This window comes from Streptomyces sp. NPDC007875 (genome assembly GCF_042868035.1).
In the GTDB taxonomy this organism is placed as follows: Bacteria; Actinomycetota; Actinomycetes; order Streptomycetales; family Streptomycetaceae; genus Streptomyces; species Streptomyces antimycoticus.
Window position 1 is genome coordinate 147,945 of record NZ_JBIADZ010000002.1, and the last position, 56,491, is coordinate 204,435.

49 protein-coding genes and 1 tRNA gene (1 of these 50 running past the window's edge) are annotated in these 56,491 nt (G+C 71.9%); 21 read left to right on the forward strand and 29 right to left on the reverse strand.

Features of this window, described 5'->3' with window-relative positions:
* Positions 1–260: 260 nt before the first annotated feature.
* Positions 261–2,783: an FtsX-like permease family protein gene (locus tag ACFYOY_RS04395; RefSeq protein WP_388584735.1), complete on the reverse strand. Its 2,523-nt coding sequence runs from the start codon at positions 2,781–2,783 to the stop codon at positions 261–263.
* Positions 2,780–3,556 carry an ABC transporter ATP-binding protein gene (locus ACFYOY_RS04400; RefSeq protein ID WP_351882190.1) on the reverse strand — a complete coding sequence of 259 codons (777 nt, stop codon included), beginning with the start codon at positions 3,554–3,556 and terminating at the stop codon, positions 2,780–2,782. Before ACFYOY_RS04400 ends, ACFYOY_RS04395 begins: the two co-directional genes overlap by 4 nt.
* 283 nt (positions 3,557–3,839) lie before the next feature.
* On the opposite strand from ACFYOY_RS04400, the gene gdhA reads away from it, so the two are divergent.
* The gene (gene gdhA / locus ACFYOY_RS04405; RefSeq protein ID WP_388584737.1) at positions 3,840–5,186 is read left to right on the forward strand and encodes an NADP-specific glutamate dehydrogenase; all 1,347 of its coding nucleotides are present in this window, start codon (positions 3,840–3,842) and stop codon (positions 5,184–5,186) included.
* 65 nt (positions 5,187–5,251) lie between these two features.
* Here gdhA and ACFYOY_RS04410 read toward each other — a convergent pair whose 3' ends face one another.
* The 10 genes from ACFYOY_RS04410 to ACFYOY_RS04455 form a co-directional block, all read right to left on the reverse strand.
* Positions 5,252–6,379, reverse strand: a complete 1,128-nt coding sequence (locus tag ACFYOY_RS04410; protein ID WP_388584739.1) for a PP2C family protein-serine/threonine phosphatase — start codon at positions 6,377–6,379, stop codon at positions 5,252–5,254.
* A 102-nt stretch (positions 6,380–6,481) separates the two neighbouring features.
* Positions 6,482–7,261, reverse strand: coding sequence for an IclR family transcriptional regulator (locus ACFYOY_RS04415; protein ID WP_388584742.1), 780 nt, complete (start codon positions 7,259–7,261; stop codon positions 6,482–6,484).
* A gap of 145 nt (positions 7,262–7,406) precedes the next feature.
* The gene (locus tag ACFYOY_RS04420) at positions 7,407–7,865 is read right to left on the reverse strand and encodes an SRPBCC family protein (protein WP_059148209.1); all 459 of its coding nucleotides are present in this window, start codon (positions 7,863–7,865) and stop codon (positions 7,407–7,409) included.
* 169 nt (positions 7,866–8,034) lie between these two features.
* Positions 8,035–9,318: an NAD(P)/FAD-dependent oxidoreductase gene (locus ACFYOY_RS04425; protein ID WP_388584745.1), complete on the reverse strand. Its 1,284-nt coding sequence runs from the start codon at positions 9,316–9,318 to the stop codon at positions 8,035–8,037.
* Between the two features lie 150 nt (positions 9,319–9,468).
* Positions 9,469–10,665 (reverse strand): helix-turn-helix domain-containing protein, encoded by a 1,197-nt coding sequence (locus ACFYOY_RS04430; protein WP_351882201.1) that lies wholly within the window; start codon positions 10,663–10,665, stop codon positions 9,469–9,471.
* 197 nt (positions 10,666–10,862) lie between these two features.
* Positions 10,863–12,284: an amidase gene (locus ACFYOY_RS04435; RefSeq protein ID WP_351882203.1), complete on the reverse strand. Its 1,422-nt coding sequence runs from the start codon at positions 12,282–12,284 to the stop codon at positions 10,863–10,865.
* Positions 12,281–13,798, reverse strand: a complete 1,518-nt coding sequence (locus ACFYOY_RS04440) for a sodium:solute symporter (protein ID WP_388584749.1) — start codon at positions 13,796–13,798, stop codon at positions 12,281–12,283. Before ACFYOY_RS04440 ends, ACFYOY_RS04435 begins: the two co-directional genes overlap by 4 nt.
* Positions 13,795–14,073 carry a hypothetical protein gene (locus tag ACFYOY_RS04445; RefSeq protein ID WP_351882207.1) on the reverse strand — a complete coding sequence of 93 codons (279 nt, stop codon included), beginning with the start codon at positions 14,071–14,073 and terminating at the stop codon, positions 13,795–13,797. The genes ACFYOY_RS04440 and ACFYOY_RS04445 overlap by 4 nt, the downstream gene beginning before the upstream one ends.
* A 216-nt stretch (positions 14,074–14,289) precedes the next feature.
* On the reverse strand, positions 14,290–16,638 hold the full coding sequence (locus ACFYOY_RS04450) for a terpene synthase family protein (protein WP_351882209.1): 2,349 nt from the start codon (positions 16,636–16,638) through the stop codon (positions 14,290–14,292).
* Positions 16,639–16,914: 276 nt separating this feature from the next.
* Positions 16,915–18,075, reverse strand: coding sequence for an acyltransferase family protein (locus ACFYOY_RS04455; RefSeq protein WP_388584752.1), 1,161 nt, complete (start codon positions 18,073–18,075; stop codon positions 16,915–16,917).
* Positions 18,076–18,389: 314 nt separating this feature from the next.
* On the opposite strand from ACFYOY_RS04455, the gene ACFYOY_RS04460 reads away from it, so the two are divergent.
* A complete protein-coding gene (locus ACFYOY_RS04460) occupies positions 18,390–18,845 on the forward strand; it encodes a TerB family tellurite resistance protein (protein ID WP_351882276.1) in 456 nt (151 codons plus the stop codon).
* A gap of 51 nt (positions 18,846–18,896) precedes the next feature.
* Here ACFYOY_RS04460 and ACFYOY_RS04465 read toward each other — a convergent pair whose 3' ends face one another.
* The gene (locus ACFYOY_RS04465; protein WP_351882213.1) at positions 18,897–19,844 is read right to left on the reverse strand and encodes a M56 family metallopeptidase; all 948 of its coding nucleotides are present in this window, start codon (positions 19,842–19,844) and stop codon (positions 18,897–18,899) included.
* A gap of 3 nt (positions 19,845–19,847) precedes the next feature.
* Entirely contained in the window at positions 19,848–20,261 is a 414-nt protein-coding gene (locus tag ACFYOY_RS04470) for a BlaI/MecI/CopY family transcriptional regulator (RefSeq protein WP_014061822.1), read from the reverse strand.
* A 326-nt stretch (positions 20,262–20,587) separates the two neighbouring features.
* Between ACFYOY_RS04470 and ACFYOY_RS04475 the strand changes: the two genes are divergently transcribed.
* Positions 20,588–21,850 (forward strand): cytochrome P450, encoded by a 1,263-nt coding sequence (locus tag ACFYOY_RS04475; RefSeq protein WP_351882215.1) that lies wholly within the window; start codon positions 20,588–20,590, stop codon positions 21,848–21,850.
* Positions 21,851–21,928: 78 nt separating this feature from the next.
* Here ACFYOY_RS04475 and ACFYOY_RS04480 read toward each other — a convergent pair whose 3' ends face one another.
* Positions 21,929–23,518, reverse strand: a complete 1,590-nt coding sequence (locus ACFYOY_RS04480; RefSeq protein WP_351882217.1) for an SDR family oxidoreductase — start codon at positions 23,516–23,518, stop codon at positions 21,929–21,931.
* A gap of 350 nt (positions 23,519–23,868) precedes the next feature.
* On the opposite strand from ACFYOY_RS04480, the gene ACFYOY_RS04485 reads away from it, so the two are divergent.
* Together ACFYOY_RS04485 and ACFYOY_RS04490 are read left to right on the forward strand one after the other, a co-directional pair.
* The gene (locus ACFYOY_RS04485) at positions 23,869–24,168 is read left to right on the forward strand and encodes a type II toxin-antitoxin system VapB family antitoxin (RefSeq protein WP_014061825.1); all 300 of its coding nucleotides are present in this window, start codon (positions 23,869–23,871) and stop codon (positions 24,166–24,168) included.
* Between the two features lie 156 nt (positions 24,169–24,324).
* Positions 24,325–25,002 carry a LytR C-terminal domain-containing protein gene (locus tag ACFYOY_RS04490; RefSeq protein ID WP_351882278.1) on the forward strand — a complete coding sequence of 226 codons (678 nt, stop codon included), beginning with the start codon at positions 24,325–24,327 and terminating at the stop codon, positions 25,000–25,002.
* Between the two features lie 108 nt (positions 25,003–25,110).
* On the opposite strand, the gene upp is transcribed toward ACFYOY_RS04490, so the two are convergent.
* Positions 25,111–25,746, reverse strand: a complete 636-nt coding sequence (gene upp / locus ACFYOY_RS04495) for a uracil phosphoribosyltransferase (protein WP_059148219.1) — start codon at positions 25,744–25,746, stop codon at positions 25,111–25,113.
* 187 nt (positions 25,747–25,933) lie between these two features.
* Between upp and ACFYOY_RS04500 the strand changes: the two genes are divergently transcribed.
* The 4 genes from ACFYOY_RS04500 to ACFYOY_RS04515 all read left to right on the forward strand — a co-directional run bounded on the left by ACFYOY_RS04500 (position 25,934) and on the right by ACFYOY_RS04515 (position 27,576).
* Positions 25,934–26,101, forward strand: a complete 168-nt coding sequence (locus ACFYOY_RS04500) for a hypothetical protein (RefSeq protein ID WP_014061828.1) — start codon at positions 25,934–25,936, stop codon at positions 26,099–26,101.
* 181 nt (positions 26,102–26,282) lie between these two features.
* Entirely contained in the window at positions 26,283–26,819 is a 537-nt protein-coding gene (locus tag ACFYOY_RS04505) for a hypothetical protein (RefSeq protein ID WP_351882220.1), read from the forward strand.
* Positions 26,820–26,920: 101 nt separating this feature from the next.
* Entirely contained in the window at positions 26,921–27,421 is a 501-nt protein-coding gene (tadA, locus tag ACFYOY_RS04510; protein ID WP_351882222.1) for a tRNA adenosine(34) deaminase TadA, read from the forward strand.
* Between the two features lie 68 nt (positions 27,422–27,489).
* Positions 27,490–27,576 (forward strand) — tRNA-Ser (locus tag ACFYOY_RS04515).
* A 111-nt stretch (positions 27,577–27,687) separates the two neighbouring features.
* Here the strand turns inward: ACFYOY_RS04515 and ACFYOY_RS04520 are convergent.
* From ACFYOY_RS04520 to ACFYOY_RS04530, 3 genes are all read right to left on the reverse strand, one after another.
* On the reverse strand, positions 27,688–29,436 hold the full coding sequence (locus ACFYOY_RS04520) for an alpha/beta hydrolase (protein WP_351882224.1): 1,749 nt from the start codon (positions 29,434–29,436) through the stop codon (positions 27,688–27,690).
* 99 nt (positions 29,437–29,535) lie between these two features.
* The gene (locus tag ACFYOY_RS04525; protein WP_388584761.1) at positions 29,536–30,756 is read right to left on the reverse strand and encodes a sensor histidine kinase; all 1,221 of its coding nucleotides are present in this window, start codon (positions 30,754–30,756) and stop codon (positions 29,536–29,538) included.
* Positions 30,753–31,406 carry a response regulator transcription factor gene (locus ACFYOY_RS04530; RefSeq protein WP_388584764.1) on the reverse strand — a complete coding sequence of 218 codons (654 nt, stop codon included), beginning with the start codon at positions 31,404–31,406 and terminating at the stop codon, positions 30,753–30,755. Before ACFYOY_RS04530 ends, ACFYOY_RS04525 begins: the two co-directional genes overlap by 4 nt.
* A 154-nt stretch (positions 31,407–31,560) precedes the next feature.
* Here ACFYOY_RS04530 and ACFYOY_RS04535 point away from each other — a divergent pair, with 154 nt between their 5' ends.
* From ACFYOY_RS04535 to ACFYOY_RS04550, 4 genes are read left to right on the forward strand one after another with little or no spacing between them, the layout of a single operon-like run.
* Entirely contained in the window at positions 31,561–32,136 is a 576-nt protein-coding gene (locus tag ACFYOY_RS04535) for a hypothetical protein (protein WP_388584767.1), read from the forward strand.
* On the forward strand, positions 32,133–33,317 hold the full coding sequence (locus ACFYOY_RS04540) for a peptidoglycan-binding protein (protein ID WP_388584770.1): 1,185 nt from the start codon (positions 32,133–32,135) through the stop codon (positions 33,315–33,317). The genes ACFYOY_RS04535 and ACFYOY_RS04540 overlap by 4 nt, the downstream gene beginning before the upstream one ends.
* On the forward strand, positions 33,314–34,063 hold the full coding sequence (locus ACFYOY_RS04545) for an ABC transporter ATP-binding protein (RefSeq protein ID WP_351883856.1): 750 nt from the start codon (positions 33,314–33,316) through the stop codon (positions 34,061–34,063). The genes ACFYOY_RS04540 and ACFYOY_RS04545 overlap by 4 nt, the downstream gene beginning before the upstream one ends.
* Positions 34,060–35,271 (forward strand): ABC transporter permease, encoded by a 1,212-nt coding sequence (locus ACFYOY_RS04550; protein ID WP_351883854.1) that lies wholly within the window; start codon positions 34,060–34,062, stop codon positions 35,269–35,271. The genes ACFYOY_RS04545 and ACFYOY_RS04550 overlap by 4 nt, the downstream gene beginning before the upstream one ends.
* Before the next feature lie 84 nt (positions 35,272–35,355).
* Here ACFYOY_RS04550 and ACFYOY_RS04555 read toward each other — a convergent pair whose 3' ends face one another.
* Positions 35,356–35,928, reverse strand: a complete 573-nt coding sequence (locus tag ACFYOY_RS04555; protein WP_351883852.1) for an ion channel — start codon at positions 35,926–35,928, stop codon at positions 35,356–35,358.
* Between the two features lie 101 nt (positions 35,929–36,029).
* Entirely contained in the window at positions 36,030–37,358 is a 1,329-nt protein-coding gene (locus ACFYOY_RS04560; protein ID WP_388584775.1) for a DUF6777 domain-containing protein, read from the reverse strand.
* A 294-nt stretch (positions 37,359–37,652) separates the two neighbouring features.
* On the opposite strand from ACFYOY_RS04560, the gene ACFYOY_RS04565 reads away from it, so the two are divergent.
* Positions 37,653–38,537, forward strand: a complete 885-nt coding sequence (locus tag ACFYOY_RS04565; protein WP_351883846.1) for a universal stress protein — start codon at positions 37,653–37,655, stop codon at positions 38,535–38,537.
* A 4-nt stretch (positions 38,538–38,541) separates the two neighbouring features.
* Here ACFYOY_RS04565 and ACFYOY_RS04570 read toward each other — a convergent pair whose 3' ends face one another.
* Positions 38,542–39,567, reverse strand: coding sequence for a 6-phosphofructokinase (locus tag ACFYOY_RS04570; protein WP_351883844.1), 1,026 nt, complete (start codon positions 39,565–39,567; stop codon positions 38,542–38,544).
* 227 nt (positions 39,568–39,794) lie between these two features.
* Here ACFYOY_RS04570 and ACFYOY_RS04575 point away from each other — a divergent pair, with 227 nt between their 5' ends.
* From ACFYOY_RS04575 to ACFYOY_RS04590, 4 genes are all read left to right on the forward strand, one after another.
* Positions 39,795–39,959: a hypothetical protein gene (locus tag ACFYOY_RS04575; protein WP_165449176.1), complete on the forward strand. Its 165-nt coding sequence runs from the start codon at positions 39,795–39,797 to the stop codon at positions 39,957–39,959.
* 161 nt (positions 39,960–40,120) lie between these two features.
* Positions 40,121–40,954: an RNA polymerase sigma factor SigF gene (locus tag ACFYOY_RS04580; RefSeq protein WP_059147253.1), complete on the forward strand. Its 834-nt coding sequence runs from the start codon at positions 40,121–40,123 to the stop codon at positions 40,952–40,954.
* A gap of 188 nt (positions 40,955–41,142) precedes the next feature.
* Positions 41,143–41,973: an RNA polymerase sigma factor SigF gene (locus ACFYOY_RS04585; protein WP_351883841.1), complete on the forward strand. Its 831-nt coding sequence runs from the start codon at positions 41,143–41,145 to the stop codon at positions 41,971–41,973.
* A gap of 65 nt (positions 41,974–42,038) precedes the next feature.
* On the forward strand, positions 42,039–42,866 hold the full coding sequence (locus ACFYOY_RS04590; RefSeq protein WP_388584779.1) for a hypothetical protein: 828 nt from the start codon (positions 42,039–42,041) through the stop codon (positions 42,864–42,866).
* 67 nt (positions 42,867–42,933) lie between these two features.
* Here ACFYOY_RS04590 and ACFYOY_RS04595 read toward each other — a convergent pair whose 3' ends face one another.
* Positions 42,934–43,134 carry a hypothetical protein gene (locus ACFYOY_RS04595; protein WP_351883837.1) on the reverse strand — a complete coding sequence of 67 codons (201 nt, stop codon included), beginning with the start codon at positions 43,132–43,134 and terminating at the stop codon, positions 42,934–42,936.
* Positions 43,135–43,338: 204 nt separating this feature from the next.
* Between ACFYOY_RS04595 and ACFYOY_RS04600 the strand changes: the two genes are divergently transcribed.
* The 3 genes from ACFYOY_RS04600 (at position 43,339) to ACFYOY_RS04610 (ending at position 47,587) form a co-directional block, all read left to right on the forward strand.
* Positions 43,339–43,827, forward strand: coding sequence for a MarR family winged helix-turn-helix transcriptional regulator (locus ACFYOY_RS04600; protein ID WP_351883835.1), 489 nt, complete (start codon positions 43,339–43,341; stop codon positions 43,825–43,827).
* A gap of 8 nt (positions 43,828–43,835) precedes the next feature.
* Entirely contained in the window at positions 43,836–46,454 is a 2,619-nt protein-coding gene (locus tag ACFYOY_RS04605; RefSeq protein ID WP_351883833.1) for an MFS transporter, read from the forward strand.
* 281 nt (positions 46,455–46,735) lie between these two features.
* The gene (locus tag ACFYOY_RS04610; RefSeq protein WP_351883831.1) at positions 46,736–47,587 is read left to right on the forward strand and encodes a YceI family protein; all 852 of its coding nucleotides are present in this window, start codon (positions 46,736–46,738) and stop codon (positions 47,585–47,587) included.
* A 128-nt stretch (positions 47,588–47,715) separates the two neighbouring features.
* Here ACFYOY_RS04610 and ACFYOY_RS04615 read toward each other — a convergent pair whose 3' ends face one another.
* The 6 genes from ACFYOY_RS04615 to ACFYOY_RS04640 all read right to left on the reverse strand — a co-directional run.
* Positions 47,716–48,498 (reverse strand): TetR/AcrR family transcriptional regulator, encoded by a 783-nt coding sequence (locus tag ACFYOY_RS04615; RefSeq protein ID WP_351883829.1) that lies wholly within the window; start codon positions 48,496–48,498, stop codon positions 47,716–47,718.
* Positions 48,499–48,579: 81 nt separating this feature from the next.
* Positions 48,580–50,103 (reverse strand): MFS transporter, encoded by a 1,524-nt coding sequence (locus tag ACFYOY_RS04620; RefSeq protein WP_351883827.1) that lies wholly within the window; start codon positions 50,101–50,103, stop codon positions 48,580–48,582.
* A gap of 184 nt (positions 50,104–50,287) precedes the next feature.
* Entirely contained in the window at positions 50,288–52,642 is a 2,355-nt protein-coding gene (locus ACFYOY_RS04625) for an ArnT family glycosyltransferase (protein ID WP_388584785.1), read from the reverse strand.
* Positions 52,639–53,937: a bifunctional glycosyltransferase family 2/GtrA family protein gene (locus ACFYOY_RS04630; RefSeq protein WP_351883823.1), complete on the reverse strand. Its 1,299-nt coding sequence runs from the start codon at positions 53,935–53,937 to the stop codon at positions 52,639–52,641. The genes ACFYOY_RS04625 and ACFYOY_RS04630 overlap by 4 nt, the downstream gene beginning before the upstream one ends.
* Before the next feature lie 26 nt (positions 53,938–53,963).
* Positions 53,964–55,781, reverse strand: coding sequence for a HAMP domain-containing sensor histidine kinase (locus ACFYOY_RS04635; RefSeq protein WP_351883821.1), 1,818 nt, complete (start codon positions 55,779–55,781; stop codon positions 53,964–53,966).
* 80 nt (positions 55,782–55,861) lie between these two features.
* Positions 55,862–56,491, reverse strand: partial view of a response regulator transcription factor gene (locus ACFYOY_RS04640; RefSeq protein WP_093463028.1) — the 3' portion only. The gene runs 108 nt beyond the window's last position; the window shows 630 of its 738 coding nt (coding positions 109–738); its start codon lies off the right edge, out of view — the gene reads right to left on this strand; its stop codon occupies positions 55,862–55,864.

Genomic DNA, 56,491 nt, shown 5'->3' on the forward strand with positions numbered 1-56,491 from the left:
GACCCAGTGCGAGCCCCGGACCCAGTGCGAGCCCCGGACCCAGTGCGAGCCCCGGACCCAGTGCGAGCCCCGGACCCAGTGCGAGCCCCGGACCCAGTGCGAGCCCCGGACCCACCGAGATCTCGGCTCCGGCAGCGTTCGCGGCCGCGTGAGCCGTGGCTTTCCCCACCCCGCCCCTTCCCGAAAGAGGGGGCTGCGCCCCCTCACCCCCACCGGGGCTCCGCCCCGGACCCCGCTCCTCAAACGCCGGAGGGGCTGAATCACCGCGGATACCGTCCCCGCAGCGTCGTCCATACCGGTGGCAGCGACCCGGCCGCCGCCGTCACGACGACCACCGAGACGATCACGGCGGCCTGCGCCGGCGGCAGATACGGCAGCGTGCCCGCCATGGCCACGCTGAAGGCCAGCAGCGGTACGGACGCCACGACCGCCCCCACCACCAGCCCGGTCACCACCGTGGCCGCCGCCTCCAGGCGCAGCATCCGGCGCAGTTGGCGGCGGCCCGCGCCCGCCAGCCGTAGCAGCCGCAGCTCGGGGCGGCGTCCGGTGGCGATGAGCGCGAGGGTGCTCAGGACGGCGATCACCGTGAAGCCGCCGACCGCCCCGACCACCGCCACCGATACCACCTCGGCCAGCGCCTGCTCCGCCGCCTCGCCCCGCACCGGCGCCGGGTCCCGCTCCACGCGGGCCCCGGGCACCGCCCGCGCCAGCGCCTTCGTGACCGCCTTACGGTCGGCATCGGGCGCGGTCGCGACCAGGACCCGGCCCGCGGCGGGCAGGGACGTGTGGCGCAGCAGATCCTCGCGGGAGAGAAGGAAGTCCCCGAGCGCGAGCGAGCGTTGGTACGTCGCCACGACCCGCAGCCGGGTCTCCTGACCGTCGCCGAACCGCAGGGTCACCGTGGAGCCGGGCCGTGCGCCCAGGGAGTCCGCCCGGTCGGCGCCGACGGCGACCGTGCCGGGCCGCAGCCGGGCGAGGTCCCCGTCCCGCACGCCCGGATCGAGGGTCTGGGTCAGCCGCTCCGGGGTGACGCCGAAGACCGGCAGCCGCTCCAGTGCGGGCGCACCGAGTTGGCTCCGCGCGAGCAGCACCGTGCCGGGGACGACCTCGGTCGCCGCCCGTACCCCCGGGACCGCGCGGATCCGCTCCTCCGCACCGGCCGGGAGCCCGCCGTCCGTGCGCACCGCGAGATCGGCGCGCAGCACCTGGCGGGCCTGGGCGTCCCCCGCGTGGGTCATGGTCGCGCCCCCGGCGAGCTGGACCCCGGCGAACGCGGTGACCAGCACGATCGGGGTGATCGCCGCGCCCAACCGGTGGGCGGACGCGGCGCAGTTGGCGGCGGCGAGGCGGCCGCCGGGGCCGAACATCCGCAGCGGAGCGCCGAGCAGCCGCATCGCCCCCTCGGCGATCCACCGTCCGAGCACGGCGCAGGCGATCACCATCGTCACCGCCGCCCCACCGGCCGCGGCCGCCGCGGTCGCGCCCTGCTGGAGGGCGGCCGTCCCGGCCGAACTCGCGCCCACGAACAGCAGCACCAAGCCCGTGATGCGGCGCGCACTGCCGGGTGCCCGCTCCCGCAGCGCCTCCGCCGGACGCATCTTGGCGGTCCCGGAGCAGCCGATGAGCGCCGCGATCCCGGCCACCAGGACGGTGACGGCGGCGGTGACCAGGGGGACGGGCCACAGCAGCGGGGGAAGCGTCAGCTCGAGTCCGGCGGGCAGCGCGCCCCGAGCGTCCAGCAGCGCCCGCAGCCCCAGGTACGCGGGGACCGCCCCGGCCGCGCCCGCCAGCGCCGCCCAGGCCGCGACCTGCCCCACCTCCCGGCCCACGGCACCGCGCAGCTGTCCCGGTGTGGCGCCGACCGCCCGCAACAGGCCCAGCTCATGCGAGCGTTGCCGCAGCGCCTGGACGATGGTCGACGAGACCACGAGCAGCGCCACCAGGACGACGGCACCGGCCACGGAGCCGAGCGCTGCCAGCAGCTCGCCGCGGGCGGGCGCGGCGGCCAGGAACTCGGCCTCTCCCCGCTCGCCCCCGGTCAGGACGCGCACGGCGGCCGGGTCGCCGTCCGCGCGGTGCCCGACGTCGGTGACACCGGCCGCCTCCAGGGCCTTCCGCACCCGCCCGGCCAGCTCCCCCGGGTCCGTGCCGGGTTCGGCGACGACCCCGACGGCGTCCAGCGCCTCCGGGTGGCCGGCCAGGCGGCGGGCCTCGGCGCCGGTGAACCAGACGGCGGTGCCGGGCCCTTCGGCGACGCCCACGACGGTGTACGCCGTGTCGCGGCCGTCCACGCGTAGCGTCAGCCGCGCCCCGGCGCGGCCCGCGCCGCCGCCCGTCACGACCTCGTCCGCGCGCTGCGGGGCGCGCCCCGTCCGTAGCGCGTAGGGCGCCAACTGGGCGGCCTCCCAGGGCCGTCCGGTGGCGGACCGGCCCGCGCGGCCCACCGGGAATTCCACGTCGGCGACGGCCGTCCGCACCCCGGGCACCGCGCGCACCGCGGTCAGCGCCGTACGGGTGATCCGGACCCGCTCGGTGAGTCCGGCGCTCACGGTCTCGCGGTCGCCCAGCGACGCCGCGCTGAAGCGGGTGGTCTGGTCGCCGGCCACGACGAGATCGGCTCCGGCGTACCGCTCCACCCGTGGATGCGCGCTCCAGGCGGAGGCGAGGGCCAGCCCGAAGGCGCCGAGCAGCAGGGAGGTGAGGGTGAGCGCGGCGAAGACGGCGGTCCACGCCTTACGGTGGGCACGGGTGGCGCGTGCGGCCAGCAGGGCGGCGACCTTCATGCCGTCCGCCCTCCCAGCTCCTTGAGGACGCGGCGGATGTCGGCCGCCTCCGGCCGCTCCTGCCGCCAGACCAGCTTCCCCCGCATCAGGAACAGCGCCTCGTCGGCCCAGGCGGCGGCGAACGGGTCGTGGGTGACCATGACGACCGTATGGCCCTCACGGTCGACGGCCTGCCGCAGCAGCGTCAGCACTTCCTCGGCGGCGGCGGGGTCGAGCGCCCCCGTCGGCTCGTCGGCGAAGACGATGTCGGGCGTGGTCACCAGCGCGCGGGCGATCGCCACCCGTTGGCACTGCCCGCCGGACAGCTCGGACGGCACGGCGCTGCCCCGGTCCGCCAGCCCGACCGCCGCGAGTGCCCGCAGATGCCGGTCGCCGGGGCTCTCGCCGCCGAGCATCAGCGGCAGGGCGACGTTCTCCGCGACGCTCAGCGACGGCACCAGGTGGTGCGCCTGGAAGACGAAGCCGATCCGCTCCCGCCGCAGCCGGGTCAGCGCCGCCTCGTTCAGCGAGGACAGTTGGGTGCCGCCGATGCGCACCGTGCCCGCCGTCGGCCGGTCGAGCCCGGCGGCGCACTGCAGCAACGTCGACTTCCCGCACCCCGAGGGGCCCATCACCGCGAGGAACCGTCCGCGCGGCACCGTCAGATGGATGGGGTGCAGCGCCACGAGACCCGGCCGGTACTCCCGGGTGACCCCGTCCAGGGCCAGCGCGTGGTGCCAGGTCCCCGTCTGCTCCGCGGTGACCGTCGTACGGCCGCGCCACTGCCTCTTCATCGGTCCGCCCCTCTGTCGGCTCCGGGCGGATCGAACGGGTCCGCCGGTCACCGAGAACGCTAGAAACGGGCGCGGACGCGCGGGAGAGAGCACAGTCCCGTACCGGCAGGTGGTACGGCCCCCACCCCGGGGTGGAGCAGGCTCCACCATCGCCTGATCTTCCCGGTCCGCGAGCGACTCCCTGGGCGCGCCGCCGTGGTGAACCCCGCCGGGGACAAGATCCTGGACATCCCCACAGGACCGGCATATGAGACAGAAGACAACAGAGAGGCATCAGCCGCCCATGAATGTCAGCGCCCGCATCGAGGCCGTCTACGCGCAGATCGTGCACCGCAACCCCGGGGAGTCCGAGTTCCACCAGGCGGCGCGCGAGGTGCTGCCGACCCTCGCCCCCGTGCTCGGCGCGCATCCGGAGTATCTGGACGCCCGGATCGTGGAGCGGCTGTGCGAACCCGAGCGGCAGCTCGTCTTCCGGGTGCCCTGGGTGGACGACGACGGCGAAGTGCAGGTCAACCGGGGCTTCCGGGTGGAGTTCAACAGCGCGCTGGGCCCCTACAAGGGCGGCCTGCGCTTCCACCCCAGCGTCGATCTGGGCATCGTGAAGTTCCTCGGCTTCGAGCAGATCTTCAAGAACGCGCTGACCGGCCTGGCCATCGGCGGCGGCAAGGGCGGCGCGGACTTCGACCCCAAAGGCCGCTCGGACGGCGAGGTCATGCGGTTCTGCCAGTCCTTCATGACGGAGCTGTACCGCCACCTCGGCGAGCACACCGATGTGCCGGCCGGGGACATCGGAGTGGGCGCCCGTGAGATCGGCTACCTCTTCGGCCAGTACAAGCGGATCACCAACCGCTTCGAGGCCGGTGTGCTGACCGGCAAGCCCGTCGGCTGGGGCGGTTCACCCGCCCGTACCGAGGCCACGGGGTACGGCACCGTCCACTTCGTCCAGGAGATGCTGCGCACCCGTAAGAAGGATCTCGACGGCCTTACGGTCGTCGTCTCCGGGTCCGGCAATGTGGCCCTCTACGCCATCGAGAAGGTCCACGCGCTCGGCGGGCGGGTGGTGGCCTGCTCCGACTCCACCGGCCATGTGGTCGACCCGGACGGGATCGACCTCGCCCTGCTCAAGGAGGTCAAGGAGGTACGGCGGGAGCGGATCGCCGCCTATGCGGCCGCCAAGCCGGGCGCCGTCTTCTCCGGCCGCGGTTCGGTCTTCGAGGTGCCCTGCGAGGTCGCCCTGCCCTGCGCGACCCAGAACGAGCTGACCGAGCAGAGCGCGATCGCCCTGGTCAAGAACGGCGTGCTGGCCGTGGCCGAGGGCGCCAACATGCCCTGCACCCCGGCGGCGATCGAGATCTTCCGGGAGGCCGATGTGCTCTTCGGCCCCGGTAAGGCCGCCAACGCGGGCGGTGTGGCCACCTCCGCCCTGGAGATGCAGCAGAACGCGTCCCGCGAGCGCTGGACCTTCGCCCAGGCCGAGGCCCGCCTCGAGGCCGTCATGACCGAGGTCCACACCCTGTGCCGCACCACCGCCGACCGCTACGACTGCTCTCCCGACGACTACGCCCTGGGCGCGAACGCCGCGGGTTTCGTGCGGGTGGCGGAGGCGATGGCCGCCCAGGGCGTCGTCTGAGCCGGTCGCGCCCTGCGGCGCGGCCCACCTCGACGGCACGGCTCACCTCGACGGCATACGGCTGCTCACGCCGACGACGACGCCGACGGCATGTCGGCCGCCGCGCGCACCGCGCCCAGCACCGGCTTGCGGAGCAGCAGCAGCGCCGCGTCGTCGTGGAGCCGCCCGCCCACATGGGTCAGGAGTTCGTCGTGGAGCGAGGCGAGCGTGCGGGACGGCTCGTCGCAGACGTGCCGCGGTACCCGTTCCAGCAGCGGGAAGTACTCCCGGCCGCGGTCCCTCGCCTCGATGACCCCGTCGGTGTAGAGCAGCAGCTGGTCCCCGCCCGCGAACGGCACGACTTGAAGGCTCGGCAGATCGCCGCCCAGGGAGGCCAGACCGAGCGGCGGGGCCGGGCGGGTGGGCTCGACGGCGATGACCCCGGACTCGCCGACCAGCAGTGGCGGGGCGTGTCCGCAGTTGACGAGCTCCATCCGGCCGTCGCTGGGGTATCCGGCGACCACGGCGGTGACGAAGTCGTCGGGCGCCAGGTTGCGGGACAGGCTGCGCTCGATCCGGGCGACGACATCGAGCAAGTCGGGTTCGTCGTAGGCCGCCTCGCGGAAGACACCGAGCACCAGCGCGGCGGTGCTCACCGCGGGCAGCCCCTTGCCGCGCACATCGCCGACGATCAGCCGGACCCCGTACGGCGTGGGCAGCAGGGCATAGAGATCGCCGCCCACCCGTGCCTCCGCGGCAGCGGCGCTGTAGCGGACGGCCACCTGAAACTGGCCGACCCGGGCGGGCACCGGTTTGAGCAGGGCGTTCTGGGCGGCCTCGGCGACCGAGCGGACGTCGGCGAGCACTCGCTCACGGCGTCTGCGCAGGGCGCTGGCCCCGCAGCTCGCCAGGGCCACGGCGGCGGGCGTGGCCAGCAGGATCGCCTGGGTGCGCACCGGCTCCCCGCCCTGGGTGCCCAGGAACGCGCCCACCGCCACGGCGAGCAGCCCGATGCGTATGACCCCGTACGGTCCGCACTGGGCGGCGGCGAGCGCCGGGCCGACGGCGAGCAGGGGCAGCCAGGCCAGCCCCTCCGAGGTGACGAGGGCCAGCAGGGCCACCCCACAAATGATGACGACGGGGACCGCGGGGGCGAAGTGCCGACGGCCGACGAGCTGGTCAGGGTCGGATGGGCGGAGTCGGGCCGGGAACATGACCTGCTTCGCTGCTCTCTTCCACTGGGGACAAGTGATACCGGAGATGTCCGTTTCATCCAGAGAAACAGCGATTCCATAGGTTCGGCAAGGGCCGCGTTTTCAGATAGTGAGCGAGAGGTGCCTGCTCACCCGGTTCGCCGTCGGGACCAGGTGGGTCCGGAACAGCTCACGGTGCGGATCCAGCCTCGCCAGCTGGGCCAGCCGGTCCACCGGCAGCGAGATCCCGAGCGAGCCGAGCCGGTCCCCGCAGGTGACCGGCACCGCGAAGCAGACCGTGCCCAAGGCGTACTCCTCCAGGTCCGCGACCAGCGGACTGCCGGTCGGGGAGTCCAGCCGGCGCAGCAGATCGTCGGAGCGGGTGACGGTGCGCGGGGTGAGATCGACGAGCGGATGGCGGGACAGATACTCATAGCGGGCGTCGTCGTCCAGCTCGCGCAGTACGCATTTGCCCAGCGCGGTGGCGTGCCCGGCGTCCTCGCATCCCACCCACAGATCGACCCGGGGCGCCTGGGGGCCGTCGACGATCTCCACGATCCGGATCTCACCCTCGTTGTAGAAGGTGAGGTAGGCGGCGGCGGAAAGCTCGTCGCGCAGCGCGGTCAGGGTGGGCCGGACCCGGGCGAGCAGCGCCTGTTCACGGCTTCCGGACTCCAAGGTGCGCAGCTTGTCGCCGATCACGAAACCGCCGTCGTCCAGCCGGTGCACATAGCCGTCGTGGACCAGCGTCCGCAGCAGGTGGTACGTGGTCGCCAGTGGCAGCCCGGTCTCCCGTGCGAGCCGCTTGGCCGGCGCACCGCCCTCGTGCGCGCCCACCGCCTCCATCAACCGGAAGGCCCGCTGTACCGATGTGATCAGCGTAGGCGCCGCGTGAACACCCATACATCCAGCTTGCTCCTGGTATGACCGGATGAGCAAGATCTGAGAGATCGGACTCGCGTGAGGGCGCCGACCGGTGCGGTCGGCGCCCTAACGGACGGATGGAACCGGCGCGGTCGGCCGGGGAAGAGCCGGCCGCGCGGTGTGGTCAGCCGGGGGAGATCCGGCCGCGCCAGGCGCCTTCCGCCTCGCCACGCCGCTCGATGAAGTCCTTGAACCTCCGCAGGTCTCCCTTCACCCGCCGGTCGAGTGTCCCGGTCATGTCCGCGGCCTTCTCCGCCATCCCGCTCGGCTGGAAGACCAGGGCCAGATTGACCCGGGTGTGACGCTCGTCGAGGGGCTCGAAGGTCACCAGGCCCTGCTGCCGCACATCACCGGAGGTGGTGCGCCATGCGATGCGCTCGTCGGGAAGCTGATCCACGATCTCGGTGTCGAACTCCCGGTGCACACCGGCGATGGAAGTCGCCCAGTGGTTGTGGCGTTCGTCCACCTGGGTGACCTGGTCCACACCTTCCATGAACCTCGGGAACTCGGTGAACTGCGTCCACTGGTTGTAGGCGGTGTGGAGCGGAACCCCAACCTCGACGGACTCCCGCACGGTGCTCATCGGTGACTCCTTTCGATGTGGTCGTGTCGCTCACCACGGCGGGTTTCCGAGAGCGCTGGGCCAAAACATGCGCCCGGACGATCGGCCCGACGACAGGAACAGAGGCGGAGGCAGAGGCAGAGCCGCGGACAGCCGCGGACAGCCGCGGACAGCCGCGGACAGCCGCGGATCAGCGCAGCGGATGCAGCGGGGCCAGTTCGGCCGGGGAGGTGCCGGTCGCGATGGCGTCGGCGAGCAGCCGTCCGCTGAGCGGGCCGAGGGCCACGCCCCACATGCCGTGGCCGCCGTTGACGTAGACGCGCGGGGAGGCGGTCGGGCCGACCAGCGGCAGTCCGTCGGGAGTGCACGGGCGGGCGCCGACCCAGGTGTCCGTACGGGCGTCCCAGTCGATACCGCGCAGCAGCGGACGGGCCGCCTCGATGATCGCCTGGATCCGGCGCGGGTCCACCGGCCGTTCCACGGGCGCCAGTTCCATCATCCCGGCGACCCGCACCCGACCCTCGCCCAGCGGGGTGCAGACGACCTTCTGCGCGGCCAGATACGTGGGACGGGTGGGGGCGCCCTCGGCCGGCACGCTGAAGCTGTAGCCGCGTCCGGCCTGGACCGGCACCCGGACCCCGAACGGCCGGACCAGCCCGTCCAGCCAGGCGCCGGTGGCCACGACGGCGACATCCGCGCGGAGTTGGCCCCGGGAGGTGGTGACGGCCACGCCTCGCCCCAGGTCCCGGATTCCGGACACCTCCGTCCGCTCCAGGATCTCGCCGCCGCGCTCGCGCACCGCGTCGGCCAGCGCGCGGACGAAGTTCCCCGGGTTCAGATAGCGCTGGCCGTGGAGTTCGACGGCCGCGCCGATGCCGTCGCCGAGCGTGGGCTCCAGCTCGCGGGCCCGGTCCCCGTCGATGTGCTCGTACGCGATCGCGAAACCGGCGGCGCGGGCCTGCTCCAGCTCCTCGACCATCGCGGCGCGCTCGGCCGCGGTGCGGAAGGCGAGCAGACAGGGTTCGGCGGGCCGGGTCGGCTCGGCGACGCCGTCCGCCGCGAGGGCGTCGTAGGCGTCCAGCGCATGGCGGTTCAGCGTGGCGAAGGTGGCGGCCAGGACCCGCCAGCGGCGCGGGGTGCAGTTCCGGGTGAAGGAGAGCAGGAAGCGGGCGAGCCGGGGATCGGGCCGGGGCGGTATGTAGACGGGCGACTCGGGGGAGACCAGGCTGCGCAGCCCGTAGCGAAGCGCGGCCGGTTCGGGCAGCGGCAGCGTCAGGGCCGGGGACAGCCAGCCGGCGTTCCCCCAGGACGCCCCGGCCGCGGGGTGACGCCGCTCCACGACGGTGACCTCGACGCCGTGGTTCCGCAGCGACCAGGCGGTGGCGAGGCCGACCATGCCCGCGCCGATGACGATGGCGCTGCGGGGTGGGCGGGATGGACCGGTGGCACGGGACGGGCCGGTGGCAGAGGGCACGGATGTGCTCCTTCCCATGGGTGAGACGCCATCATCGGCGGGCGGGGCCGAGCACCGCACTGTCCAGGGGGCCGACAGCGCATGGCCCGGCCTTGTTGCCCGGGACAAACGCCGCCGGCCCGAGGCCCCGAGCCGGTCTACAGCCGCGGTCTACAGCCGGCGCAGCCCACGCAGCCGCAGCCTCAGCCGGACGTCGAACGCGGTGCCGGGATCGCCCAGATCGAGCCCGGTGATCTCCTGCGCCCGCCGCAGCCGGTAGCGGAGGGTGTTGGGGTGGACATGCAGCTCGCGGGCGGCCCGCCGGGCGTCCTCACCGACCGCCAGATAGCGGTCGAGGCTGGTCAGCAGCTCGGTGCCGCGCCTGCGGTCGTAGTCCTCCAGCACCGCGAGCGCGCCCAGCGGATCGTGGCCCGCCTCGTCGGCCAGGTCCACGGTCCGCATGAGCAGGGTGTCCAGCTGGACGTCGCGGATATGGGCGGTCCGTTCCGCGGGGCCGAGCCGGGCGAGCAGCCGCAGGACCAGGTCGGCGTCGGCGCGTGAGCGGCCGAGCCGCTCCGCCCCGGGGACGGTGCGGCCCACCCCGGCCACCATCCCACGCGGCTCCCCCACGGCCCGCAGCAGCAGCTGTTCGTCGCCCGCCGGCACCACGGCATAGCCCACACCGTCGACCTCCGCGCTCAGGGCGCCGGGGAGCAGCGCGGAGAGCCGGCCGTCGAGTTCGGCGAGGGCGCGGCGCAGCGGACCGCCGTACGGGCCTTCAGAGCCTTCGGTGCCTTGGGGGTCTTGGGCGCACGGCAGCGGGCGCAGGGCGACGACGGCGAGCGGCCCCGGGCCCAGCGGGAGTTCCCGGGCCGCCTCGACGGCCTCGTCCCCGCCGCCGAGCAGCGCCCTTACGGCGGCCGTCCGCCGTACGGCCGTGGCCATCCGCCGTTCGGCCTGCCGGACGAGCAGGGGCGCGATCAGCCCGACCGACTCCTCCAGGGCCGCGCGCTGCTCCCGGGTCGGCGAGGAGTGCACGATCGCCCAAATGGAGCCGATGGCCAGATCGCCGACCCGTATCGGCATGATCGCGCGCGGCAGGATCCCGGCCCCGCGCAGATCCGCGTAGAACGGACCGGAGGAGTCCGCCAGCCGCTCGTCCAGATGCTCGGTGCGCAGCAGGGCGCGGTACCGGTCGGGCACCCGGCGGCAGAGGATCGTGGCGACGCGGGCCTCGTCCGAGTTCTCCTGGCCGGGGGAATAGGTGATCAGCTCGGACGCGTCGTCCTCGATGGTGACCGGGCCGCCGGCCAGCCCGGCTGTCCTGGTGGCCAGCGAGAGCAGGCCGTCCGGGGAGTCGTCGTACATGGCTCCTCCGCTCATCGGCGCCGCGGTCGCGGGTGCGACTACCCGGACTCGTTCACTCTGATGCTCGAAGGTGCCGAATATCCAGAGATGGGGGTCGAATATCCAGAGATGTGCGGGCGGTATCGCGTGTTTTTCGCCTGCCGACCCGCCAACCCGCCGCTCCGCCCGCCGACCCCGCTACCGCCCCGGGAACCTGATCACCCGATCCCGGCCGGGCGCCGCCGCCAGTGCCCGGTGGCCCGCTCGAAGGCATGGCCGACCTGGAGCACCGTGAAGTCCGCCCGGTGCGGCCCGACGATCTGCACCCCGACCGGAAGCCCACCGGGGGTGAACCCGGCCGGTACGGACAGGGCCGGACTGCCGGTCGAGCTGATCAGATACGCCGAGCGCATCCAGTCCAGATAATCGTCCATGGCCACCCCGGCGACCTCGGTCGGATACTCGAGGCCGACGTCGAACGGCACCACCTGGCTGACCGGGAGCAGCAGCACGTCATAGCGGTCGAAGAACTCCCGGACGCGGTGGTAGAGGGTGGTGTGCAGCACCTCGGCACGGGCGACGTCCGGCCCGGTCAGCTTGCGCCCCGCCGCGGTGTTCTCCCGGATGGACCGCTTCAGTCCGTCGGGGTGGCGGTCCATCAGCGCGCCGAAGGCGACCTCGAACATGGAGGCGCGCAGCGTCCGGAACACCTCCTCGGCCTCGGTCAGATCCGGGCACGCCCGCTCCACGACGCAGCCCAGGTCGGTGAAGACCTCCACCGCCGAGGTGACCGCCGCGGCCACCTCGGGCTCGACCGGCACCAGCCCCCCGAGATCCGGCGACCAGGCCACCCGCAGCCCCGTCAGATCGCGGTCCAGGGGGCGGGCGAAGCGGGCGCCGGGCTCCTCCAGGGCGATCGGCGACCGCGGATCGGGTCCGGCCACGGCGGACAGCAGCAGGGCGGTGTCGGCCACGGTGCGGGCCATCGGCCCCTTGACGCCGAGGGTGCTCCAGGCGGTCGCCGCGGGCCAGACGGGGACACGTCCGGGCGACGGGCGCAGGCCCACGACATTGCAGAACGAGGCGGGGTTGCGCAGCGAGCCGCCGGTATCGCTGCCGTCCGCGATCGGGATCATGCCGGAGGCCAGCGCGGCCGCCGCGCCCCCGCTGCTGCCGCCCGCGCTACGGCCCAGGTCGTAGGGGTTGTGGGTGGCGCCGAAAATCGGGTTGAAGGTGTGCGAACCGGCCGCGAACTCCGGCACGTTGGTCTTGCCGATGGTGATTGCCCCGGCGGCCCGGATCCGTTCGATCATCAGATCGTCCCGGTCGGGTACGCCGTCGGCGAGCGGTGAGCCATGGCTGGTGCGGATGCCCGCGGTGTTGTGGGTGTCCTTGTGGGCGATGGGCAGCCCGTGCAGCGGCCCGAGCTCCTCACCCGCGACGATCCGCTCATCGGCCTCCTCGGCTGCCTCGCGGGCCCGGTCCGCGACGAGGGTGACGATCGCGTTGACGTCGGGGTTGACCCGTTCGATACGGGCCAGATGGGCCTCGAGCAGCTCGCGCGCGGACAGCTCGCGGGTGCGCAGCAGGCGGCTGAGGTCCAGCGCGCTCCTGAAGCAGAGGTCGTCATCCGTCGTCACAGTCGCTCGCCTTCCTGTTCCTGGGTGGTCATCGCCGCGCGGATCGTCCCGGCGCCGGGCTCGGGGTCCCGCTCCGGCGGGCCGGTGTCGGGGGCGGAATCCATGGTTCGGGAAGCGGCCGGGCGAGGGAAGAGCATCGTCACGACGACCGCCACCAGCAGATTGACCGCCAGTGCGACCAGGCCCCCGTTCACGTGGCGGGTCTCCACCTCGGCCAGGGTCAGCCAGGTCACCACCGCCTCGCCGATCACCAGACCCGCCACCGCCCCCCGAGTGGTCAGCAGCCGCCGTCGGCCGATCGCCGCCAGCAGCCCCGGCACGATCTGGATGAAGCCGCTGACCGTGAGCAGTTGAAGGTCGGCCAGCAGTCCCGGCCGCAGAATGCCGAGGGTGAGGGCGAGCCCGACGGCCACGACGACGACGCTGTGGTTGACCGCCATCCGGGACGACTCCCGGCGGGCCGGCAGCAGATTCCTCGCCACCAGCGTCGAGATCCCGACGCACATCGCCCCGGCCGGCACCATCGCGGACGCCGCCGCGGCCACCACGACCAGCCCGGTGGCCCAGCCCGGCAGGGCGCCCTGGGCAAGGGTGAGCAAAATGCCGTCCCCGCCCTCGCCGGGCCGCGCCACCAGCATCCCGGTGAACCCGATGGTGATCGGGATCATCAGCGCGATCTGGTAAAGCGGCATGAAGACGTTGTTGGCGCGGATGGCCCTCGGCCCGCCCGCTGCCATCAGCGGCGGCCAGTGGTGCGGGGTGGCCATCAGCCCGCCCGCGAGCGCCGAGGTCAGCACGCTGGTCGTCCACCACAGCCGATCGCGCTCCCCGCCGTGCACGGTCAGCATCTGCGGCTGCGCCGCGTGTACCTGCCGGAACACCTCACCGAGACCGCCGGTGTAGTGCAGCGGGACGACGACGGCCAGGACGAGCATGACGCCGATGGTCAGCACGTCCTTGAAGTACGCGCTGTTCTTCAGCCCCCGGATGCCCGACCACAGCACGAACGCCGCCGTCAGCACGGACGCCAGCACCATGCTGAGCCGACCGGACGCGGTACTGCCGGTGACCAGCCCGACGACCATGCCGAGCCCGGTGATCTGGAGCTGGAGGTACGGGATCAGGAAGACCAGACCGATGACGGCGACGACCCTGCCGTACAGCGGACTTCCGTACCGCTGGGTGAAGTAGTCGGCCTGGGTCAGATAGCCGTGCTCCGCGCCCAGCCGCCACAGCCGGGGCTGGATGAAGTAGAGCAGAAGGAAGGCGAGGGCCAGATAGACCATCGCGTACGTGGCCGCGTTGCCGCCCGAGTAGGCGACCCCGGCGACGCCGAGGAAGCTGAAGGTGGTGAACACCTCCCCGGCCTGGAGGAACCACATCGCGAGGGGGCCGAAGTTCCGCTGTCCCACCGCCCACTCGGCGAGATCGGTGGTGCGGCCGCTGCGGCCGAGGAAACCGCAGAGGGCGAGGGCGCACATGCCCAGCAGGGAGACCGCGAGGACGACGTTCACCGGTGCTCACCGCCCCGCTCGCGGTGGCGTCGCAGCCCCCATTCGACGGCGGCGAGCGCGGGGGTGAGCGCGAGTGTCCAGGCGCAGATCCAGACGTACAGCGACGGCATACCGAACCAGAGCCGCTCGGCGTTGACGAACGGCAGCCACACCGAGCCGAGGAGGGCCAGGGCGGGGATCGCGGGCAGCAGCACGAGCCCGTCGCGCCACGTTCTTCCGGCGGCGGGGGCACGGCCGGGGCCTGGGCTTCCGGGGTCTTCAGCTGCGGCCGACACAGGACCTCCAGGGCACGAGGGGACTGCGCGGCATTCAACAGGCCGTCCGGCGCGCCGGGCTTCGTGCCGGGACGCCAACAAGCGGTCCCCCGCCTTGTCCCGGCGAACAAGGCGGGGGACGGAGACGGGGGACGAGGCGGGGTGACCGGCCCGGGGTTCTCCCCGGCGGTGCGGACCGTAAGGACGTAACGGCGGACCGTACGGACCTTAAGGACGTTACGAACGGGCTCCGGCGGGCACCGGAATCCGCGCGGCCGAGGTGCCGAGTCCGGTGGGCCCGTGCCACGGGGCCGCCGGCCGCGCCCCCGATCCGGCACCGGACCCCACCGGCCGCCGGTGCGCGCGGAGCAACTCCGCCTCCCGGTACCGCGGGACCTCCCGGTGCCAGTTCATGATCCCGGTCATCCAGTGGCGCAGCTCCCGCACATAGCCGTCCATCGACTTCCGGGCCTCCGGCGCCAGGCCGAAGTCGTCGTAGAGCACGGGGAACTCATGCTCCGCGACATGCTGGAACTGCCGCATCCGGGACGTCATCAGATCGTTCACGACGGCGACCCCGGTCCGATAGTCGCAGTCGAAGAAGTTCTGGACGACGAGGACGCCGTTGTGGATCTCGCCCTCGAACTCGATCTCCTTCTGGTACGAGAAGACATCGTTCAGCAGCGTCGCGTAGTCCATGGCGGCGTTCTCCAGCGACCGGACCGGGCCGCTGCGGTAGATCTCGGGCGGCACCCGCCGTCCACGCGCCAGCCGGCACAGGCTCATGGTGAGGTCGGAGCCGAAGGTGTGCCGGCGCATCTCGATGTAGTCGACCGGGTCGGGGATCCGGTTCTTGGTCTGGTTGGCCAGCTCCCACAGCCAGCTTGCCGTCATGTCCTCGATGGACTGCCGGAGATCGCGGCGCGCCGAGTCCTCCATCGGGCCCGCCGTACGGCCCCACAGATCGGCCAGCGATCGCTCCAGCGCGGTCGCCGGGGCCGGGGTGGGGCCCATGTCGAGCGGCATGAACTCCCCGAGCCGGGCGTTACACGCCCAGGCTCCGGCCAGGTCGTGGGTGCGGCCGAAGACCGCCGGGTAGTAGTCGTCCGCGTAGGTGCCCCAGGCCAGCCAGCCCGACGCCACGTCGAGTTCGTCCAGGGAGCCGTCCGGGTGGATGCCCGCCGCGCACAGCGGGAGATCGGCGGCGAGCAGCCGCTCCTCGTCCCAGACCTGCGAACCGGGGACGCCGGGCTGCGGTTCGAGGATGCCCATCCGGTGTGCCCAGTCGGTCAGATGGCGGCGGGCGGTGGGCAGATGCGCATTGAGCCGGAGGGCGAACGGCATGAAGAAATCCGGCAGCAGGGACGGCCCGGTCTTCTGGAACGGGACATGGCTGAACGTACGCGCCCTGGCCGCCTCCGCCCGGCCGGTGGTCAGCGGCAGGCTCGCCGCGGAGACGCCGAGGCCACTGAGCGCGAAGGGGGACCACGCCGGGGCCTTGGCCACCTGGCCGGTGCCGCCCGCCTCGTGACCGGTGCCGCCCGCCTCGTCGGCGCCGTGAGCGCCGTCCGCGCCGCCTGCTACGTCCGCGCCATGTGCCCCGTTCATATAGCGGCTGGAGCGCATATGCCACTCATGGCCGCCGGACTGCCAGTCCTGGAGCCCCTTGACGTAGGCGAGGACGCCCGCGCAGGCCGCCGGGTCCAGGCCGTGCTCGGCGAAGAGCGGGCCGAGCTCGGTGAGCGTGGTGTCCTCGAACTGCCGCAGCCGTGAGGTGAGCAGCTCGTTGACGGAGTCGGCGGCCTCCTGGGTGGTGCAGCACAGGAACGTCTCCAGGACCAGGACGCCGTTGCTGAGCTCGCCCTCGTCCTCGATCTCCCGCTGGTAGGAGAACAGGTCGTTGCGCAGATGCACCGCGTCCGCGAAGGCGTCCCGCAGCACCCGCATCGGCCGCGATCCGGCGATCACCGTCGGCACCTCGGCCCCCACCGCATGCTCGACCAGCCCGGCCGACCAGGGCGCGCCGCCGACCTTACGGCGCATCTCGATGTACTCGACCGGATTGGGGACCCGGTGGATGTTGATGTTCGAGAGCTCCCAGAGCGATTCGTTGAGCAGATTCTCGGTGCTCTCCCGGAACCGGGCCCGCCAGCCCGACGACATCGAGGGCACCGTGCGCGCCCATAGATCCGCGAGCCCCGCCTCGACCGGGTTGGTGGGCTCGGGGGTTGCGGCGGCCGGGTCCATCGGCATGAAGGCGGGCAGCCGGTCGAGATACGCCTTACCGGCCTCACGGTCCTGGGAGCGCTTGAACGTCTCCAGGAAGTGGTCGTCGAAGAAGAAGACCCACACATACCAGTCCGTGATCAGCGAGAGCTCCGCGCCGGAACAGTCGGGGTGGGTGTACGCGCACAGCAGGGCGTAGTCGTGGGCGTCGAGATCCTCCTGCTCCCAGATCCCCGAGCCCTCGAGCATTCCCATCGCGCGGGCCCACTGGGTGGAGTGCTCCCGTGCCTCCTGGGCATGGGGGTTCAGCCGGGCCGGGTACGGCATGTAGAAGTCGGGGAGTTGAAAGGGCTGTGTCACTGCTGGGCCGACACCTCTCCGTGCGACGGTGGCCCGTAGCCGTCCGGCTACGGACCGGGGTCGGCTACGGGCTACCCATGCCACTCCCGGCCTATCCGAAAGCCCCATTAGTCACACGAATGCGCTGCCGGGAGCGGTACCCTGCACCGCTCACCGCGCCGTGGCGAGGGCCGTCGGCCGGTTCACCACGGGGCGCGGTGAGCGCGCCCAGCGGGAGGCGGACGCCGCGCCCAGCGGGAGGCGGACGCCGCGCCCAGCGGGAGGCGGACGCCGCGCCTAGCGGGAGGCGGACGCCGTCGCCGTCCGGGCCGTTTCGGTGCTGCCGGGCCGGTCAGTGGCGGCCCCGCCGCCGGACCGCGCGGTCGGCCGGAAGGCCCATTCCATCCGCGGCTCCATCGCGAACCGGAACATCCGCTGGACGGGCGGTGTGCACAGGGCGGTCACCACGGCCACCGCCACCGCCGTCACCGCGACCTCCCCCAGCGGCCGGTGCAGCCACGGGTGGTCGTACCAGTCCCAGAAGCGGGAGCCCTTGGCGAGGAAGCCGTGCAGCAGATAGCCGTACAGCGTCCCGGCGCCGAGCACCGTGAACCACATCCGGCGCCGGGGCACCCAGGCGAGGAAGCACACGGTGAGCACCATGGAGCAGCCGAAGAGGGCGAACGTCATCACCGGCCCGGCCCACCACGGCGCACCGAGCTCCTGCGCGCTGTCCCGGCGGTAGAACCACGCCGGGTTCATCCGCGGCACGGCCCAGTAGGCGAAGACCACCGCGGCAGCGGCCACCGGCACGGACAGCCGTCTGACCTCGCGTCGCCGCAGCATCCGGAAGTGCTCCGGCCGCAGGTGCAGCCCCAGCACGAAGAAGGGCAGGAACTGCAGCACCCGCTGCAGATCGAGGTCGTCACCGATATTCGGTGAACAGGTGGCGAGCGCGGCCACGGTGAGAGCCAGCGCCACCGGCCACCGCGCGATCCGCCACAGCGGCGTGGTCAGCCGCCAGATGAAGAGCGCGATCAGGAACCAGGTCAGGTACCAGGGGTCGAGCGGGGTGATCGGATAGGACGGATCGTCGTCCGCCCACCGCTTGAAGAGGGTGTACGCGACCTCGAAGAGGGTGTACGGGACGGCGACCCCCGTGATCAGGCGCTTGAGCCGGTCCGGCCGGAAATCGAAACTCCGCGAGAAGTAGCCGGAGATGAGCACGAACGCCGGCATATGGAACGTGTAGACGGTCATATAGAGCGCGGATGCCGCTCTGCTGCCGCCCCGCAGGGGCTCCCACGCGTGTCCCATCGCGACCAGCACGATCGCCAGGTACTTGGCGTTGTCGAAAAACGCGTCACGTTGTTTCGGCGCGGGGGACGGGGCCGGTACCGCCTCGGGGGGCGGGGTCGCCGGTGCCCGCCGCGCCAGCAGTAAGGACGAGACGTTCATCACATACGGCCTCCCGGGGAACCTGCGGGGGAAATCCCGCCTCTTTCCAGGTTTCGGTGGAGGGTTGCGGAGTGGAACATTCCACGCACCATAGTGGCGCCCGCCGCGCCTCGCCCGAAAAGGCTCAGCTCTCGCGTACGACGGTTTACGCCCAGCCCAGCACATCCTTCACCTCCTCAACTTGGGAACTTCTTTACCCCTCCGGGAAGTTCACAGAGCGATGAAGAGGGCCGATCCGCCCGGCCTCGACCGACCCAGCCTGCTAACTTCTACACAACTGTAGATGCTAACGACCCTCTGGAGTGTGAGTGGCCATGGCCCTGTGGGACCGCATCAAGGAATCCGCCCAGACGATGCAGACTCAGCTCGTCGAGAAGAAGAACGACTTGAAGAGCGGTGCGTTCCGCGACGCGAGCATGGCGATGTGTGCCCTGGTGGCGGCGGCGGACGGCTCGGTCGAGCCGTCCGAGCGGCAGCGCGTCGCCCAGCTGATCGCCACCAATGACGTGCTGCAGAACTTCCCGGCCGAGGATCTGCAGCGGCGCTTCAACGACTACCTCAACAAGCTCACCACCGACTTCGACTTCGGCAAGGTGAGCGTGATGCAGGAGGTCGCCAAGGCCAAGAAGAAGCCCGCCGAGGCGCGCGCCGTGATCCAGATCGGCATCGTCATCGGTGGCGCCGACGGCAACTTCGACAAGACCGAGCAGGCCATGGTCCGCGAGGCGTGCTACGCCCTGGAACTCCCGCCGGCCGAGTTCGACCTGTAAGGCGGCCCCGCACGCCGTGAGCCGCACGTCGTTGGCGACAAGCCGTAAGTCCTACAGCGGCGTCGCGGCGTGCAGGACGAGGACCAGGGCGACCGCCGCGTTCGCCGACGACAGGGCGGACGCGGCCGTGCCCACCGCCGCGATCCACAGGGCCAGCCCCGCCGCCGTCCACGTCGGCGGCCAGTGCCGGGACGGCGGCACCGGCCCCAGCAGCGCCGCGACCCGCCGCGGCACCGGCCCCGGCGCGGCGAACCCGGCGAGCGCCGGTCCCGGCGCGCCCTGGGAGACCAGGGCGGCCTTGCCGACCGCCCGCGCCGTGACCCGGCGGTCGCCGACCTCCCGGGCCGCCTCCTCGTCCGCCCAGCGCTCGGCGCAGTAGTCCACCGCGGTCCGCAGCGGCCGCAGCAGCGGGTTGGCCCGCGCCGCGAGCTGTGCGGCCAGCAGATAGCGGTGGTGGTGCGCGGTCAGATGGGCGCGCTCATGCGCGATCAGGGCCCGCCGCTCGCGGGGGCTGAGGCTGTCCAGCATCCCGGTGGAGACCACGATCCGGCCCGGCCGCCCCGTCCGCCCGGAGGTCCCGGGCAGCGCGTACGCGTACGCCTTGTCGTCGGGCAGCACCGCGACCGGTGACTCCGGCAGCCCGGCGAGCGCGAGCCGGGCGTCCCGCCGCACCCGCACATGGCGCAGACAGGTGGCCGTACAGGACACCGCCACCGCCACCAGCGCGCCGATCGCCGCCTTTCCGGCCACCGCGTCCCAGGGCACCGCCGCCCGCACTTCGGGGTCCGACCAGCTGTCCGGCAGCGGATTGCCCGGCAGTTGTGCCGTGCCGACGACCATCAGCAGCCCCAGGCACAGCGTGGAGCACACCGTAAGAACGGTGCCGACGAGCGTCAGCAGCCGGGTGGCGGTGCGCGGGTGGAGATGCTGTTCGGCGAGCCGGGCGATCGGCAGCGCCGTCAAGGGCAGAACCAGCGGGAGGAAGACGAAGACACCCATCGGTCAGTCCTCCGGCTCCTCCGCCACGTCGCTCAGCAGGTCGCGCAGCAGCCGCTCGTCGTCCTGGGTCAGCCCGGTCACAAAGCTGGCCAGAACCGCCTCGCGGTCGTCCTGGCCGTCCAGCACCCGGCGCATCCGCAGTGCCGCGAGACCCGCCTCGTCCGACGCCGCCCGCCAGACGAAGGAGCGGCCCGCCCGTTCGCGGGTCACGGCCTGCTTGGCGTGCAGCCGGGACAGGATGGTCATGACCGTGGTGTAGGCGAGCTCGCCCTCGATCCGCTCCTGCACCCATGCGGCGGTCACCGGCCCCGGCGCCCGGCGCAACGCCGCGAGCACCTGCGCCTCCAGTTCGCCCTGGCCACGCCGACGGGGGCGGCGGGGCCAGCCGGGCCCGCCGGTCCGGTCGTGGTCCGTCACACCGTCTCCTTCCACACCGCACGCGCTCGGCGCGTGGCGCTACATGGTAGCGAGCGACGGGCCGCCGCCCTCCTCTTCCCCGGAGCGCGGTCGGGCCGTCGCCGCCCCTTCCCCCGGGCCCCGGTCGTGCGTTCGCCCCTTTGGCCGGGCTGTACGCGCGGCCCCGGGCCGCCTCGCCGATGCTGAGCAGGGGGACGATCCCGACGTGGGAAGGCAGGGCCCCTGATGAGGCTTGTCGGCGCGCTGATGGCGCTGCGGCGCCAGGGGCGAAACGTGATCACGGGCGCCTCGCCGGCCGGACGGACCCGGAAGGAACTCACTCAGCCATGACGCAGACGCAAGGCTCACTCGCGCGGCAGATCACCGACTACGCCCATCGTGCCGACCCGTACCCGATCTACGCCGAGCTGCGCAAAACGCCCGTGGTGCACGACGAGGAGGGCCCGTACATCATCTCCACCTACTGGGAGATCCACGGTCTGCTGCACGACCCCCGGCTCAGCTCCGAGGCGCGCAACCTGGACCCCGAGGCCGCCCCGGAGCTGGTCGAGGAGGACGACCCGGGGCTGCCGCCCAGCTTCCTGCGGCTGGACCCGCCCGAGCACGACCGGCTGCGCCGGCTCGCGATGGCGCCCTTCGGCCCGCCGCACACCCCGCGCCGGCTCCACGCCATGCGCGGCGAACTCACCCGTATCGTCGGCGAGCTCATCGACGGCTTCGAGGGCCGGGACCGGATCGATCTCGTCGACCACTTCTCCTACCCCTTCCCGGTGACCGTGATCTGCCGGCTGCTCGGGGTGCCGCGGGAGGACGAGCCGCGCTTCCACACCTGGGCCGAGACCCTCGCCGTCAGTTTGGACCCCGACCCGGACGCGGACGCCGAGGAGCGGCGGCGGATCACCCGGCAGGCCCGTACGGAACTGGCGATGTACCTGTCCGAGCTGATGGAGGAGCGCCGTCGCGCACCCCGCGACGACATGCTCTCCGCCCTGGTCAACGGGCAGGGCCCGGAGGGGCGGATGAGCCGTGTGGAGCTGCTGAGCACCACGGCGCTGCTGCTGGTGGCGGGGCATGAGACCACCGTCAACCTCATCACCAACGGAATGCTGACCCTGCTGCGCAACCCCGATGTGCTCGCCCGGCTGCGCAAGGATCCCCATCTGGTCGTCCCACTGGTGGAGGAGCTGCTGCGGTTCGATCCGCCGGTGCAGATGCTTCCCCAGCGCACCCCGCTCTCGGAGATTGACATCGCGGGCGTGACCATCCCCAAGGGGGCGCCCGTCTGGCTGCTGCTGGCCTCGGGCAACCGCGATCCGCAGCGCTTCCTCGACCCCGACCGGTTCGATCCGCAGCGCAGGGACAACCAGCACCTCGGCTTCGGCAGCGGCATCCACAGCTGCTTCGGCGCACCGCTGGCCCGGCTGGAGGCGCAGATCGCGCTGGCCGAGCTGGCCCGGCGGCTGGACCAGCCCCGGCTGCTGGAGGACCCGCCGACCTACCGGCGCAACGCGGTGCTGCGCGGGCCACGGCATCTGCCGATCGCGCTGGAGGGACTGCGGCCGAACGCATCCCCGAACGGGTCCCGGTGACGGCGGGACTCAGGAGCCCGGGGGATCCGGCGCCGATGGGACTCAGGAGCTTGGAACCGATGGGGCCGACGACGGGGCTCACCGCGAGCGGAACGCGGACGCACTCGTCCCGGCCGCGTCCTTCCCGCCCGTGTCCCTCCCGGCCACGTCCTTCTCGGCCCGGGCGGCGATGTTCCGGGCCATACCGCCGAAGACGAGGGCGTGGAAGGGCGCGACCGACCACCAGTAGAGATGTCCGGCGAGGCCGCGCGGATGGAACAGCGCCCGCTGCCGGTACACCGTCCCGCCCCGCGCGTCCCGGTCGACCGTCATCTCCAGCCAGGCCAGGCCCGGCAGCCGCATCTCGGCCCGCAGCCGCAGCAGCCGGGGCGGCAGGACCTCCTCCACCCGCCAGAAGTCGAGGCTGTCCCCCACTCTGAGCCGCGCCACGTCCCGGCGGCCCCGGCGCAGCCCCACGCCGCCCACCAGGGTGTCGATCCAGCCGCGCAGCGCCCAGGCGAGCGGCATCGAGTACCACCCGTTCTCCCCGCCGATCCCCTCCACCACCCGCCAGACGTCCTCCGGCGAGGCGTCCACCCCGCGTGCGCGGCGGTCCTGGTAGAGACTGCCGCCCGCCCAGCCGGGGTCGGTGGGCAGCGGATCGCTGGACGCGCCAGGGGTGGCGGCGGAGGACCAGCGGGTGGCCACCTTCGCGTCGCGGACCCGGCGCAGGGCCAGCTCCAGCGCCCGGTCCACGCCGAGCGGCCCACCCGGAGGGTCCGGCACATAGCGGACGATGTCCCGTTCGGCGCACACCACTTCATGGCGCAGCGACTCCACCAGCGGGCGGGCGATGGCTCCGGGTACGGGGGTGACCAGGCCGACCCACAGACTGGACAGCCTGGGAGTGAGCACCGGCACCGGTGCGACCAGACGCCGCCGCAGCCCGCTCACCTCCGCGTACCGCCGCATCATGTCGAGGTAGGTGAGGACGTCGGGGCCGCCGATGTCGAAGGTCCGGTGCACCTCGTCGGGCAGCGTGGCGCAGCCCACCAGCAGCCGCAGCACATCGCGGACGGCGATCGGCTGGGTGCGGGTGTGCACCCAGCGGGGCGTCACCATCACCGGCAGCCGCTCGGTGAGATAGCGCAGCATCTCGAACGAGGCCGAACCCGAGCCGACGATCACCCCGGCCCGCAGGACGGCCGTCGGCACCCCGGAGTCCAGCAGCACCCGGCCCACCTCGGCCCGGGAGCGCAGATGGGGCGACAGCGCGCGCTCGGGGACCCCGCCCGGGGTCAGCCCGCCGAGATAGACGATCCGGCGGACCCCCGCGGCCCGGGCCCGATCGCCGAAGATCCGGGCGGAACGGCGGTCGGTCTCCTCGAAGCCGGGTCCGGTGCCCAGCGCGTGCACCAGGTAGTACGCGACGTCCACGCCCTCCATGGCGGCGCCGATGGACTCCTCGTCGGTCACATCGCCGCGTACGATCTCCACCCGCTCCGCCCAGGGGTGATCGCGCAGCTTCTCGGGCGAGCGGGCCACGCATCGCACCTGATGCCCGGCGGCCAGCAGCTCGGGCACCAGCCTGCCGCCGATATAGCCGGTGGCGCCGGTGACCAGACAGCGGCGCGGCTCCTGCGCACCGCTCTCACGGTGCGGCTCCGGCGGACGTTCGGGAACAGCCATGAGGCCATGGTGCGCGGGCAGGACGAAACCTGCGAGGTGGGCTCCCTTCGGCGGCATTGTCCGTATCAGGTAGTGGAGGTCGCTTTCCGGTCTCCCCGACCTTCGAGCCTCTCAGCCCGGCCATCTAGGAAACGCTCCGGGGGACTGACGTCCTCTGTCCTGAGCGCCTCTCCGGTCGAGCTCCCTCGCTCGCCCCGCAGGCTGTTATTCACGTTACTCCGCCCCCCTTTGAGCGCCTAGCCCCTTTCGAGCATTTTTTCCGTTTTCCCGACCCCGGCGAAGATCGGCCCGGGCCCGGCACTCGGGCGCCTTGGCTGCGCCGGGAGGGGCTTGCCCGGTAGGCTTTCCGTGTGATCTTCAAGCGCATCGGAAACGGTCGGCCCTATCCCGACCACGGACGGGAAAGCACCCGCCAGTGGGCGGATGTCGCCCCACGCCCGGTACGTCTTGACCAGTTGGTCACGACGAAGCAGCAGCTCGACCTGGAGACGCTGCTCGCGGAGGACTCGACCTTCTACGGGGACCTCTTCGCCCATGTCGTGAAATGGCAGGGCGACCTCTACCTGGAGGACGGGCTGCACCGGGCGGTGCGCGCCGCGCTCCAGCAGCGCCAGGTGCTGCACGCGCGGGTCCTGGAGCTCGAGGGCTGACCGCGCCCGCCCCCCCGGTGACCGATCGTCGCTGATCGACTTCCGATCTCTGTTGACCCTTTCGGGTTGGTCTGAGCACCAACCATTGATCATTTAGTAGGCATCGCCACCTGGTCGCACTACGCTGCGCTCATGAGCATGCTGACCCCTCCCGGCATGGGCGGAAAGTACCGCATTACGGGCGATCGCTACCCGCGGATGAGCCGACCCCGGAGCCGCCGGCGACTGATGTTCGCCGCATTCGGCTCGGCCCTGACGCTCGGCCTGGTCGGCTGGGGAACACTTCAGCTCATCGACGTCTTCTCCGGCGACAGCGACGACCAGACGGTCCGCGCCGCGCACGGCACCGGGGACTGCGAGCGCGGCGACAAGCGCCCCGACGAGAAGGCGAAGTCCGGCCGGTCCGACGGCGGCCAGAGCGGTCAGGGCGGCCGACAGGGCCGTACGGGCGGGAAACTGCCGAAGCCTTCCCAGATCACGGTCAACGTCTACAACGCGACCACGCGCTCCGGCCTCGCCAAGGACACCGCGAAGGAGCTGGAGAAGCGCGGCTTCAAGATCGGGAAGGTGGGCAACGCCCCGGCCCAGTACGACAAGAAGGTCAAGACCGCCGGGATGCTGCTCGGCGCCCCTGGCGCCGGCGACGGGGCCTTCAATGTGCTCGGCACGCAGCTCAACGGCGCCCAGACCAAGAACGACGCGCGCAACGGCAAGGACATCGACCTGATCATCGGCAACAGTTTCAAGGACCTGGTCAAGCAGAAGGACGCCGACAAGGCGCTGGCCGCCCTGGCCAAGCCCTCGCCCGCGCCCTCCGGAAAGCCCTGCCGCTGACCCGGCGCTGACCGACCGTGTGCGAGCACCGTGGGCCGCTGACCGCCGGGGAGTGCCCTCGGGCAGTGCCCTCAGGCGGTGCTCAGCCCACCGCCCCGCAAGCGGTGCTCAGCCCGCGCTCCCGTACATCCGGTCACCCGCGTCGCCGAGCCCGGGCACGATGTACCCCTGCTCGTTGAGCCGCTCGTCGATGGACGAGGTGACCACCGTCACCGGCGCGCCCGCCAGCTCGCGCTCCATGAGCTCGACACCCTGCGGCGCCGCCAGCAGACACAGCGCGGTCACGTCGTCGGCGCCCCGCGATATCAGCTCCCTGATCGCCGCGACCAGCGTCCCGCCGGTGGCGAGCATCGGGTCCAGGACGTACACCTGACGGCCGGAGAGGTCCTCGGGCATCCGGGTGGCGTAGGTGGACGCCTGCAGCGTCTCCTCGTCACGGATCATGCCCAGGAAGCCGACCTCCGCGGTGGGCAGCAGCCGCACCATGCCGTCGAGCATCCCGAGACCGGCCCGCAGGATCGGCACGACCATGGGGCGCGGATGGGACAGCCGCACTCCGGTCGTGGCCGTCACCGGGGTCTGGATGTCGACCTGCTCGGTGCGCACATCGCGCGTGGCCTCGTACGCGAGCAGGGTCACCAGCTCGTCGGCGAGCCGCCGGAAGGTGGGGGAGTCGGTGCGCTTGTCGCGCAGCGTGGTGAGTTTGTGCGCCACCAGCGGGTGGTCGACGACGTGGATCCGCATGGCAACGACACTAACCGAGCCTCCGAGCCCGGCTGCCGCCGGTGACCCCGTCCGCCCCCTCCGTGCGCCTCCCCCGCGCTCAACCGTCTGCCGCCGCACTGGAATCAAACCGCCGTTTCGGGGGAAAGTGGGCAGCAGCGCCCGGGGTGCCCCCGGGCGACACCTCGGCCCCGAGGAGTGATTGACCATGGCCGACGCGACCGCGAAGGAAACCTCCGCGGAACGCCGCCGCCGTCGCGACCGCTTCCTGCGCGCGCTGAACGAGGCCAGAGCGGTACGGAACCGGGTGCGTCCCCGCCAGGCCCGCGCGGCCCGGATGCGCCGGGCGATACACATGCGGACGTTTTCCTGGTGATCCCTGGTGGGCTTCCACCGAACCGCCGGAGGGGGTTTCCGCGCGTTTCGATTCCGTCCGCGTGAGCCACATCTCTTTGGACTGGTGCACGACGCAGCGTGGAAGACCTCTCGCGACGCGACGGTTTCTGCCACGATTCCGATTGGGGCGGGACACTGTCCCGCCCGCCCCCGGCACGCCTATGACCAGTGGGAGAGTCACGGTGTACTTCGCCGCATTGCTCGCGCGCACCGCAGAAGGGTGGGAAGCGAGCGACACAGAGCTCGATGACGTGGAAACCCTGACGGATCTGATCGAACTGGCCCGTCTGGCCTCCAAGGACGACGACACGGTATTGGCCTTCATCGAGCACGAAGACGCGTGGTTCGGCGTCGTCCGTGTGGACGGCGAGGACGACCCGCACATCTACGTATCGGACGCGGCAGCGGCCGCCCGCACCTCGTACGGCTCGATGCTCACCGACGAGCTGCTCGGCCGGGACCCCGACGACGATCTGGACAGCCTGGTCGACCTGGACGGCACCGAGGACGGCGAGCCGGACCGGGACGACGAGGACGCGGACGACGCCCCGGTCCCGCTCGGCCCGCTCGGCGACGCCGACATCCTGGCCGACTACGGCATGGACGAGAAGGAGCTGAAGGCCCTCGACGGGGACGCCCTCGAATCGATCGCCGAGATGCTGGGCTGCAGTATGGAGGGGCTGGAGGCGGTGCGCTGACCGCCGCAGCCATGCCACCCACCCCGTCACCGCACTGATCCAAGTGATCCACACGAACCGCGGACCCAACCGATCCGCACGAACCGATCCACACTGACGTCATGACCGATCCGCTGACCGGCCTCCTGCCCGGCCCCGAACCCGACCCCCTGCGCGATCCCTGGCGCGCCCCGATGCGCCTGGCGCTGGAGGAGGCGGTACGGGCACCCGAGACGGGAGATGTGCCGGTCGGCGCCATCGTGCTGGGCCCGGACGGCTCGGTACTCGGCCGCGGCCGCAACGAGCGCGAGGCCCACGGCGACCCCACGGCCCACGCCGAGGTCCTCGCCCTCCGAGCCGCCGCCCACCACCTCGGCGGCTGGCGGCTGACCGGCTGCACCCTGGTGGTCACCCTGGAGCCGTGCACGATGTGCGCCGGCGCGATCGTCCTGTCCCGCCTGGACCGGCTGGTCTACGGCGCCGTGGACGAGAAGGCCGGCGCGGTCGGCTCCCTCTGGGACGTCGTCCGCGACCGCCGCCTCAACCACCGCCCCGAGGTCATCGCGGGCGTCTTGGCGGAGGCGTGTGCGGCCCCCCTGACCACCTTCTTCCGGACGTCCTGACCCCTGCGCCCGGGTCCGCCCCGGAACCGATTTCGGTTACCGGCCACCCGTCCGCTAGGCTCTCCCTCGGTAGCGTGTCCGAGCGGCCGAAGGAGCGCGCCTCGAAAGCGCGTGAGGGGGCAACTCCTCCGTGGGTTCAAATCCCACCGCTACCGCCGCGAAATGCACAAGTGCAGGGCCCCATCCAGACGGATGGGGCCCTGCGCGGTGTTCCCGCCCCTTCTCGTCCCGGCTTCGATCCAGACGTCACATCGGCCCGGGCACCATTACCGAGCCCGCGCGGGCCACGGCTTCATCGCCGGGGCCGGAGGGTACTCCTTGAGGATCGACCGCGCCTGGGAGGTCAGGGACTTCTCGGTCCCCCTGTCCTTGGCCCGTCCACCGCTGGGGGGATCGGCGGGGATGTCCGGTCGCGCTGCCCCGTCGCACCAGCTGTTCTGGTGGGGAAGCTGCCCCTTGATGAGATAGTCATTGATCTTTTGGGTCGCGCACGGGTTGCTCCGGTACACGCCGTGGGTGCCCTCGTCGCGAATCGAGATGAGGCGGTGGCCCAGCTTGCGGGCCATGGCCGGGCCGCCCTCGTACTTCGTCGCGGCGTCGTACTCGTTCTGGACCACGAGTCCGGTCGGGTAACCCTTGCGCTCGAGGTCCACCGGCCGCTCGGGCGGGATGAACGAGCGGAAGGTGCACGCCGTCGGCGCGGCCTGCATCGCGCCCTCGCCATAGGGGTATTTCTCCCGGAACTCCCGCATCATCCGGCGGTACGCCTCCAGATCGGCGGGCCAGTCGCGCTCGCAGGTCACGGCGGCGAACGTGCCATCCTCCTGCTCGGGCTCCTCGCGCCCGGAGGCCAGCAGCCGCATCGCCTCCGAGGCATCACGCGACACCTCCCCGGAGGACGGGAGTTGCTCACGGAAGTGGTTGACCAGCTGCGCCAGGACATGCCACCTCGGACGAGCCGCGCTCAGGAGGCCCAGGAGCAGATCGAAGCGGCTCTGGTCCACGGGGCCCGCGTCCGGCACGTTGGGATCCGGCAACGGGTGTTTCTCCAGCCTGCGTCCCAGCTCGTCGATGGTGGCCCGCACCTCGGCGGCGGAGGTGCCGAGGTGGTAGGTGGTGTCGCGCCGGGCGATCCAGGCGGCCCAGGCGTCCACGTTCTGCCGCGCGGCGACGGATTGCTGCCAGGACGCCTCGTAGTAGGACCACTCCGGGTGCATCGAGGAGTCCAGGACGCTCCGGTCGAGCCGACGGGGGAACAGGCTCCCGTACACCGCACCCAGGTAGGTGCCGTAGGAGTAACCCAGGTAGTTGATCTTCTCCTCGCCGAGGGCCGCTCGCACGACATCCATGTCACGCGCCGTGTTGGCGGTGGAGATGTACGGGCGGAGGTCCCCGCCGGCCCGTCGGCAGCCTTCCTCGCTCTGCCGGGCGTACTTCTCGATCGCGGTCAGCTGGGCGTCGGTCGGACGGCTGAAGAACGGCTTCGGGCCCGGAGGAAGGTCACACAACAACCTGTCGGGGCGCGAGGTCCCCCGAGGGTCGACGCCGATCAGGTCGTAACTCTCGGCGAGCGCCGTTTCCTTGTGCATCGCCGGTTGCAGCCTCGCTTGCACCCCGGGCCCGCCTGGATTGAGGAAGAGGACACCCCGCCGCTGGGCCGGGTTCTTCGCCCGGAACCTTGTGAGGTTCACCGTGAGCGTGTCACCACCGGGACGCCGATAGTCCTTGGGCACCTTGATGGCGGCGCAGTCCATGGACCGCCATGCCTCGTTCCACCTGTCCACCTCCTCCTGCGGCGTTCCCTCCGGCATCGGAGGTGCCACGCACTGAGCCCAGCGCACGTCCTGATGGTGGAAGCGCGCGAGTCCGGTGGCCGAGCCCTGCGCGGGAGCCGCGGAGGCCGCCGTCACCACCGTTCCCAGTACCGCCGCGGCCGCGGTGAGCAGCGCCGTCGCTTTGCGCGTCCGCGCCGCCCGACGTATCCCCGCGCCCACTCGTATGGGTTTTTGTCTCACGACCATGTGCTCGCCCTTCGTCGGGGCTTCTCAGACCCGGTTGGGCCGAGAACGCGTCACCATGGCTATCGCGGGTGCGGTTTTACCGCGGTTAACTGGTCAGCGGGCAGGCTGCGGGACGGGCGGCCGCCACTGGGGCCGGTCGGGGAGACATGGCGGCAGCTCGACACGGACGGTGAGGCCGCCCTCCGGGTTGGGCCGGGCGGTGAGCGTCCCCTGGTGGGTCGCGGTGACCGCGCGGACCACCGACAGGCCGAGACCCGACCCCCTGCGATGCCCGCCGCCGCGCCGGAACGGCTCGAAGAGCGCGGGCAGTTGCCGCTCCTCGATGACCGGGCCGGTGTTGAACACCTCGACGAAGGCGTCTCCCCGCTCGGTCCGCCCGGTCGAGACGTGTACGGATCCGCCGCGCTTGTTGTGCCGCACGGCGTTGGTGACCAGGTTCGCGGTGAGTTGGGTCAACAGGGACTGGTCGCCGCGGACGGGGGCGGAGCGCAGCCGGGCGTCCACGGTCACCTCCGCCTCCCCGGCCTCCGCGAGCACGTCGGCGATCACGGTCCGCGCCTGTTCGATCAGGTCGACGGGGACCGGAACGAGCACTCCGCTCTCGCCCTTCGCCAGGGCCAGCAGCGCGGCGATCAGGCGCTCGCTGCGCTGGGTGGCGCTCAGCGCCCGGCGGATGTCGGGCAACAGGTCCGGCGGCACCCGGCCCTGGGAGAGCGGGATCTCCAGCGCCGTGCGCTGCAGCGTCAGCGGGGTGCGCAGCTCGTGCGAGGCGTGCGCGGTGAACCGCCGCTGCTCGGCGAAGCTGCGCTCCAGCCGGTCGAGCATGGCGTCGAACGTGTCCGCCAGCTCCTTGACTTCGTCGTCGGGGCCGACCAGGGCGAGCCTGGCGTGCAGGTTCCGGTCGCCGATGTCGCGCGCGGTCGTGGTGACCCGGCCGATCCGGCGCAGCGCGCGCCGGGCCACCCACCAGCTCGCCAGCAGGGACAGGACGCCGACCGCGGCGAGGAGCAGCAGTGATCGGGTGAGCAGCTCGTCCAGGACGTCCTGCTGGAACGTCGCGAACCTCTCCGAGCTGCTGGCCCGGTAAGCGCTGGCCGACTGTTCGGCGGGAAGGGCCGGTACGGCCGGAAGGCCGCCGGGGTACACAGCGGGCTCCGACTGGGTGGCCATGACCGTCGGGCTGTTCTCGCCGAGGATTTCCCGGACGCTGACCAGGGTCAGGGCGAGGAGCGCGCCGCCGCCGACGACGAACACGGTGGCATTGAGGAGGGCCAGCCGGGTCCGGATCGGCAGCCGCCCGAGGCGTGCGTTCATAGCCGGTACCCGAATCCGGGCACCGTCTCGATGACCGGCGGGTCGCCGAGCTTGCGGCGGAGCTGATGGACGGTGACCTTGACGGTGGTGCTCAACGGGTCGGTTTCGCAGTCCCAGACCATCTCCACCAGGTCGCGGGCACGCAGCGGGGCGCCGTCGGCGGACATCAGCGCCTCCAGGACGCCCAGCTCCTTGGGGGTCAGCCGCAGCAGGCGCCCGTCGCGTTCGGCGATCCGGCGGACGGTGTCCAGACGCAGGTCGTGCCGTTCCAGCACCGTCGGGGTGCCGCTGGGCCCACGCCTGGCGAGTGCCCGCAGACGGGCGATCAGTTCCGCGTAGGAGAACGGTTTGGACAGGTAGTCGTCGGCGCCCTGGCCAAGGCCGTCGACGATGTCGGACAGCGCCCCGGCCGCCGTGAGCATGAGGATCCGTGCCGGGTACCCGGTCGTGCCCAGCATCCGGCACACGGCGTCCCCGTGGATGCCCGGCAGGTCCCGGTCCAGGACCAGCACGTCGTAGTCGGCGGCTGCCGCCATCTCCATCGCCCGGCCGCCGTCCAGCGCGACGTCCGCGGCCATGCCCGCGGCGCGCAGCCCTTCGGCGATCATCCCGGCCAGCTCCTCTTCGTCCTCGATGACCAGCACGCGCATGGCAGCTCCCTCCTCCGCATGGTGGGCCGACTCTGCCGCGCCCGGCGTTAAGCCGCGGTTAGCCGGATATCACCAGCGGCTAACCGCTGAGCCCGTACACCTGGTGCCCGACGGCGCCGACCGGCGCCGCACGCCCACCAGGAGGTGTTCGGCCATGGGACGCACGCTCGCGGTACGGATCGCGTTGGCGGTACTCGCGACAGGAGCCGCTCTGACCATGACGGCCTGCTCGACGGAGCCCGAGGACAAGGCACCCCGCGTCGCCGGGGACCAGGGCAAGCAGAACGCGAAGGGCAAGACGCAGGACCAGGGGGCCATCACTCAGGCATACGCGCAGTGCATGCGCGACCAGGGACAAGAGGTGAAGGTCGACGAGCAAGGCCGTATCGCGGTGCCGGCGGCCGGTACGGAAGACACCGGAGGTCCGGGCGGCAAGCAGGATGCGGAGGCCGGTGAACTGGACAAGGCCATGAAGAAGTGCGACGTCAAGGTGCCCGGCATGAAGCAGCTCAGAGACAAGGGCGACGTGGAAAGGCTCAAGCAGGCCAGGGGCCTCGTCGACTGCCTGCGCAAGAACGGCATCCCCGACATGCCGGACCCGGACCCGAAGGACAGGGGGGCCATCTCCGCTCCCGGGGAGACGACGAGCTCCGAGAAGTGGACCAAGGCCAGCGGCATCTGCGGCAAGAAGTTCCCCGCCGTGCCCTACAAGGCGGAGCGGCCGAAGTGACGGCCGGGACCGACGGGCAGGAGCCGGAGCAGGTGGCGGATCTCCGGCCGGGGCGTACCCGCCGTAGGGGCAGCCGCGCGCGCCGCGCGGCGATGGCCGCCGGGGTCGTGGCCGCCATCGTCGCGGCCGGTACGGCACTGGCGGTGCGGCCCTGGACGAACGGCGGCGGGAAATCCACGCCCGAGCACGGGCCTCGGTCCACGGCGTCCGTCCAGCGCGCCTCGCTGACCTCCGGACTGCGGCTGAACGGTGAGCTCGGCCACGGCCCCACCGATGAGGTGACCGCGCAGGGACAGGGCACGTTCACCCAACTGCCCAAGGCGGGCGACCGGGTCGAGACGGGCAAGCCGCTGTACGAGGTCGACGCGAGACCCGTCGTGCTGTTCCACGGTTCTCGTCCCTTCTGGCGCGAGCTGGCCAAGGGCGTCGGCGACGGGCCCGATGTCAGGGAGTTGGAGCGCAATCTGACGGATCTCGGCTACGCGAACGCGGCCAACCTGACCGTCGACGAGGAATTCACCGAGGGCACCGCCGCGGCGGTCAAGCGCTGGCAGAAGGCGCTCGGCCTGGAGCGGACCGGCAAGGTCGAGCAGGGCCGGGTCGTCGTCCTGCCGCACCGGGTCGTGCGCGTCCAAGAGGTGGTCGCCAAGCTCGGCGCGACGGTGGGCACGGGCTCCGGCGGCGCGGTGCTGAAGGTCACCTCGCCGGACGTGTACGCCACCGTCAAACCGGATAAGGACCAGCTTGCCCAGCTCGCGCCGGGAAGCAGGGTCACGGTGGAGCTGGCGGCAGGGGGCGGCCTCAAGGGCGAGGTCACCGCCATCGCGCGGGAGCCCGGAGAGGGGGACGGAGGAGGCGAGGGCGGCCCCGGCGGGCCGGGCAACGAGACCAAGCCCGAGGTGTCCATCCGCCTGGCCGACCAGAAGAAGGCCGGGGCCGCCCTGGACTCCGGCCGCTCCGGCGCCACCGTCACCGTGCCGGAGAAGAGGGTGAAGGACGTCCTCGTCGTCCCGGTGACCTCGCTGCTGGCCATGGTCGGCGGTGGTTACGCCGTCGAGGTCGTCAGGCCCGGCCGGCCCGAGCCGAAGCTCGTCCCTGTGGAGGTGGGGCTGATCGTCAAGGCCCGTGCCGAGGTCAGCGGCGGGCTCGAGGAGGGCGACAAGGTGGTGATCCCGGTATGACCCGTGACCATCCCCAGGGAATACCCGTGCTGCGGCTGGAGAAGGTCGTCAAGGAGTACGAGGGCACGCCGCCGCTGCGCATCCTGCACGGAATCGACCTGACCGTCACCGAAGGAGAGCTGGTCGCGGTCGTCGGCCCGTCCGGATCGGGCAAGTCCACGCTGCTCGCTCTGATCGGCACCCTGGACCGGCCCACGTCGGGGCGGATCCACTTGGAGGGCCACGACTTGGCCGCGATGAGTGAACGGCAGGTCGCGGCACTGCGCGCCCGCAGGATCGGCTTCGTCTTCCAGCAGTTCTTCCTGCTGCCCGGCCTCACCACGGTCGAGAACGTCGCCACCGGCCTCCTCTACACCGGGGAGAACGCCCGGCGCAGACGTGAGCGGGCGGTGCGCGCCCTGCGGGACGTGGGTCTGGAACACCGGCTCGGGCACCGGCCCGACCAGCTCTCGGGCGGGGAGAAGCAGCGCGTCGCCATCGCCCGGGCGCTGGTCGGCAGGCCCGGGCTGCTGCTCGCCGACGAACCCACCGGCTCGCTGGACACCGCCTCGGGCAAGGGCGTCGTCGACCTGCTGCGACGGCTGAACGAGGAGGGCACCACCGTGGTCGTCATCACCCACGACAAGGACCTCGCCGCGTCCTTCCCCCGGCAGGTCGGCATCCAGGACGGCTGGCTCGCGTTCGACGAGCGCAGCGTGGACACGGGGCTTGCCGCCGGGAGCCCCGCACCGGGGAGCCCGGTATGACCGCCCGCCTCCCGCGCCCGGCCCGGCTGCGCCCGGCCGACCTGCTGCGGCTCGGCCTGCTCGGGCCCCGCACCCGGCGGCTGCGCTCGGCGCTGTCCGCCCTGGGGATCGCCCTCGGTATCGCGGCGGTCGTCGCCGTCACCGGGATCTCCGCGTCCAACCAGGCACATCTCCTCGACCGGCTCGACCGGCTCGGCAGCAATCTGATCACCGTCTCGCCGGGGGAGGACTTCGAGGGGAAGAAGGTGCCGCTGCCGAAGGAGTCGGTCACGATGCTCGGCAATATCGCGCCCGTCGAACGCGTCAGCGCGACCGGGGACACGAAGGCGAACGTCTACCGCAACGAGTTCGTGCCGTCGAACCAGACCAACAGCCTGCGCGTGCTGTCCGCCCGCCTCGATCTGCTCAAGGCGGTGCGCGGCGAGGTGCGCACCGGTCGCTGGCTGGACCGCGCCACCGAGCGACTCCCGGTCGTGGTCCTGGGAAGCAGCTCGGCCGAGCGCCTGGGCGTGACCGCTCCCGGGACCAAGGTGTGGATCGCGGGTGAGGGACTCACCGGGGAGTGGTACGGCGTCCTCGGCATCCTGGAGCCGAACGAACTCGTGCCCGAGATCGACGACTCCGTACTCGTAGGCGGCCCTACGGCGATCTCCCGGCTGGACGGCGACCGCACGCCGTCGACCGTCTACCTGCGCGTCCACCCCGACCGGGTGAGCGACGTACAGGACGTCGCCGCGGCCACGGCCAACCCCGCGCAGCCTGGCATGGTCGCCGTCTCCCGCCCGTCCGACCTGCTCAAGGCACGTGCCGAGACCGATGACACCCTCACCGGCCTGGTGCTCTCCCTCGCCGGGGTCGCCCTGCTCGTCGGCGGGGTGGGCATCGCCAACACCATGGTGGTCGGCGTCATGGAACGGCGGGGCGAGGTGGGGCTGCGGCGGGCACTGGGGGCGCGCCGCGGCCAGATCGCGGCACAGTTCCTCATCGAGGCGGTTTTGCTGGGGCTGTTCGGCGGGCTGGCGGGTGCCGCTCTCGGGGCCGCGACGGTCTACGCGTACGCGGCCGGGCAGGGGTGGCCCGCCACGGTACCGGTGGTCTGGGCGGTCGCCGGGCCCGCGGTGGCCGTGGTCGTCGGGACGGTGGCGGGGCTGTACCCGGCGTTGCGGGCGGCCGGGATGTCGCCCACAGGGGCGCTCCGCTCGGCGTGAGCCTCGTCGGCGGCTCTTCGGCGGCTCTTCGGCGGCTCGGGCCGCCGACGCTGGGCTCCGGGCCGGCCACGACGGGTCAGCGGGTCAGGTAGCCGGGCGGCCCGTGTCGTCGCCATGGCTGTCGCCGTCGCCATGGCTGTCGCGGTGACCGTCGTCGTGGCCGTCGCGGTGACGTCCGCCGGTCGAGGAGATCATGCTTTCCAGGCGGTCGAAGCGCTCGTACAGGGCCGCGGCGTCGGCGGAGAGGCGCCGTTCGCCACTGAGAACGCGGCCGTGGACGGCCTCGGCCAGGCGGTGCCTGCGGGATTGCTCTCGGTCGACGAACCAGGCGGCGATGGCCGCGGTGATCATGCCGTAGGTGGTGATGCCGACGAACATGACCACGCAGGCGATCAGTCGCCCCCAGAGCGTGACCGGGTAGAAGTCGCCGTAGCCGACCGTGGTCGCCGTCTCGGCCGACCACCACAGGGCCCTTGGGTAACTGGTGAGGTTCGCCGAGGAGGCGTGGCGCTCGACCGCCACAACGGCGTACGAGCCGAGCAGCATGACCACGCCGAGGACGAGCGTGGCCGCGACGGCCGCCTGGGTGTGCAGCGGCCGGTCCCCGCGGCCGAGCAGCAGCCTGATCGTCCTGGTCAGAAACGCGGGCGGGACCATGGTGACCATGCTGCCGCCGGATGGTGCGCGGAGCGCGCCCGGCGTCCGTTCGGTTGCGCCGAACGGACGCCGTTACGGCGGGGCCGGGGCGGCCCCGGCGGTCAGGGGCCGGAGGGGGGTGGCTGCTGCGGGGGCTGTTGCTGGTTGGGGTCGGGCTGGGGCTGCTGGGGCGGAGGCTGGTTCGGGGGCGGTTGGTTGGGCGGCGGCTGGTTCGGCGGGGGCTGGGGCGGCGGAGGCGGGTTCGGCGGAGGCTGGTTCGGGGGCGGCTGATTGGGCGGGGGCTGGTTCGGAGGGGGCTGCGGCTGCTGCTGGCCCGGATCCGTGGGCTGGTCCTGCGGCTGCTGCTGGCCCGGATCCGTGGGCTGGTCCTGCGGCTGCTGCTGGCCCGGATCCGACGGCTGGTCCTGCGGCTGCTGCTGGCCCGGATCCGACGGCTGGTCCTGCGGCTGCTGGCCCGGATCCGACGGCTGGTCGGAGGGCTGCGACTGCTGCGAGGGGGTCCCGGACGGGCGATCGGTCTCCAGCGGGGTGAACCGGTCGGACGGCTTCAGGCTGACCTTCGGCGCTTCCCGCAGACGCGGGGCGTGCTGCTCGCCCGGCATCGCCAGGGAGGACGGGTAGTCGGCCCGTGCCAGCACCGTGTCGCGCGGGTCCCCGCTGCCGTCACCGTCGCCGAGCGGGCGCTTCAGGAGCTCGGTCTTGCCGGTCCCCACCAGGACGAGGTGCTTGACGTCCTTCGTGGCCGGCCGGATGACGGTCACCGTGGTCCGGGAGAAACCGTTCCACTGGGGCCCGGTGAAGGTCGGCTTGGCGTTGCGCGGCGGGGCCGAGACCCTTACGGGATTTCCGGAGTCGCACTTCACGACGGGCGCGCCGTGCTCATCGACGAAAACCGCCGTTCCGGCCTGGAGGACGGCGGGCACCGGCTTCACTCCGCCGCGGTAGCCGTAGGTCTTCGCATAGGTGTCGGAGCGCAGCGTGACGCTCGTGAGCCGCTGGACGAAGCCGGGGATGTCGTCCTGGCTGATGTGCTGGACCCGGCTCCAGGCGGCCCCCTTCTTCTTGTCGGCGTCGAGGTCATGGGTCAGTCCCTGCCGGTCGCAGGGCTGCCGGTTCCGGACGCCGGCGTAGAGACCGGGGGTGTCGCCGCGGAAGGCGCGGCCTCCGTTGGACGGCGAGACCACGTGTTTGCGGTCATGGCCGACGGAGGAGGTGAACGCGGGGACCGAGGTCCTTCCGACGGGTTCGCGCCGGTATTCGACCGTCGAGGCGAATCGGGGGGCTTCCCCGGAAGCCTCTCCAGAAGCCTTCCCGGAGGCCTTTTCGGAGGAGGAGACCATCCCAAGGACCACCACGACGGCCACCACGACGACGAAACCGACGAACAGTGCTGAGCGACGTGAGGTGAGGTGCCATGAGATCGAGCGCATTTCCCTCTCCTTCCCTTACCTCGCCCCCCATCCTGCGCTCGCCCTGCACGCCCCCGCTTCCCCCGAAACCTTGACATCTCACCCCACTTTCGGGGGACTTGGACCGCGTTCGCCCGCCGCCGCTCGCAGTACCGCCCCCGGTCCGGTGGCCCGGACCGGGGGCGGTCGCTGCCCCTCGCGGTCTGTGTGCGGCGCCCCCATGTCGGATGTTCGCCGCGTATCTAGACTAAACGGACCTGCTCCAGTTGGCAGGGGAACGGACCGGAGAACGGACGGCAGCCGAGGAGGACCCGGATGAGCGGCGCTGTCGTGGCGGGGGTCGACGGATCGCAGCGCAGCCTTACGGCGGCCGAATGGGCCGCGCGGGAGGCGGCGCGGCGCGGGCGCGTCCTGCGGCTCGTGCACGCCAGTCCGCCGCTGCCGTGCAGGGTCTCGCCGGTGCCCGGGGCGGACGCCTGGCAGCACGTGGGCGAGCAGATGCTCGGGCAGACGGTCGCCGACTTCCGGGCGCGCGATCCGGACCTCGAGATCGTCGGGGAGCACACCGCCGCCGAACCGGCCGAGGCGCTGCTCACGGCCGCCGCGGGCGCCGGGCTACTGGTGGTCGGGGCCCGGGGCTGGGGAGGCTTCGACGGGCTGGCGGTGGGCTCCGTGGCGCTGCGGGTGGCGGCGATGGCTCAGTGCCCCGTCGTCACGGTCCCGGAGGCGCGGCGTACGGGCGCCGGATGGGACGGTGCGCATACGGACGAGGTGCAGCTCGGCTTCGACGCGCATGCCCCGGCCGAGGCGCCGGCCGATTTCGCGTTCCGCGCCGCCCAGGAGCGGGGCGTGCCGCTGCGGGTCGTGCATGCGTGGGCGCTGCCCCCGGCCTCCCCGTCGGCCTGGATGCTCACGGTGCTGGAGGAGGACCGCGCGATGTGGGAGGACCAGGAGAGTCAGGTGGTCTCCGACGCCCTGCGGCCGTGGCGGGAGAGATATCCGGAGGTCACAGTGGTGCCGGACGTCATTCTGCTCAATCCGGCGGAGGCTCTGGTGAGGGCCTCGGAGCGGGCCGGGCTGCTGGTGATCGGGCGCCGTGCGGCCACCCGGCCGACCGAGCTGCGGCTGGGGCCGGTCGCCCATCCCGTACTGCACCACGCCCATTGCGCGGTGGCGGTCGTGCCGCATCCCGCGCTCTGAGCGCTCAGCCGAAGAACACCCCGAATTCGGAGTAGAGCGCGGGATCGACGGTCTTGGTGCCCGCCGTGGCCTCCGCCAGCGGTATGCGCACGATGTCCGTGCCGCGCAGCGCCACCATCGTGCCGAAGTCCTGGTCGCGGACGGTGTCGATCGCGCGCAGCCCGAAGCGGGTGGCCAGCCAGCGGTCAAAGGCGCTGGGCGTGCCACCGCGCTGGATATGGCCCAGGACCGTGGTGCGGGCCTCCTTGCCGGTGCGATCGGCGATCTCATGGGCCAGCCACTCGCCGATGCCGGACAGCCGGACATGGCCGAACTCGTCCCGGCTGGAGTCCTTGACCACCATCTGCCCCTTCTTCGGCACGGCCCCCTCCGCCACCACCACGATCGGTGCGTACCTGATCTTGAAGCGGTTCTCCACCCAGGCGCAGACCTGGTCGATGTCGAAGGGCTGCTCGGGGATCAGGATGACGTTGGCCCCGCCCGCGATGCCCGAGTGCAGCGCGATCCAGCCGGCATGCCGCCCCATCACCTCGACCACCAGGGCGCGGGTGTGGGATTCGGCGGTGGTGTGCAGCCGGTCGATCGCCTCGGTGGCGATATTGACGGCGGTGTCGAAGCCGAAGGTGTAGTCGGTGCCGGCCACGTCGTTGTCGATCGTCTTGGGCACCCCGACCACCTGGATGCCCTCGCCACCCAGGGCCGCGGCGACTCCGAGCGTGTCCTCGCCGCCGATCGCGATGAGCGCGTCCACCTCGTACTCGGCGAGGGTCTCCCGCACGCGGCCGACCCCGTCCTCGCTGGCCAGGGGGTTGGTCCGGGAGGAGCCGAGGATGGTGCCGCCGCGCGGCAGGATGCCGCGCACGGCCGGGACGTCCAGCGGCACGATGGCTCCTTCGAGCACGCCGCGCCAGCCGTCCCGCACTCCGACGAACTCGAAACCGTGGACCTCCACGCCCTTTCGGACGATGCCGCGGATCGCGGCGTTGAGCCCGGGGCAGTCACCGCCGCCGGTCAGCACACCGACACGCATCTCCGCTCCCTCCGCCGACGCCGCGAGCCGCTGCCCCCGCTCCTTCTGGCGCCACTCGTGCCACCCCCTCCTTCTCCAGAATCCACCCATTTGTAGCGCGGCGCCCACACCGGCGAAGGACCGTTTCCACAACACCAGTCCGTTCATCCGACTGATACGACTGATGCGCCAGAGGTGTGGATAGACTCTCGCGACTGCACAAGGGCACAGCGGGAGAGGCAGCACAGATGGCCCAGGCGAAGAAAATCGTGCTCTATATGCTGATCGTCTTCGTGCTGTACACGATCATCAAGACGCCGGCCAGGGCAGCCGACCTCGTCCAGGTCGGCTTCGAGGGCATATCGGACGCCGCGACGAGCGTCGGCGAGTTCATGACGGAACTGACCAAATAGCCTCGTTCCACCCCGCTCCCACCCCTCGAACCACCGCCCCCGTTGGCCCCTTATTGGGCGATTCCTCCACCAACACGTGGTAAAGCGGTGCTTGCACACAGTGCACATGTCTTGTGATGCTATGACCGCTTTTGCCGGGTGAGTAATCGTGAAGGGGTGGCGTGACCGTGTCGGCCCGTACCGCGCCCAGAACCCCGCCCCAGGGCGATGGCGGCAGCGAAAGCGGCAGAAGCCGCGGGGCTGACGCCAGAGCGCTTACCCAGGTGCTCTTCGCCGAGCTCTCGGGCCTCACCCCCGGAACCCCCGAGCACACCCGTGTGCGCGCCGCGCTGATCGAGGCCAATCTGCCGCTGGTCCGCTACGCCGCGGCCCGCTTCCGCAGCCGCAACGAACCCATGGAGGACGTGATCCAGGTCGGCACCATCGGTCTGATCAACGCGATCGACCGGTTCGACCCGGACCGCGGGGTGCAGTTCCCGACGTTCGCCATGCCGACCGTCGTCGGCGAGATCAAGCGCTACTTCCGCGACAACGTCCGCACCGTCCATGTGCCGCGCCGGCTGCATGAGCTGTGGGTTCAGGTCAACGGCGCGACCGAGGACCTGACCGTGCTGCACGGCCGCTCCCCGACGACGGCCGAGATCGCCGAACGGCTCAAGCTCAGCGAGGAGGAGGTGCTCGCCTGCATCGAGGCGGGCCGCTCCTATCACGCCACTTCCCTGGAGGCCGCCCAGGAGGGCGACGGACTGCCCGGGCTGGTCGACCGGCTCGGCTACGAGGATCCGGCGCTCGCCGGAGTCGAGCACCGCGATCTGGTGCGCCATCTGCTCGTACAACTGCCCGAGCGCGAGCAGCGTATCCTTTTGCTGCGTTACTACAGCAATCTGACGCAATCTCAGATCAGCGCCGAGCTCGGCGTCTCCCAGATGCATGTGTCCCGGCTGCTCTCCCGCAGCTTCGCCAGGCTGAGGTCCGCAAATCGGATCGAGTCCTGATCCTTGCGAGGGACCTGCGCCCCGGCACCTCAAGGCTGTAATGTCGACTTGGCGCTACAGCGTGTTGCCGACATGTGACATTCTGCAGGAACCGCGTTTGACGGGGCCCGACCTCCGGTATTCAGGGGAAGGCTGCGTCGGACGTGAACCGCGCAGCTGGGATCCGTCCGCGACCTCTAGGGGGTGGCATGTCCGTAGAACTGGGCAGCTCGAAGGTGCTCAACAACGACGCACCGCTCATGCCTGACGACTGCGACGCCATCGACACCCGCACCCTCTCCCGCTCCCTCTTCCTGCGGCTCGCCACACTCGAGAAGGACAGTGCGGAGGCCGGCTACGTCCGTGACACCCTCATCGAGCTGAACCTCCCGCTCGTCCGCTACGCGGCGGCCCGGTTCCGCAGCCGTAACGAGCCGATGGAGGACATCGTCCAGGTCGGCACCATCGGCCTGATCAAGGCGATCGACCGCTTCGACTGCGAACGGGGCGTGGAGTTCCCGACGTTCGCCATGCCGACCGTCGTCGGCGAGATCAAGCGGTTCTTCCGTGACACCAGCTGGTCGGTGCGGGTCCCGCGGCGGCTGCAGGAGCTGCGGCTGGCGCTCACCAAGGCCAGCGACGAGCTGTCACAGAAGCTCGACCGCTCCCCGACCGTCCCCGAGCTCGCCACGGCGCTGGGCGTCTCCGAGGAGGACGTGGTCGACGGGCTCGCCGTGGGCAATGCCTACACGGCCAGCTCCCTGGACTCCCCGTCCCCCGAGGACGACGGCGGCGAGGGGTCGCTCGCCGACCGGCTGGGGTACGAGGACAGCGCACTGGAGGGCGTGGAGTACCGCGAGTCGCTCAAGCCCCTGCTGGCCAAACTGCCGCCGCGCGAGCGCCAGATCATCATGCTGCGCTTCTTCGCCAATATGACGCAGTCGCAAATCGGCGAAGAGGTCGGGATCTCCCAGATGCATGTCTCCCGGCTGCTCACCCGGACCTTGGCCCAGCTGCGCGAGGGCCTGATCTCGGACTGAGCCGACCGACCGGTCGCCCTGTCGGATCCCTGTACACCTGACGGGGCGTCAGACACACTGGCCCGATGCGATACGCATGGAGCCGGACAACCGGCCGCCGAGGCACGGCAATCGCCTCCTCGGCGGCCGCGCTGTGCCTGGGGGCCCTGCTCAGCGGCTGCGGCGCAGGCGGCGACGGCTATGTCGCCGCCGGAGCGGCCGGGCCCGACGGCCAGCGGAGCGTGAAGGCCGTACCGCCCAAGGGCGGCGTCGACCTGGTGCCCCTGGACGAGGACGGCACGGGGAACGATCGCGACGGTAAGGGCGGCACGGGCAAGAAGCCCGACCAGGGCGCGTCCGGCCCCGCCGCCACCGGGGACGGCAGAACGGACGGACCGGCCTCGCGAGCGCCCTCGGCATCGGCACAGGCCCCCGGCCGCACGGACGGCCAAGGCGGCGGGAAGGGCGGCTCCGGTACCCCGGGGCATACGGACGACGGGCCCAAGGGCGACGACGGGCCCAAAGGCGACGGGCCGGGGAAGCCCTCGCCCTCCGGGCCCGGCTCGGGCCCCTCGGACCCCTCCGGCTCCCCCACGCCCACCGGTCCGGCCGCCCTCGAGGTCGGCAAGCCGGAGCGCACGGCGACCGATGAGCGCTGGTGCGAGAAGGTGAAGGTCGAGTTCCGCAACACCGGAGGATCCGCCGTCGCCTCGGGCACCGTCACCTTCTCGACGCATGTGATCGACCTCCTCGGCATCGACTGGGCGACGCTCGAATCCGAGGAAGAGCTGCCCGCGCCGATCGGCGCGGGCCAGAAGAAGGAGAAGACCTGGACAGTGTGCGTGGACGACTGGCGGGTGCCGCTGGGCATGCATATCGAGACGAGGGACGTCTCGGTCACCTGGAAGCCGTAAGGCCGGCCCGGCAGCCGTAAGGTGCGCGGGAGCTCATGCCCCCGCTGGAAGCGTCAGGGCTCGGGGCTCAGCCCAGCGCCAGCCAGGCCACCGCGGCGACGATCACGACCGCCGCGATCACACCGACGATCACACCGACGCGCGAACCGCCGCTCGCTCCGGTGGACGCCTGAGGCTGCCGCGTGCCCTCGTCGACGAAGGCGCGGAACATCTGAGTGGAACCGGACGGGTCCTGGTTGCCGTTGGGGCTCTGGGGGTTGTTCGCCATGGGCCCCGACCCTAGCGAACGAGCGGATTCCGGGACACCCCCGGGTCTCAGCGGCACCTCGCGTCTCAGCCCGCCCCACTTGACCGACTCCAGAACGACTCTTTAACGGCAATTTACCGCCCAGACCGCCCTTTCATTTGCCTGTTGCAACTAACTTCTTCTATGGTTGCCTTAAGCAACTGACCAATCCCTCTGGGGGGTGCCGTGGCCACACAGCGCCACTACGAGGAGCTGGCCCGGCAGCTCAGCGCCATCGGCACCGTCAAGCGCGGGCTCGGGCGCGTCCTGCCGACCGACTGCCCATCCGGCGCCGCCATCGTCCTGATGCTCCTCGACCGCTACGGCGAGATGCGCATGAGCAAGCTCGCCGAGCTCCTCGACATCGATATGTCGGTGACCAGCCGGCATGTGGCACATGTCGCGGACCGCGGCTGGGTGGACCGCAAGCCCGACCCGCTCGACCGGCGGTCGCGGCTGCTGAGCATCAACGCCAGCGGACGAACCCTGCTCGGTCAGGTGTCCGAGCGCTACACGGACGCGCTCGCCAACTGTCTGAGCGACTGGTCGGACGAGGACGTCGACCACCTCAACGAACTTCTCGACCGATTGCGGACGAGTTTCGGGGACACGCGTTCCCGGGCCGTGCCCCAACAGGCCGAGAGCAGCATCACCCGTACGCCTTCGCAACGTTAAGGAACTTCATGGCAACGACCACACCGGACGGCGGTGTGCGGGGACCCGCGGGGCACCCCGCCCACGCCAAGCACGGCGGAGGAGGGCACCGGGGCCACCACGGCCACGACGCGGACCCCTCGGCGCCGATGACCCACCGGCAGATCATGGAGGCGCTCTCCGGGCTGCTGCTGGGGATGTTCGTCGCGATCCTGTCGTCGACGATCGTCTCCAACGCGCTGCCCGAGATCATCGCCGATCTCCACGGCGGTCAGTCCGCCTACACCTGGGTCGTCACCGCCACCCTGCTGGCCATGACCGCCGCCACCCCGCTGTGGGGCAAGCTCTCCGATCTGTTCAGCAAGAAGCTGCTGGTCCAGATAGCCCTGCTGATCTATGTCGCGGGCTCCGTGGTGGCCGGTCTGTCGCAGAACCCCGGCATGCTGATCGCCTGCCGTGTGGTGCAGGGCGTCGGCGTGGGCGGTCTGTCCGCCCTGGCCCAGGTCGTCATGGCGGCGATGATCTCCCCGCGTGAGCGCGGCCGGTACAGCGGCTACCTCGGCGCGACCTTCGCCGTCGCGACCGTCGGCGGTCCGCTGCTGGGCGGCGTGATCACCGACACCTCCTGGCTGGGCTGGCGCTGGTGCTTCTACGTCGGCGTTCCGTTCGCCGTCATCGCGCTGATCGTGCTGCAGAAGACCCTGAAGCTCCCCGTGGTCAAGCGGGACGTCAAGGTCGACTGGAGTGGCGCCTTCTTCATCAGCGCAGCGGTCTCGCTGCTGCTGCTCTGGGTGACCTTCGCGGGCGACAAGTACGACTGGATCTCGTGGCAGACCTACGCGATGGTCGGTGGTTCGATCGCGCTCGGTCTGATCTTCATCCTGATCGAGTCCAAGGCGCGCGAGCCGATCATCCCGCTGCGGCTGTTCCGCAACAAGACGATCACCCTCGCCTCGCTGGCGTCGCTCTTCGTCGGTATCGCGATGTTCTCCGGCACCGTCTTCTTCAGCCAGTACTTCCAGCTGGCGCGGGGTGAGACGCCCACCATGTCGGGCGTCATGACCATCCCGATGATCGGTGGCCTGTTCATCTCCTCGACCGTCTCCGGTCAGGTCATCACCAAGACCGGTCGCTGGAAGGCATGGCTGGTCATCGGTGGTGTGCTGGTGACGGCGGGCCTCGGGCTGCTGGGCACCATCCGGTACGACACCCCGTACTGGCACATGGCGATCTACATGGCGCTCATGGGCCTCGGCATCGGCATGATGATGCAGAACCTGGTGCTGGCCACCCAGAACCAGGTGGCCCCGCAGGACCTCGGCGCGGCCAGTGCCGTCGTCACCTTCTTCCGCTCCCTGGGCGGTGCGGTGGGCGTCTCGGCGCTCGGCGCGGTGCTCGCCAACCGCGTCACCCACTACGTCAAGGACGGCCTGGCCGACCTCGGCCCCAAGGGCGCCGCACTGGGCCACGCCGGCACCGGCGGCGGTGGCATCCCCAACGTCAAGACGCTGCCCGAGCCGATCCGCACGATCACGGAGAGCGCCTACGGCCACGGTGTCGCGGACGTCTTCCTCTTCGCCGCCCCGGCCGCGCTGCTCGGCCTTCTGCTGACCCTGTTCATCAAGGAGGTCGCCCTGAAGACCAACTCCGGCTCCCAGCAGGCCGCGGCCGCCTCGGACGCCCCGGCCACCGACGCCACCCCGGCCGACGCGGTGGCGGCCACGGCCGCCGCCGGACAGGTCGCCGACCTCGAGCCCGCGCTCGTGGGCGCCCCGGCCGCCGGGGTGCCCGAGCCGGACTCGGGCGGTGCCCTCGCGGCCACCGCCCCGCAGCGCCTGGCGGCCTTCGCCTCCGCCGGGGGCGACGGCGCGGACCATCAGCCCCGGCAGGGTGTGCACGGCTTCGTGCGGAACGCGGACGGCGGCCCCGTCGCCCGCGCCGCGGTGACGCTGATCTCGCTCGCCGGGCGCCAGTTGGGCCGCTCGGTGGCGCACCCCGACGGCTCGTACGCCCTGGACGCGCCGAGCTCCGGCTCGTACGTCCTGATCGCGGCCGCCGACGGCCACCAGCCGCAGGCGTCCACGATCGTGGTCGGGGACGACCCGCTCGGCTTCGACATCGTCCTGTCGGGCACCAGCGGTCTGGTGGGTACCGTGCGCGGCGCCGCCGACGGCCGTCCGGTCGACGCGGCGATGGTCGTGGTCACCGATGTCCGCGGCGAGGTGCTGGCCACCGGGAAGACCGGTGAGCAGGGCGACTTCGGCTTCGAGGAGCTGGTCTCCGGGACCTTCACGCTCGCGGTGAACGCGCCGGGCTACCGGCCCGCGGCCCTGCCCGTCGAGGTGGGCGCCCAGGGTCTGACCCGGGTGGAGATAGCCCTGCAGGCCGGCGCCCGAGTGCAGGGCATAGTCCGGGCCGGAGCCGACCGGCGGCCGCTGCCGGACGCGCGGGTCACCCTCGTGGACGCGGCCGGGAATGTGGTCGCCACCTCCACCACCGGTGAGGACGGCGCGTACGCCTTCACCGACCTGGACGCGGGCGACTACACGGTCATCGCGAGCGGCTACCCGCCGGTCGCGGGGGCGCTGACGGTCTCCGGGCCCGGCGTCGACGGCCACGACGTCGAGCTCGCCCACCCGGGCGAGTGACGGAACTCCGGGCCCGGGGCGCGTAAGAGCGGAGACGCGCCCCGGGCCCGGTCCGGGTGGCGGATTTTCCGCCGGTCCCGGAACCCGGATCCCGGCGGCGGTGTAGTGAAGGCAGGGGACGGCCTGACACCGCCGCCTGGATCCGGCGCACCAGCACTACGAACGCGACGAACACGACCAGTACGTCGAGTACGTCGAGTACGACCAGCTCGACGAGCACCACGAACACGACCAGTACGACCAGCAACACGAGCGACACCCGAGCGGGAGCGAAACGCGGCATGACGACCACAGGAGCAGGAGCAGGCGGGGGAGCGGGGCTGCGGGCCCGGATCCACACCCGCGACGGCTGGGCGGTCCAGCACGCGGTGCTGACCGTCACGGATATGACGGGCGCGCAGGTGCTGCGCGCGCAGGCCGACGCGGACGGCGCCGTGCGGACCGACGAGCCGCTGCCGCCGGGGCCGTACACGATCATCGCCACCGCCGTCGGCTATGCCCCGGTCGCGTCCACGGCGATCGTCACGGCCTCCGGGCGGGCCGACGTGGGCACGGTGGTGCTGGCGCGTCAGGGCGGGGTGGAGCTTCCCCCGCCCGGTGTGTGGACGCTCGACCCGGCGCATTCGACGGTGGCCGCGGTCGCCCAGCATCTGGGGATCTCCAGCGTGCACGGCCGGTTCACGGAGTTCGGCGGGCGGATCGAGGTCGGCGAGGACATCGAGAAGTCGCGCGTCGAGGCGGTCATCCAGGCCGCCAGCATCGACACCGGCAATGCCATGCGGGACGGCCATCTGAAGTCACCCGACTTCCTCAATGTGGAGGAGTACCCGCAGCTGACGTACCGGAGCACGCATCTGAGCGCGGCCGGGGCCGACCGCTGGACGGTCCATGGCGAGCTGTCGATGCACGGCGTCGTCCGGGACGTGGACCTGGACCTGACGTACCTGGGCACGGGCCCCGACCCCTGGGGCGGGGTGCGGGCGGCCTTCCGGGCCATCGCCGAGCTGCGCCGCGAGGACTTCGCGATGAACTACAACCAGGTGGTCGCGGCGGGCATCGCGGCGATCGGCACGACCCTGCGGGTGGAGCTGGACATACAGGCGGTGCAGGGCGAGGAGCTCCCCACGGCCTGACCGCCCGGCGGCCGCCTGACCGGGCTGGCCCTGACCGCCCGGCAGCCGGACCGCCCCGCAGCCCCCGGCGGCCCGACCCTCCGGCGGCCTGATGTCCCGGGGCGGCGCCCCGGCCCGCCGGGCGCGCGCTACCGGTCCCGCAGGGCTTCGATACCCGCGATCGCGAGGTCCAGGGCGAAGGTGAAGTCGCGGTCCCGCATCTCCTCGACCGTATTGCCGCCCCGAGCCTTCATGATCTTCCGCGACTCGTCGAACTCCATACGGTCCGCGACCGAGCTCATCGTCTCGTGGAACAGCTCGTCCTGGGTGAGTCCCGCCGACCGGCAACGGGCGGCGAAGCGGCCCTCGATCGTGCCGAAGCCGTAGACGAACTGGTAGACGAGGGACAGCGCGCTGGTGATCTTGTCGTCCGGCAGTCCGCTGTTGCGCATCACGGCCAGCGCGGCGTTACTGAAGACCACCGCGTTGGGCCCGATGTTGAGGTACTCCCCCAGCAGCGCCGGCAGCCACGAGTGGCGGACCATCACCTGCCGGTACTCGGCGGCGAGCTGGCGCAGTTGCTCACGCCAGTCCCGCGGCTCGGCCGGGGAGTGCTCATGGCCCTCGATGGGGCCGACCGCCTCGATGGGCAGCGCTATCTCGCCCATCGCGGCGTCGAGGGCGAGTTCGAGCAGATGGTCCTTGGTCTCCACGTACCAGTAGACCGACATGGCGGTCACCCCGAGCTCCGCCGCGAGCCGCCGCATCGAGAAGCCCGACAGACCCTCGGCGTCCAGCAGCCGCATCGTCGCCGCGACGATCTTCAGATGGTCGAGCCCGACGGGCTGCTGATCGCCCTTGCGCTTGGGGGCCTTGCGTTCGGAGAGCCAGACGCTGGACCGCGGGCGGACGGTACGGCTGCCGGTTGCCATGGCGGCGCCTCCCTCTTTCTCCGATGCGCTGGCACCACGCGTCCCGGGACCCGGCACGCGGCACCTCACTACCTGCAGATGCTATGCCGCCGGGGCCTCCTGTGAAGATCGTTCGGCCCTGCTGAGCAGGAGCGCGGCCAGCAGCCCGCCCGCCAGCACGGCCGCCGCGCCGACCAGCTGGCTGGTCTCCAAGCCCGAGGAGAAAGCGTCGGTGACGGCCGCCCGGTCCCCGGGCGTACGGGCCGCGTCGAGGGCGGCCGGGAGCGAGCCGGCCCCGGCGGCGGCCGCGGGCAGCAGCGAGCTGAAGCGGGAGTTGAGGACAGCGCCGAGGACGGCGACCCCAAGCCCGTTGCCGAACTCGGTGAGGGTGCCGTTGACGCCCGCGCCCACCCCCGCCTTCTCCGGCGGGATGGCCGACATGATGGCGTTCGCCATCGCGGGCATGGCGAACGCGATCCCGGCCCCCATCACCACCAGCCCCAGCAGCAGTCCGCCGTAGCCGTCCGCGCCGAGGACCGCGATGAGCGCGAGGCCGACCGCGAGCAGCCCCATACCGATGACGATCGTCAGCGGCGTCCCGAGCTTCGGCAGCAGCCGGGCCCCGACCCCGGTGAGGTTGAGAGCCACGATCACCAGCGCGAGCGGCGCGGTGCGCAGCCCCGCGTCCAGCGCGTCGTAGCCGAGCACGAACTGCAGATGCTGGGTGAGCAGGAAGAGCGAACCGCCCATGCCGAAGGCGACGAGGATGCCACCCGCGACGGCGCCCACGAAGCGGCGGTCCCTGAAGAAGTGCATGTCCAGCATCGGATACGGAATATGACGCTCCCACAGCGCGAAACCGATCAGCACCACGACCCCGACGAAGGCGGACAGCAGGACCCGGACCGAGGTCCAGCCGTGTTCGGGCCCGGCGATGATCGCGTAGACGACTCCGGTCATACCGATGGTGGAGAGCACCGCGCCCAGCAGATCGGGCCGGTCGCCGACCGGGTCCTTGGACTCGGGCACCAGCCAGATCACGGCGATCAGCCCGAGCAGCGCGACCGGGATGTTGATCAGGAAGATCGAGCCCCACCAGAAGTGCTCCAGCAGCGAGCCGCCGATCAGCGGCCCCGCGGCGAAGCCGAGCGAGCTGACCGCGCCCCACAGGCCGATCGCCTTGGTCCGCTCGGCCGCGTCGAAGATCTGCACCACGACGGCGAGCGTCGTGGTCATCAGCAGCGCCCCGCCGATCCCCATGCCCGCGCGGGCGGCGATGAGCTGGCCGGCCCCCTGCGCCAACGACGCGAACAGTGAGCCGATCCCGAACAGGGCGAGCCCCGCGACCAGCATCTTCTTACGGCCGTAGCGGTCAGCGGCGTTGCCCGCGGTGAGCAGCAGCCCCGACTGGACCAGCGCATAGGCGCTGATCATCCACTGGATCTCGGCGGTGCTCGCGTCCATCTCCCGGGCGAGGGAGGGGACCGCGACATTGAGGATCGTGTTGTCCAGCAACACGGTGAGCTGGGCGAGGCAGATCACGGCGAGGATCAGCCAGCGCTGTGGATGACCACCCGGGGACTGACCGGGGGGAGCGGAGGCGGCGTCGGCGGTCGAGACCGTCATGGGGACTCCAGGCAGAGGCTTCTACGGTGTATGGCGATGTGGTCGCTGTACACCGTACAAGCACAGCTGTACGCCGTACAGCGAATTACCGTCCACCCCCCGCACGCGCGTACGGGCCGGTGACCAGGGGGAAACCCGGCCACCGGCCCGTACGTACGGGACTTTGGCGTCAGTCGGAGGGCGCCTAGGACTTCTGTGTCAGGTCATAGAGCGTGGTGCTGCCCACGGTGACCTTCTTGTAGGTGGCCTCGATCCAGGAGGTGATCTGGGACGACGTCCCCTGGCCGCCGCCCGGCCCGCCGCCCATACCGGTGCCCGAGGAGATGAAGTAGTGGATCTTGCCCTGCTTCACATACTCCTTGAACTGGGCGAGCGTCGGGGAAGGGTCGCTGCCGTTGAAGCCGCCGATGGCCATCACGGGCTTCTGGGTGGCGAGTTGATAGCTCGCGGCGTTCTGGGAGCCGATCGCCGCGGCCGCCCAGGTGTAGTCGTCGGCGTTCTTCTCCAGCTTCGCCTCCGTCTTGGCGTCGACCTGCTGACCGTCGAGCAGTCCGCCCATGCCGCCGCCGCGCCAGCCGCCCTCGCCCATGCCGCCGCCACCAGGCAGCATGCCCGGTCGGCCGTTCTGCCCCTGTCCCTGACCCTGGCCCTGGCCCTGGCCCTGGGCGTTGCCCTTACCGTTCTGCGGAGGCTGGCCGCCGCCCGGGAAACCGCCGCCCGGGAAACCGCCGCCGGGGAAGCCGTTCTGGCCGCCCGGCTGACCGCCGCCGGTGCCGCCGCCCGGCATGCCCTGCCGACCGCCCTGGCCCTGGCCCTGCTGCCCCGCGCCCTGGCGTCCGTTCTGCATCCCCGGCGGGCCGCCCATCCGGCCGCCGCCACCGGGGCCGCCCATACCGCCCACCACCGACGGACCGGCCGTCACGATGGAGCCGCGCTTCGGGGTGTCCACCGTGTTGAGCGTGTACGCGACCGGTCCGGCCAGCCCCGCCGCGAGGCCCAGGCCCGCCGCGGCCAGCGCCGCCTTCCGGCCGAGGCGCGCCGTCAGCAGCAGTCCGGCCGCCGCCGCGAGCCCACCGATCAGCACCGCCCAGCGCAGCCAGGGGTGCCAGTCCGCCGACCGCCCCAGCAGCACGTACGACATATAGGCGGTCACCGCGACCGTGACGGCCAGCACCGCCGAGGCCACCGACCCGGCCCGGCCGCCTTCGCTCCGCCGCTCCCACAGCAGCGCCGCGCCCATGCCCACGACCGCCGCGATATAGGGCGCCAGGGCGATGTTGTAGTACTGGTGGAAGATCCCGGACATGAAGCTGAAGGTGGCGAACGTCATCAGCAGCGCCCCGCCCCACACCAGGAAGGCCGCGCGCCGGGTGTCGGTGCGCCCCGCCCGCCAGGTCAGCCAGATCCCGGCCGCCAGCAGGATGAACGCCGCGGGCAGCAGCCAGGCGATCTGACCGCCCATGTCGGATCCGAAGAGCCGGTCGATCCCGGTGTCGCCCCACCTGCCGCCACCGCCACCGCCGCCACGCGGGCCGCCCCCGCCGACGCTGCCGGTCTCATTGCCGTTGATCCGGCCCAGACCGTTGTAGCCGAAGGTCAGCTCCAGGAAGCTGTTGTGCTGCGAACCGCCGATGTACGGACGCGAGGACGCCGGCCACAGCTCGACGATCGCGACCCACCAGCCGCCGGAGACCACCATCGCGAGCCCCGCGAGCAGCAGTTGCCCGATCCGCCGGCGGAACGTCACCGGGGCGCACACCGCGTACACCACCGCTAGCGGCGGCAGGATCAGCCACGCCTGCAGGGTCTTGGTGAGGAAGCCGAGGCCGAAGCAGACCCCCGCGAGCAGCAGCCACTTGGTGCGGGCGTCCTCCAGCGCGCGCAGCGCGCAGTAGACCGCCGAGACCATCAGCAGACACAGCAGCGCGTCGGGGTTGTTGAAGCGGAACATCAGCGCCGCGACCGGGGTGACCGCGAGCGCCGCGCCCGCGATAAGCCCGGCGGCCGCGCTGAACCTGCGCCGTACGGCCGCGTACAGCACCCCGACCGTCGCGACGCCCATCAGCGCCTCGGGGACGAGGACCGCCCAGGAGGAGAGGCCGAAGAGCCGCACCGACACGGCCATCGGCCACAGCGCGGCCGGGGGCTTGTCGACGGTGATGGAGTTCGCGGCGTCGGAGGAGCCGAAGAAGAACGCCTTCCAGCTCTCGCTGCCCGCCTGTACGGCGGCCGAGTAGAACTGGTTGGCGTAGCCGGACGCACCCAGGCTCCACAGATAGAGCACGGTGGTCACGGTCAGCAGGGCCCACAGGGCGGGCCGCGCCCAGCGCGGGTCCTCCGGCCGTCCCCGCCAGGCCCGCGCCAGTCGCGAACCGCCGGTGGCCTGGGTCCGCCCCGCCCGCCGTCCGTCCGTGGCCGCCGGGGTCGCCGAGGCCACCAGGGGCTGTGGAGGCTGCGGGGCCGCCGCGGGTTGCGGGGTCGCCGGGGGCTGCGAGGGCGGCGGTCCGACGTCCCGGGTGCCGTGGTCGTACGTCGTCATCGGTTGTCGTTCCTCAAGTCGTCGGTGGTGGGCCCGCTGTCCGACGGGAAGACCCAGGCCCGGAAGAGCAGGAAGCGCAGAACGGTCGCGGCGAGGTTCGCCGCGATCAGCACGGCCAGTTCGGTGCCGTGCGAGGCGGTGCCGGGGACGGCGTCCAGAGCGGCGAGGGAGCCGCTGGTCAGCACGAGGCCGATGCCGAAGACGACCAGCCCCTGGGCCTGGTGGCGCATCGCGCGGTCCCGGCCGCGTACCCCGAAGGTGAGCCTCCGGTTGGCCGCGGTGTTGCCGAGCGCCGACAGCAGCAGCGCCAGCGCGTTGGCCACCTGCGGGCCGGTGCCCAGCCGGAAGAGCGAATAGAGCAGCAGGTAGACCAGCGTGCTCAGCGCGCCGACCACACAGAACCCGACCAGCTGGCGGGCCAGCCCCTTCGGCACCCCGCTCAGCTCGCGGTCGCGCGGATCGTCACCGAACGGACGGCGCACCCGGTCCAGCGGCAGCGCACCGGTGGCCAGCGCGCGCCCCACCCGCCACACACCCCTGAGGTCCTCCGTGGCCGTCTTCACGATGTGGACCGTGCTGTTGGGGTCGTCGACCCAGTCCACCGGCACCTCGTGGATGCGCAGCCCGGCCCGCTCGGCGAGCACCAGCATCTCGGTGTCGAAGAACCATCCGGTGTCCTCGACCAACGGCAGCAGCCGCTCCGCGACGTCCTTACGGATCGCCTTGAAACCGCACTGGGCGTCGGAGAAGCGGGCGGCCAGGCTGCCGCGCAGGATCAGGTTGTACGCCCGCGAAATGAACTCCCGCTTGGGCCCGCGCACCACGCGTGAGCTGCGCGCCAGCCGCGATCCGATCGCCAGGTCGGAGTGACCGGAGATCAGCGGCGCGACCAGCGGCAGCAGCGCCTTGAGGTCCGTGGACAGATCGACGTCCATATAGGCGAGCACGGGCGCCTCGGACAGCGACCACACGGTGCGCAGCGCCCGCCCGCGCCCCTTCTGCTCCAGCCGGACCGCCGTCACCTCCTCGATGGACTCGTCCAGGTAGGCCGCGAGCTCGGGCGTGCGGTCCGTGCTGGCGTTGTCGGCGATGGTGATCCGGAAGCCGTACGGGAAGGTGCGGGCCAGATGGTCGTGGAGCCGTCGCACACACCGCTCGAGGTCCGCTTCCTCGTTGTAGACGGGGATGACGACGTCCAGCACCGGACGGCCGAGCTCGGCCATCACCGGCCCGCGCACGGGCAAGGTCTGCAGGGGTGTCTCGGGCGGAGCCCCGAGAGGGGTGTCGGTTCGCATGAGGTCGACAGTCGCGAGCCGCGCTGTCACGGCTGTGTGGTCAGCCTGTGGCCTGCCTGTGAGTCCGTTACGTCTTGGTGAACGGCTTGGTGAACGCCCCGGCGAACGGGCAGGTGGACGGGCAGGTGGACGCCGAACACGGTGCGCCCGGGAACGCTGTCCACCGTCACCTGCCCGTCGTGCGCGGCCACGACCGCGTGCACGATGGCCAGGCCGAGCCCCGTGCTACCCGCGCCGCGGGAGCGGGAGGCGTCGCCGCGCGCGAACCGTTCGAATACATGCGGCAGCAGGTCGGGCGGGATGCCCGGACCGTCGTCCTCGATCTCCAGTGAGACGTACGAAGGCGGCTGGGGCGGGCCGAAGGCCCCGGCGGCGGCGCGGGCGGCCGCGTACGGCGAACCGTACGGCGGGGCGTATGGCGAGCCGCCGCCCTTACGGTGCCCACGGGGGCCACCGATCCCGGGGGACATGCCTGCGGACACCCCGTAAGACAGGCCGTACGGCAGATACGGCGAGGGGTACGACGACGCCTGCGGCCCGCGACACAGCACCCGCGCCGTGACCGTGGTGCCGGCCGGGGTGTGCGTACGCGCGTTGGCGAGCAGGTTGACCAGCACCTGGTGCAGCCGGGCGTCGTCACCGTGGACGACCGCGGGTTCATCGGGCAACTCCAGCCGCCACTCGTGGTCGGAGCCGACCGCCCGCGCGTCGCTGACGGCGTCGACGACCAGCGGGGAGAGATCGACCTGCGCGCATTCCAGGGGCCGGCCCGCGTCGAGCCGGGCCAGTAGCAGCAGATCCTCGACCAGCCCGGTCATCCGCCCGGCCTCGGACTCGACCCGGCCGAGGGCATGCCGGGTGTCGGGCCCGATCTCCTCCCGGCCGCGCCGGGTCAGCTCGGCGTAGCCGCGGATCGAGGCGAGCGGCGTACGGAGCTCGTGGCTGGCGTCGGCGACGAACTGCCGCACTCGTGTCTCGCTCTCCTGGCGGGCGGCGAGCGCCGACTCCACATGGCCGAGCATGCGGTTGAGCGCCGCGCCCACCTGGCCGACCTCGGTGCGCGGATCGGCCTCCGAGGCCGGGACGCGCTCACGCAGCGCCACCTCGCCGCTGTGCAGGGGGAGTTCGGAGACCCGGGTCGCGGTCGCGGCCACCCGGCGCAGCGGGCGCAGCGAGATGCCGACCATCGCGGCCCCGGCGATCCCGGCCGCGACCAGCCCGGCCGCGGCCACACAGAACTCGACCAGGATGAGAGTGTTGACCGTCTCCTGGGTCTGGTCGAGCGGGAAGGCGAGGATGATGCCGCCCTCCCGGTGGTCCCACTGGGCCACGGCCCGATAGCCGCCGAGGCCGGGCAGATCGATGGTGTGCACCTGTGCGTCCAGGGGGACGGCGGCGAGTGCCTTCCGCTGACCGCTGGTCAGGGAGTCCACCCGGCCCTCGACATCCATGTCGTTCGTCATGGGCGAGTCATTGCTCTTGCCGGACATGGAGATCTCGCCGTCCTGGCCGATACGCGCCCCGACCGTCCCGATGGGCTGACCGGGCGAGGCGACGAAGAGCACGTCGTCCCGGGGGAGTTCACGCGCCGGGCCCGGCTTGTTCAGGAACCGTCCGACGGACGCCCGCAGATCGTCGTCCACCTGGCCCTGGAGGTAGGACTGCAGGGCGAGGGTCGTGACCGTGCCGATCACCGCGCAGACCACCGCGATCAGCGCGACGGCCGAGACGACCAGGCGGGTGCGCAGGGACCAGGGGCGGCGCCCGCCCCGCTGAGCGCGCCGGGCGTGCGCACGGCCCTGCGCCGCTCCCGTGCTCCGGGGCGGCCCGGAGGCGCCGGGCATTTCGCGGACACCGGGCGTCTCAGGAACACCGGGCGTCCCAGGGACCCCGGACGGCCGGATCGGGGGGTGCGCCACGGTGCCTACTCCCCGGGCTTGATCAGATACCCGGCGCCACGCCGGGTGTGGATCATCGGGCTGCGTCCCGCGTCGATCTTGCGCCGCAGATACGAGATGTAGAGCTCGACGACGTTGGCCTGGCCGCCGAAGTCATAGCTCCAGACCCGGTCGAGGATCTGCGCCTTGCTGAGCACCCGGCGAGGATTGCGCATGAGATAGCGCAGCAGCTCGAACTCGGTCGCGGTGAGATGGATCTCCCGGCCGCCGCGCGACACCTCATGGCTGTCCTCGTCCAGGATCAGATCGCCGACGGCCAGCACCGACTCGCTGCGCGCGGCCGCCGCTCCCGACCTGCGCAGCAGGCCCCGCAGCCGGGCGACGACCTCCTCCAGGCTGAACGGCTTGGTGACGTAGTCGTCGCCGCCCGCCGTCAGCCCCGCGATCCGGTCCTCCACCGCGTCCCGCGCGGTCAGGAACAGCACCGGGACATCGGGCAGTTCGCGGCGCAGCCGCCCCAGCACCGTGAGCCCGTCCATATCGGGCAGCATGACGTCCAGGACCACCGCGTCCGGGCGCAGCTCACGGGTGATCCGGATCGCCTCCGCGCCGTCGCCCGCGGTGCGCACCTCCCAGCCCTCGTAGCGCAGGGCCAT

Excerpts from the sequence above, each read along its gene's own strand:
- ACFYOY_RS04400 (WP_351882190.1), bottom strand. The coding sequence starts at position 3,556 with ATGAAGAGGCAGTGGCGCGGCCGTACGACGGTCACCGCGGAGCAGACG.
- ACFYOY_RS04490 (WP_351882278.1), top strand. The coding sequence starts at position 24,325 with ATGGGCGGAAAGTACCGCATTACGGGCGATCGCTACCCGCGGATGAGC.
- ACFYOY_RS04460 (WP_351882276.1), top strand. The coding sequence starts at position 18,390 with ATGGCCCTGTGGGACCGCATCAAGGAATCCGCCCAGACGATGCAGACT.
- ACFYOY_RS04590 (WP_388584779.1), top strand. The coding sequence starts at position 42,039 with ATGCGATACGCATGGAGCCGGACAACCGGCCGCCGAGGCACGGCAATC.
- ACFYOY_RS04595 (WP_351883837.1), bottom strand. The coding sequence starts at position 43,134 with ATGGCGAACAACCCCCAGAGCCCCAACGGCAACCAGGACCCGTCCGGT.
- ACFYOY_RS04635 (WP_351883821.1), bottom strand. The coding sequence starts at position 55,781 with ATGCCCGGCGCCTCCGGGCCGCCCCGGAGCACGGGAGCGGCGCAGGGC.
- ACFYOY_RS04545 (WP_351883856.1), top strand. The coding sequence starts at position 33,314 with ATGACCCGTGACCATCCCCAGGGAATACCCGTGCTGCGGCTGGAGAAG.
- ACFYOY_RS04530 (WP_388584764.1), bottom strand. The coding sequence starts at position 31,406 with ATGCGCGTGCTGGTCATCGAGGACGAAGAGGAGCTGGCCGGGATGATC.
- gdhA (WP_388584737.1), top strand. The coding sequence starts at position 3,840 with ATGAATGTCAGCGCCCGCATCGAGGCCGTCTACGCGCAGATCGTGCAC.
- ACFYOY_RS04525 (WP_388584761.1), bottom strand. The coding sequence starts at position 30,756 with ATGAACGCACGCCTCGGGCGGCTGCCGATCCGGACCCGGCTGGCCCTC.
- ACFYOY_RS04415 (WP_388584742.1), bottom strand. The coding sequence starts at position 7,261 with ATGGGTGTTCACGCGGCGCCTACGCTGATCACATCGGTACAGCGGGCC.
- upp (WP_059148219.1), bottom strand. The coding sequence starts at position 25,746 with ATGCGGATCCACGTCGTCGACCACCCGCTGGTGGCGCACAAACTCACC.
- ACFYOY_RS04410 (WP_388584739.1), bottom strand. The coding sequence starts at position 6,379 with ATGTTCCCGGCCCGACTCCGCCCATCCGACCCTGACCAGCTCGTCGGC.
- ACFYOY_RS04625 (WP_388584785.1), bottom strand. The coding sequence starts at position 52,642 with ATGACGACGTACGACCACGGCACCCGGGACGTCGGACCGCCGCCCTCG.
- ACFYOY_RS04480 (WP_351882217.1), bottom strand. The coding sequence starts at position 23,518 with ATGGCTGTTCCCGAACGTCCGCCGGAGCCGCACCGTGAGAGCGGTGCG.
- ACFYOY_RS04420 (WP_059148209.1), bottom strand. The coding sequence starts at position 7,865 with ATGAGCACCGTGCGGGAGTCCGTCGAGGTTGGGGTTCCGCTCCACACC.
- ACFYOY_RS04465 (WP_351882213.1), bottom strand. The coding sequence starts at position 19,844 with ATGGGTGTCTTCGTCTTCCTCCCGCTGGTTCTGCCCTTGACGGCGCTG.
- ACFYOY_RS04610 (WP_351883831.1), top strand. The coding sequence starts at position 46,736 with ATGACGACCACAGGAGCAGGAGCAGGCGGGGGAGCGGGGCTGCGGGCC.
- ACFYOY_RS04475 (WP_351882215.1), top strand. The coding sequence starts at position 20,588 with ATGACGCAGACGCAAGGCTCACTCGCGCGGCAGATCACCGACTACGCC.
- ACFYOY_RS04620 (WP_351883827.1), bottom strand. The coding sequence starts at position 50,103 with ATGACGGTCTCGACCGCCGACGCCGCCTCCGCTCCCCCCGGTCAGTCC.
- ACFYOY_RS04585 (WP_351883841.1), top strand. The coding sequence starts at position 41,143 with ATGTCCGTAGAACTGGGCAGCTCGAAGGTGCTCAACAACGACGCACCG.
- ACFYOY_RS04555 (WP_351883852.1), bottom strand. The coding sequence starts at position 35,928 with ATGGTCCCGCCCGCGTTTCTGACCAGGACGATCAGGCTGCTGCTCGGC.
- ACFYOY_RS04565 (WP_351883846.1), top strand. The coding sequence starts at position 37,653 with ATGAGCGGCGCTGTCGTGGCGGGGGTCGACGGATCGCAGCGCAGCCTT.
- ACFYOY_RS04575 (WP_165449176.1), top strand. The coding sequence starts at position 39,795 with ATGGCCCAGGCGAAGAAAATCGTGCTCTATATGCTGATCGTCTTCGTG.
- tadA (WP_351882222.1), top strand. The coding sequence starts at position 26,921 with ATGACCGATCCGCTGACCGGCCTCCTGCCCGGCCCCGAACCCGACCCC.
- ACFYOY_RS04535 (WP_388584767.1), top strand. The coding sequence starts at position 31,561 with ATGGGACGCACGCTCGCGGTACGGATCGCGTTGGCGGTACTCGCGACA.
- ACFYOY_RS04395 (WP_388584735.1), bottom strand. The coding sequence starts at position 2,783 with ATGAAGGTCGCCGCCCTGCTGGCCGCACGCGCCACCCGTGCCCACCGT.
- ACFYOY_RS04560 (WP_388584775.1), bottom strand. The coding sequence starts at position 37,358 with ATGCGCTCGATCTCATGGCACCTCACCTCACGTCGCTCAGCACTGTTC.
- ACFYOY_RS04430 (WP_351882201.1), bottom strand. The coding sequence starts at position 10,665 with ATGTACGACGACTCCCCGGACGGCCTGCTCTCGCTGGCCACCAGGACA.
- ACFYOY_RS04500 (WP_014061828.1), top strand. The coding sequence starts at position 25,934 with ATGGCCGACGCGACCGCGAAGGAAACCTCCGCGGAACGCCGCCGCCGT.
- ACFYOY_RS04615 (WP_351883829.1), bottom strand. The coding sequence starts at position 48,498 with ATGGCAACCGGCAGCCGTACCGTCCGCCCGCGGTCCAGCGTCTGGCTC.
- ACFYOY_RS04455 (WP_388584752.1), bottom strand. The coding sequence starts at position 18,075 with ATGAACGTCTCGTCCTTACTGCTGGCGCGGCGGGCACCGGCGACCCCG.
- ACFYOY_RS04570 (WP_351883844.1), bottom strand. The coding sequence starts at position 39,567 with ATGCGTGTCGGTGTGCTGACCGGCGGCGGTGACTGCCCCGGGCTCAAC.
- ACFYOY_RS04505 (WP_351882220.1), top strand. The coding sequence starts at position 26,283 with ATGACCAGTGGGAGAGTCACGGTGTACTTCGCCGCATTGCTCGCGCGC.
- ACFYOY_RS04550 (WP_351883854.1), top strand. The coding sequence starts at position 34,060 with ATGACCGCCCGCCTCCCGCGCCCGGCCCGGCTGCGCCCGGCCGACCTG.
- ACFYOY_RS04630 (WP_351883823.1), bottom strand. The coding sequence starts at position 53,937 with ATGCGAACCGACACCCCTCTCGGGGCTCCGCCCGAGACACCCCTGCAG.
- ACFYOY_RS04605 (WP_351883833.1), top strand. The coding sequence starts at position 43,836 with ATGGCAACGACCACACCGGACGGCGGTGTGCGGGGACCCGCGGGGCAC.